Source organism: Lysobacter sp. Root604, assembly GCF_001427505.1.
Classification (GTDB): domain Bacteria; phylum Pseudomonadota; class Gammaproteobacteria; order Xanthomonadales; family Xanthomonadaceae; genus Lysobacter.
Map to the genome: position 1 here is coordinate 348959 of NZ_LMGS01000009.1, position 55175 is coordinate 404133.

Annotated in this window: 57 protein-coding genes (1 of these 57 cut by a window edge); 31 read left to right on the forward strand and 26 right to left on the reverse strand. The window is 68.3% G+C overall.

What is annotated here, in order from left to right:
- Positions 1 to 901, forward strand: the 3' portion of a protein-coding gene (locus ASD69_RS09890; RefSeq protein ID WP_056177372.1) for an MBL fold metallo-hydrolase. 128 nt of this gene lie to the left of the window's left edge; only the last 901 of its 1029 coding nucleotides appear in the window; its start codon lies off the left edge, out of view; its stop codon occupies positions 899 to 901.
- A 342-nt stretch (positions 902 to 1243) separates the two neighbouring features.
- Here the strand turns inward: ASD69_RS09890 and dinB are convergent, their stop codons facing one another.
- From dinB to ASD69_RS09905, 3 genes are all read right to left on the reverse strand, one after another.
- Positions 1244 to 2329 (reverse strand): DNA polymerase IV, encoded by a 1086-nt coding sequence (gene dinB, locus ASD69_RS09895; protein WP_082576411.1) that lies wholly within the window; start codon positions 2327 to 2329, stop codon positions 1244 to 1246.
- A gap of 347 nt (positions 2330 to 2676) precedes the next feature.
- Entirely contained in the window at positions 2677 to 3147 is a 471-nt protein-coding gene (locus ASD69_RS09900; RefSeq protein ID WP_056177373.1) for a hypothetical protein, read from the reverse strand.
- A 29-nt stretch (positions 3148 to 3176) separates the two neighbouring features.
- Positions 3177 to 3617 (reverse strand): hypothetical protein, encoded by a 441-nt coding sequence (locus tag ASD69_RS09905; RefSeq protein ID WP_056177375.1) that lies wholly within the window; start codon positions 3615 to 3617, stop codon positions 3177 to 3179.
- Between the two features lie 152 nt (positions 3618 to 3769).
- Between ASD69_RS09905 and ASD69_RS09910 the strand changes: the two genes are divergently transcribed.
- The 14 genes from ASD69_RS09910 (at position 3770) to ASD69_RS09975 (ending at position 13554) form a co-directional block, all read left to right on the forward strand.
- The gene (locus ASD69_RS09910) at positions 3770 to 4285 is read left to right on the forward strand and encodes a hypothetical protein (protein WP_056177377.1); all 516 of its coding nucleotides are present in this window, start codon (positions 3770 to 3772) and stop codon (positions 4283 to 4285) included.
- Between the two features lie 122 nt (positions 4286 to 4407).
- Positions 4408 to 5442 carry a class 1 fructose-bisphosphatase gene (locus ASD69_RS09915; RefSeq protein WP_056177380.1) on the forward strand — a complete coding sequence of 345 codons (1035 nt, stop codon included), beginning with the start codon at positions 4408 to 4410 and terminating at the stop codon, positions 5440 to 5442.
- Positions 5443 to 5714: 272 nt separating this feature from the next.
- Positions 5715 to 7106, forward strand: a complete 1392-nt coding sequence (locus ASD69_RS09920) for a sigma-54 dependent transcriptional regulator (RefSeq protein ID WP_200943977.1) — start codon at positions 5715 to 5717, stop codon at positions 7104 to 7106.
- A gap of 541 nt (positions 7107 to 7647) precedes the next feature.
- Entirely contained in the window at positions 7648 to 8373 is a 726-nt protein-coding gene (locus tag ASD69_RS09925; RefSeq protein ID WP_082576412.1) for a 2OG-Fe(II) oxygenase, read from the forward strand.
- Positions 8360 to 8830: a hypothetical protein gene (locus ASD69_RS09930; protein ID WP_056177382.1), complete on the forward strand. Its 471-nt coding sequence runs from the start codon at positions 8360 to 8362 to the stop codon at positions 8828 to 8830. Before ASD69_RS09925 ends, ASD69_RS09930 begins: the two co-directional genes overlap by 14 nt.
- 78 nt (positions 8831 to 8908) lie before the next feature.
- Complete coding sequence (locus ASD69_RS09935) at positions 8909 to 9163, forward strand: DUF2164 domain-containing protein (RefSeq protein ID WP_056177384.1); 255 nt, start codon at positions 8909 to 8911, stop codon at positions 9161 to 9163.
- A 104-nt stretch (positions 9164 to 9267) separates the two neighbouring features.
- A complete protein-coding gene (locus ASD69_RS09940) occupies positions 9268 to 9507 on the forward strand; it encodes a hypothetical protein (RefSeq protein WP_056177387.1) in 240 nt (79 codons plus the stop codon).
- Between the two features lie 13 nt (positions 9508 to 9520).
- Positions 9521 to 9793, forward strand: a complete 273-nt coding sequence (locus ASD69_RS09945; protein ID WP_056177388.1) for a hypothetical protein — start codon at positions 9521 to 9523, stop codon at positions 9791 to 9793.
- Between the two features lie 320 nt (positions 9794 to 10113).
- Positions 10114 to 10803 carry a VIT family protein gene (locus ASD69_RS09950; RefSeq protein WP_056177390.1) on the forward strand — a complete coding sequence of 230 codons (690 nt, stop codon included), beginning with the start codon at positions 10114 to 10116 and terminating at the stop codon, positions 10801 to 10803.
- A 57-nt stretch (positions 10804 to 10860) separates the two neighbouring features.
- A complete protein-coding gene (locus ASD69_RS09955; protein ID WP_056177392.1) occupies positions 10861 to 11724 on the forward strand; it encodes a hypothetical protein in 864 nt (287 codons plus the stop codon).
- A 121-nt stretch (positions 11725 to 11845) separates the two neighbouring features.
- Positions 11846 to 12196: a hypothetical protein gene (locus ASD69_RS09960; protein WP_157499139.1), complete on the forward strand. Its 351-nt coding sequence runs from the start codon at positions 11846 to 11848 to the stop codon at positions 12194 to 12196.
- A gap of 13 nt (positions 12197 to 12209) precedes the next feature.
- Positions 12210 to 12635 carry a PaaI family thioesterase gene (locus ASD69_RS09965; RefSeq protein WP_056179763.1) on the forward strand — a complete coding sequence of 142 codons (426 nt, stop codon included), beginning with the start codon at positions 12210 to 12212 and terminating at the stop codon, positions 12633 to 12635.
- A complete protein-coding gene (locus ASD69_RS09970) occupies positions 12632 to 13027 on the forward strand; it encodes a hypothetical protein (protein ID WP_056177397.1) in 396 nt (131 codons plus the stop codon). The genes ASD69_RS09965 and ASD69_RS09970 overlap by 4 nt, the downstream gene beginning before the upstream one ends.
- Before the next feature lie 71 nt (positions 13028 to 13098).
- Positions 13099 to 13554, forward strand: a complete 456-nt coding sequence (locus ASD69_RS09975) for a GNAT family N-acetyltransferase (RefSeq protein WP_056177399.1) — start codon at positions 13099 to 13101, stop codon at positions 13552 to 13554.
- Positions 13555 to 13927: 373 nt separating this feature from the next.
- On the opposite strand, the gene ASD69_RS09985 is transcribed toward ASD69_RS09975, so the two are convergent.
- The 4 genes from ASD69_RS09985 to ASD69_RS10000 all read right to left on the reverse strand — a co-directional run bounded on the left by ASD69_RS09985 (position 13928) and on the right by ASD69_RS10000 (position 17748).
- Complete coding sequence (locus ASD69_RS09985) at positions 13928 to 14362, reverse strand: response regulator (protein WP_056177404.1); 435 nt, start codon at positions 14360 to 14362, stop codon at positions 13928 to 13930.
- Positions 14355 to 15494, reverse strand: a complete 1140-nt coding sequence (locus ASD69_RS09990) for an ATP-binding protein (protein WP_056177406.1) — start codon at positions 15492 to 15494, stop codon at positions 14355 to 14357. Before ASD69_RS09990 ends, ASD69_RS09985 begins: the two co-directional genes overlap by 8 nt.
- Before the next feature lie 166 nt (positions 15495 to 15660).
- The gene (locus ASD69_RS09995; protein WP_056177408.1) at positions 15661 to 16764 is read right to left on the reverse strand and encodes a PA0069 family radical SAM protein; all 1104 of its coding nucleotides are present in this window, start codon (positions 16762 to 16764) and stop codon (positions 15661 to 15663) included.
- A 213-nt stretch (positions 16765 to 16977) separates the two neighbouring features.
- Complete coding sequence (locus ASD69_RS10000) at positions 16978 to 17748, reverse strand: SIMPL domain-containing protein (RefSeq protein WP_056177410.1); 771 nt, start codon at positions 17746 to 17748, stop codon at positions 16978 to 16980.
- Between the two features lie 249 nt (positions 17749 to 17997).
- Here ASD69_RS10000 and cls point away from each other — a divergent pair, with 249 nt between their 5' ends.
- The 3 genes from cls (at position 17998) to ASD69_RS10015 (ending at position 21052) form a co-directional block, all read left to right on the forward strand.
- Entirely contained in the window at positions 17998 to 19434 is a 1437-nt protein-coding gene (cls, locus tag ASD69_RS10005; protein WP_056177412.1) for a cardiolipin synthase, read from the forward strand.
- Positions 19435 to 19562: 128 nt separating this feature from the next.
- Positions 19563 to 19844, forward strand: coding sequence for a hypothetical protein (locus ASD69_RS10010; RefSeq protein WP_056177413.1), 282 nt, complete (start codon positions 19563 to 19565; stop codon positions 19842 to 19844).
- Between the two features lie 464 nt (positions 19845 to 20308).
- On the forward strand, positions 20309 to 21052 hold the full coding sequence (locus ASD69_RS10015; protein WP_056177415.1) for a pyridoxine 5'-phosphate synthase: 744 nt from the start codon (positions 20309 to 20311) through the stop codon (positions 21050 to 21052).
- Positions 21053 to 21078: 26 nt separating this feature from the next.
- On the opposite strand, the gene ASD69_RS10020 is transcribed toward ASD69_RS10015, so the two are convergent.
- The 12 genes from ASD69_RS10020 to dnaA form a co-directional block, all read right to left on the reverse strand.
- Positions 21079 to 21489 carry a biopolymer transporter ExbD gene (locus ASD69_RS10020; protein ID WP_056177418.1) on the reverse strand — a complete coding sequence of 137 codons (411 nt, stop codon included), beginning with the start codon at positions 21487 to 21489 and terminating at the stop codon, positions 21079 to 21081.
- A 131-nt stretch (positions 21490 to 21620) separates the two neighbouring features.
- The gene (locus ASD69_RS10025) at positions 21621 to 22037 is read right to left on the reverse strand and encodes a biopolymer transporter ExbD (protein WP_056177419.1); all 417 of its coding nucleotides are present in this window, start codon (positions 22035 to 22037) and stop codon (positions 21621 to 21623) included.
- Positions 22038 to 22055: 18 nt separating this feature from the next.
- Positions 22056 to 22475, reverse strand: a complete 420-nt coding sequence (locus ASD69_RS10030; protein WP_056177421.1) for a biopolymer transporter ExbD — start codon at positions 22473 to 22475, stop codon at positions 22056 to 22058.
- A gap of 51 nt (positions 22476 to 22526) precedes the next feature.
- Positions 22527 to 23279 (reverse strand): MotA/TolQ/ExbB proton channel family protein, encoded by a 753-nt coding sequence (locus ASD69_RS10035; protein WP_056177423.1) that lies wholly within the window; start codon positions 23277 to 23279, stop codon positions 22527 to 22529.
- 74 nt (positions 23280 to 23353) lie between these two features.
- The gene (locus tag ASD69_RS10040) at positions 23354 to 24025 is read right to left on the reverse strand and encodes an energy transducer TonB (protein WP_056177425.1); all 672 of its coding nucleotides are present in this window, start codon (positions 24023 to 24025) and stop codon (positions 23354 to 23356) included.
- Between the two features lie 146 nt (positions 24026 to 24171).
- Entirely contained in the window at positions 24172 to 25302 is a 1131-nt protein-coding gene (locus tag ASD69_RS10045) for a tetratricopeptide repeat protein (RefSeq protein ID WP_157489528.1), read from the reverse strand.
- Between the two features lie 219 nt (positions 25303 to 25521).
- Positions 25522 to 26325, reverse strand: a complete 804-nt coding sequence (locus ASD69_RS10050; protein ID WP_056177429.1) for a M48 family metallopeptidase — start codon at positions 26323 to 26325, stop codon at positions 25522 to 25524.
- 81 nt (positions 26326 to 26406) lie between these two features.
- Positions 26407 to 27270 carry a CPBP family intramembrane glutamic endopeptidase gene (locus ASD69_RS10055; RefSeq protein WP_056177431.1) on the reverse strand — a complete coding sequence of 288 codons (864 nt, stop codon included), beginning with the start codon at positions 27268 to 27270 and terminating at the stop codon, positions 26407 to 26409.
- A gap of 10 nt (positions 27271 to 27280) precedes the next feature.
- A complete protein-coding gene (gene gyrB / locus ASD69_RS10060) occupies positions 27281 to 29731 on the reverse strand; it encodes a DNA topoisomerase (ATP-hydrolyzing) subunit B (RefSeq protein WP_056177433.1) in 2451 nt (816 codons plus the stop codon).
- 456 nt (positions 29732 to 30187) lie between these two features.
- Positions 30188 to 31312, reverse strand: coding sequence for a DNA replication/repair protein RecF (gene recF, locus ASD69_RS10065; protein ID WP_056177435.1), 1125 nt, complete (start codon positions 31310 to 31312; stop codon positions 30188 to 30190).
- Between the two features lie 359 nt (positions 31313 to 31671).
- A complete protein-coding gene (gene dnaN, locus ASD69_RS10070) occupies positions 31672 to 32772 on the reverse strand; it encodes a DNA polymerase III subunit beta (protein ID WP_056177437.1) in 1101 nt (366 codons plus the stop codon).
- A gap of 300 nt (positions 32773 to 33072) precedes the next feature.
- On the reverse strand, positions 33073 to 34404 hold the full coding sequence (dnaA, locus tag ASD69_RS10075; protein ID WP_056177439.1) for a chromosomal replication initiator protein DnaA: 1332 nt from the start codon (positions 34402 to 34404) through the stop codon (positions 33073 to 33075).
- A 382-nt stretch (positions 34405 to 34786) separates the two neighbouring features.
- On the opposite strand from dnaA, the gene rpmH reads away from it, so the two are divergent.
- The 5 genes from rpmH to ASD69_RS10100 all read left to right on the forward strand — a co-directional run bounded on the left by rpmH (position 34787) and on the right by ASD69_RS10100 (position 40507).
- Complete coding sequence (rpmH, locus tag ASD69_RS10080) at positions 34787 to 34927, forward strand: 50S ribosomal protein L34 (protein WP_031374044.1); 141 nt, start codon at positions 34787 to 34789, stop codon at positions 34925 to 34927.
- A gap of 69 nt (positions 34928 to 34996) precedes the next feature.
- A complete protein-coding gene (rnpA, locus tag ASD69_RS10085; RefSeq protein WP_056177441.1) occupies positions 34997 to 35413 on the forward strand; it encodes a ribonuclease P protein component in 417 nt (138 codons plus the stop codon).
- A 15-nt stretch (positions 35414 to 35428) separates the two neighbouring features.
- The gene (gene yidC / locus ASD69_RS10090; RefSeq protein WP_056177444.1) at positions 35429 to 37144 is read left to right on the forward strand and encodes a membrane protein insertase YidC; all 1716 of its coding nucleotides are present in this window, start codon (positions 35429 to 35431) and stop codon (positions 37142 to 37144) included.
- A 681-nt stretch (positions 37145 to 37825) separates the two neighbouring features.
- Positions 37826 to 39187: a tRNA uridine-5-carboxymethylaminomethyl(34) synthesis GTPase MnmE gene (gene mnmE, locus ASD69_RS10095; protein WP_056177446.1), complete on the forward strand. Its 1362-nt coding sequence runs from the start codon at positions 37826 to 37828 to the stop codon at positions 39185 to 39187.
- Between the two features lie 282 nt (positions 39188 to 39469).
- A complete protein-coding gene (locus ASD69_RS10100) occupies positions 39470 to 40507 on the forward strand; it encodes an energy transducer TonB (RefSeq protein ID WP_056177448.1) in 1038 nt (345 codons plus the stop codon).
- A gap of 661 nt (positions 40508 to 41168) precedes the next feature.
- Here the strand turns inward: ASD69_RS10100 and ASD69_RS10105 are convergent.
- The 5 genes from ASD69_RS10105 to ASD69_RS10125 all read right to left on the reverse strand — a co-directional run bounded on the left by ASD69_RS10105 (position 41169) and on the right by ASD69_RS10125 (position 46291).
- Positions 41169 to 42356: an ABC transporter permease gene (locus ASD69_RS10105; RefSeq protein WP_056177451.1), complete on the reverse strand. Its 1188-nt coding sequence runs from the start codon at positions 42354 to 42356 to the stop codon at positions 41169 to 41171.
- Positions 42353 to 43099: an ATP-binding cassette domain-containing protein gene (locus tag ASD69_RS10110; RefSeq protein ID WP_056177453.1), complete on the reverse strand. Its 747-nt coding sequence runs from the start codon at positions 43097 to 43099 to the stop codon at positions 42353 to 42355. Before ASD69_RS10110 ends, ASD69_RS10105 begins: the two co-directional genes overlap by 4 nt.
- 105 nt (positions 43100 to 43204) lie before the next feature.
- Complete coding sequence (locus tag ASD69_RS10115) at positions 43205 to 44722, reverse strand: alpha/beta hydrolase (protein WP_056177455.1); 1518 nt, start codon at positions 44720 to 44722, stop codon at positions 43205 to 43207.
- Between the two features lie 283 nt (positions 44723 to 45005).
- The gene (locus tag ASD69_RS10120; protein WP_056177457.1) at positions 45006 to 45428 is read right to left on the reverse strand and encodes a low affinity iron permease family protein; all 423 of its coding nucleotides are present in this window, start codon (positions 45426 to 45428) and stop codon (positions 45006 to 45008) included.
- 152 nt (positions 45429 to 45580) lie between these two features.
- Positions 45581 to 46291: an FAD-binding oxidoreductase gene (locus ASD69_RS10125; RefSeq protein ID WP_056177459.1), complete on the reverse strand. Its 711-nt coding sequence runs from the start codon at positions 46289 to 46291 to the stop codon at positions 45581 to 45583.
- A 227-nt stretch (positions 46292 to 46518) separates the two neighbouring features.
- Between ASD69_RS10125 and ASD69_RS10130 the strand changes: the two genes are divergently transcribed.
- From ASD69_RS10130 to ASD69_RS10140, 3 genes are read left to right on the forward strand one after another with little or no spacing between them, the layout of a single operon-like run.
- Positions 46519 to 47472, forward strand: a complete 954-nt coding sequence (locus tag ASD69_RS10130; RefSeq protein WP_056179767.1) for an ABC transporter ATP-binding protein — start codon at positions 46519 to 46521, stop codon at positions 47470 to 47472.
- Positions 47469 to 48272: an ABC transporter permease gene (locus tag ASD69_RS10135; RefSeq protein ID WP_056177461.1), complete on the forward strand. Its 804-nt coding sequence runs from the start codon at positions 47469 to 47471 to the stop codon at positions 48270 to 48272. The genes ASD69_RS10130 and ASD69_RS10135 overlap by 4 nt, the downstream gene beginning before the upstream one ends.
- A 32-nt stretch (positions 48273 to 48304) precedes the next feature.
- Positions 48305 to 48697 (forward strand): hypothetical protein, encoded by a 393-nt coding sequence (locus ASD69_RS10140; RefSeq protein ID WP_157499140.1) that lies wholly within the window; start codon positions 48305 to 48307, stop codon positions 48695 to 48697.
- A 197-nt stretch (positions 48698 to 48894) separates the two neighbouring features.
- On the opposite strand, the gene ASD69_RS10145 is transcribed toward ASD69_RS10140, so the two are convergent.
- Complete coding sequence (locus tag ASD69_RS10145) at positions 48895 to 50889, reverse strand: winged helix-turn-helix domain-containing protein (RefSeq protein ID WP_056177464.1); 1995 nt, start codon at positions 50887 to 50889, stop codon at positions 48895 to 48897.
- 200 nt (positions 50890 to 51089) lie between these two features.
- Between ASD69_RS10145 and ASD69_RS10150 the strand changes: the two genes are divergently transcribed.
- The 5 genes from ASD69_RS10150 (at position 51090) to ASD69_RS10170 (ending at position 53920) form a co-directional block, all read left to right on the forward strand.
- Complete coding sequence (locus tag ASD69_RS10150) at positions 51090 to 51383, forward strand: hypothetical protein (RefSeq protein WP_056177466.1); 294 nt, start codon at positions 51090 to 51092, stop codon at positions 51381 to 51383.
- A gap of 58 nt (positions 51384 to 51441) precedes the next feature.
- Positions 51442 to 51939 (forward strand): hypothetical protein, encoded by a 498-nt coding sequence (locus ASD69_RS10155; protein ID WP_056177468.1) that lies wholly within the window; start codon positions 51442 to 51444, stop codon positions 51937 to 51939.
- A 101-nt stretch (positions 51940 to 52040) separates the two neighbouring features.
- Positions 52041 to 52478 carry a carboxymuconolactone decarboxylase family protein gene (locus ASD69_RS10160; RefSeq protein ID WP_056177470.1) on the forward strand — a complete coding sequence of 146 codons (438 nt, stop codon included), beginning with the start codon at positions 52041 to 52043 and terminating at the stop codon, positions 52476 to 52478.
- A complete protein-coding gene (gene sigJ / locus ASD69_RS10165) occupies positions 52478 to 53383 on the forward strand; it encodes an RNA polymerase sigma factor SigJ (protein WP_056177472.1) in 906 nt (301 codons plus the stop codon). The genes ASD69_RS10160 and sigJ overlap by 1 nt, the downstream gene beginning before the upstream one ends.
- A gap of 96 nt (positions 53384 to 53479) precedes the next feature.
- On the forward strand, positions 53480 to 53920 hold the full coding sequence (locus ASD69_RS10170; protein ID WP_056177475.1) for a hypothetical protein: 441 nt from the start codon (positions 53480 to 53482) through the stop codon (positions 53918 to 53920).
- Between the two features lie 256 nt (positions 53921 to 54176).
- Here the strand turns inward: ASD69_RS10170 and ASD69_RS10180 are convergent, their stop codons facing one another.
- Positions 54177 to 54971, reverse strand: coding sequence for a TatD family hydrolase (locus ASD69_RS10180; protein WP_056177479.1), 795 nt, complete (start codon positions 54969 to 54971; stop codon positions 54177 to 54179).
- Positions 54972 to 55175: the final 204 nt, after the last annotated feature.

A 55175-nucleotide genomic window follows, 5' to 3' on the forward strand; every position in this document is an offset into this window, starting at 1 on the left:
CTGGCGCTTCGCCTTCGACAAGCCCGCCGACACCGTGCCCAAGACCGCGCCGCCGGTGGCCGCGCTCACGCGCGAACAGTTGTTGGCCGCGCCCGACGGCAGCCTGGTGCGCTTCGGCCACTCCACTGTGCTGCTGAAGCTGGACGGCGCGTTCTGGCTGACCGACCCGGTGTTCTCCGAGCGCGCCTCGCCGGTGCAGTGGGCCGGCCCCAAGCGCTTCCATGCGCCGCCGATGACGATCGCGCAACTGCCGCAGATCAAGGGCGTGATCCTGTCGCACGATCACTACGACCACCTCGACAAGGCGGCGGTGCTGGAGCTGGCGGCCAAGACCGAGCACTTCCTGGTGCCGCTGGGCGTGGGCGATCTGCTGATCGAATGGGGCGTGGACGCGGCCAAGGTGCAGCAGCTGGATTGGTGGCAGTCCGCCACCATCGACGGCGTGCGCTTCGTCGCCACGCCCTCGCAGCATTTCTCCGGGCGCGCTATGTTCGCCGACAACCCTACCCTGTGGACCTCGTGGGTGATTCGCAGCTCGCGTCTGAACCTGTACTTCAGCGGCGACACCGGCTATTTCGACGGCTTCAAGGCGATCGGCGAGAAGTACGGCCCCTTCGACCTGACCCTGTTGGAATGCGGCGCCTACAACGCACAGTGGGCGGGCGTGCACATGCTGCCCGAGCAGACCTTGCAGGCGCATCTGGACCTGCGCGGCCGGCGCCTGCTGCCCATCCACAACGGCACCTTCGATCTGGCCATGCACGCCTGGACCGATCCGATGGAGCGCATCACCGCGCTGGCGCGCGACGCCGGCGTGGAAACCCTGACCCCGGTGATGGGCACGCCGGTGAACCTGCACGCGCCGCCGGCGACCTCGGCGTGGTGGCGTACGGGGCGTTGATCCAAAGCGAAGCCGTAGGATGCGGTAAACCGAAGGCGCACCGCATCGCGCGCGCCGGCCGATTGCGCCGCAACCCGATGTCGCGATGATGCGGTTGTCACCGTATCCCACGGTTACATCGACGGTCATAGGATGCGGTAAGCCGCAGGCGCACCGCATCGCGCGCGCCGGCCCGATTGCGCCGCAACCCGATGTCGCGATGATGCGGTTGTCACCGCATCCTACGGTTACGTCGCTGGTCGTAGGATGCGGTAAGCCGAAGGCGCACCGCATCGTGCGCGCAGGCTCGGAATCGCAGCGCAATTTCCTGGCCGGCTGTCGCCTACTCAAACGCGCGCCGGCTTACTCGCCGATCGCGAACAAATCCGACTGGGCGACGTAACCGTCCTCATCGACGAAACCCGACAAGCCCACGCCGACCAGGCGATACAAGGTGTCGGCCGGAAGCTCCACGCGCGCGCGCAGGGCGCAGGCGATGTCAGCCAGCTCCTGCTCGCTGGCCGGCGGCGCCGGTTGGGTGAGGCTGCGGGTCAGGGTGCGGAAGTCGGCGGTCTTGAGCTTCAGCACCACCGTGCGCGCGAGCCGTCCGGGCTCGCGCTGGTAGCCGGCCCAGGTCTTGCTGGCCAGGCGGCGAATATGCGGTTCCAGCGCGTCCAGGCGCAGATCCTCGGCGAAGGTGTCCTCGGCCGAGATCTGCAGGGTCGGCCGCTCCGGCTCCACCGCGCGCTCATCGATACCCAGCGACAGCTCGTGCAGACGCCGACCCCAACGCCCGAAGCGCTGCTCCAGCGCCAGCGCGCCCAGCGCGCGCAGGTCGGCGACCACGCTTACGCCCAGCTCGGCCAGCTTGGCCTCCATCACCTTGCCCACGCCGGGCAGCCGGCCCACCGGCAGCGGCTCCAGAAAGGCCTCGACCTGGTGCGGTCGGATCACGAACAGGCCGTCGGGCTTGCGCCAGTCGGAGGCGATCTTGGCCAGGAATTTGTTCGGCGCCACGCCCGCCGACGCGGTCAGCTGGGTCTCTTCGCGGATCGCGGCGCGGATCGCCTCGGCGGTGGCGGTAGCCGAAGGCAGCCCGGTCTTGGTCGCGGTGACGTCCAGATAGGCCTCGTCCAGCGACAGCGGCTCGATCAGGTCGGTGTGGCGGGCGAATATCTCGCGCACCTGCCGCGAGACCGCCTTGTAGCGCACGAAATCCGGCGGCACGAAGATCGCGTGCGGGCACAGGCGCTCGGCACGCACCGCCGGCATCGCCGAGCGCACGCCGAACTTGCGCGCCTCATAGCTGGCCGCGCACACCACCGAGCGCGCGCCGCGCCAGGCCACCACCACCGGCACCCCACGCAGCGAGGGATCGTCGCGCTGTTCGACCGACGCGTAGAACGCGTCCATGTCGACGTGCAGGACTTTGCGGTTGGGGGCGGACACGGTAAGCGGGGACGATGCGAAGGCGGCATGGTAGCGCGCCCGAGCTGGCGCAGCCCCTGCCTTGCGTCATCGCATTCCTGCCACGGCCGCTCTCTGTGGGAGCGGCGTAAGCCGCGATCGTCGATCGACGCAGCCGCGATGCGTTTCGCAACTACCGTCGCGGTCTACGGTTGCAGGAAGCCCCCGTGGTACCCCGTTCCCACCGTCGGCGTCCGCGCCACGTCGAAACGCAGCACCGAACACACGCCGCCGAAGGAAGCAGCGCAACGGCGACGACGCCATTCGGCCACGCCACAAGCCCGGCGCGGCGGCGCCCCACGCACCGCCGCGCCGTCCCCCACTGACGCTCAGTTCGGCGTCGGGTAGGCCGTGTACACCACCCAGCGGTTGTTGATCCGCCGCATCACGATCTGCACCGCGTTGACCTGGATGTCGTGACCAGCCGTGCACATGCCGTTGCCGTCGGCGGCGGTGCACTGGCGCGCGAAGTACTGCCACTGCAGGGTGCGCGCGGCCTCGCTGCCGTTGGCCGCAGGCTCGGGGCAGTACAGCGGATTGGGCTGGCGCGACAGGCGGTCGAACGCCTCGCGCCAGGCCTGCGCATCCCAGAACAAGGTGCGGCCGTACTGGCTGAAACCCGGCGGCGGTCGCACCCCGGGAACGTGCGCGGCCAGGTGACCGCCGCTGTCGGCGTTCATCTCCGGAATCGCGCTCATCTGCACGGTGACCAGGTTGGCGCAGGGCTCCACGGCGTGAGCGGTCAGAACGGTGGCGGACAGCAGCGCGGCCAGGGCCGCGGCTTTGTTGCGCATGCGCATGTCGATACTCCGGTGGCGTTGCGTGGAGGTCAGTAGGTCGGTTCCAGCGCGCCACCGGCGCTGATGCCGGCGCCGTAGGTGCCGTCGGCCAGGGAATAGATCTGCGCGTTGGGCAGCGCGGCGATCAGGGCGTTGTAGGCGGCCAGCACCGAGGCCTGCCACACCGCGGTCTCGCCGATGATGAACAGTTCGTTCGGGTTGTAGTTCTGGCCCTGCAGGATGCCGACCACGGTGGGCACGTCGGCGGCCGAGAACTGGTTGTTGGCGCCGTCGTAGATCGACAGATGGATGCCGATCACCTGGGTGCCGGCGGCGTTGCGCGCGGCGATGCCGATGCAGGAGGTGAAGGCGGTGAACTGGATGGTCGGCTGGGTGTCGCCGCCGGCGGTGGGCGCGACGTTGGCGGCGGCCGCCCATTCGCATTCGGCGATGGCCAAGGGCGCGGCGCCGGCGTTGATCGTGTAGGGCATGACGGACTCCAGTACGAGGAAGGGAGTGCACCTTGTAGGCCCCTCGCCGACGCGGCGACATGCGGAAGCCGCGCGCAGCCCGGACGCTTCACAGGCTTTCGGCCACATGCGTTGCCGTTTCACGGCCGCGGCGGCGCCGCGTTGTGATCGGTATGGACATACTCGCGTCGTCGCACCCCAACGAGCCCGCGTCGCGGCCGCCCGCCGCTGCTTCCGCCGCCGTTTCGGCCACCGTGCGCGCCCCGGCGGCGCTGTTCCTGGGCCTGCCCTGCCCCGGTACCCCGGCCTTCGACGCCTTATGCGATTTCTGCGACGAACACCGCGTCGCCGTGCTGGCCTCGCTGCCCTGGGTCGCGGCCGAGATCGCCGGCCACGACGGCTTCGACGCCATGCTGCGCTTCGTGCGCGCGCTGGGCGGCCGTCGCGTCTACGTGCCGCGCGACCGCAGCGGCTTCGCCGACCGTCTCGGCGTCGAGCTCAGCGCCACCACCCACGCGCGCCTGCTCGCGCACACCAGCGAGGCCGGCACCGTCGAAGTGCCTTCGGCCTGGGGTGTGTTCATCGCCCTGCGCCGGATCGCGATCCGCGCGGCGATGGCGGCCGGCGGCGACCTGCGCTCGGTCGCGCAGTCGTTCGGGGTGAGCGAGCGGCATTTGCGGTGTAGGTGATCCGCGCCGCGGGCCGCAGCCACCGCATCGGCTCAGGGTCCAGACGTAATTCCGGCTCACGGGTGTCCTAGCCGGGCCCATCGGCGACAATAGCGGCCTCGCCACCGCCTCCCTGCCCCGCCATGACCCAGGCCCCCAGCGCCAGCACCGCCGTCTCCCTTACCCGTTACCTGATCGAGGAGCAGCGCGCCGGCCGGATCAGCCCGGATCTGCGCCTGTTGATCGAGGTGGTGGCGCGTGCCTGCAAGACGATCTCGATCGCGGTCGGCAAGGGCGCGCTGGGCGGCGTGCTGGGCGATGCCGGCACCGGCAACATCCAGGGCGAGGCGCAGAAGAAGCTGGACGTGCTCAGCAACGAGATCCTGCTGGAAGCCAATGCCTGGGGCGGCCACCTGGCCGGCCTGGCCTCGGAGGAGATGGACACCTCGCATCCGATCCCGGACGTCTACCCGCGCGGCAACTACCTGTTGCTGTTCGATCCCCTGGACGGCTCCAGCAACATCGACGTCAACATCTCGGTGGGCACGATCTTCTCGGTGCTGCGCTGCCCGGACGGCGTAACCCAGGCCCAGGACCAGCACTTCCTGCAGCCGGGCACCGAGCAGGTCTGCGCCGGCTACACCACCTACGGCCCCAGCACGATGCTGGTGCTGACCATCGGCAACGGCACCCACGCCTTCACCCTGGACCGCGAGGTCGGCAGCTTCGTGTTGACCACGCGCGACATGAAGATTCCGGAAGAGACCAAGGAATTCGCGGTCAACATGTCCAATCAGCGCTACTGGCAGGCGCCGATGCAGGCCTACGTGGGCGATCTGCTGGCCGGCAAGGAAGGCCCGCGCGGCAAGGACTTCAACATGCGCTGGGTCGCGTCCATGGTCGCCGACGTGCACCGCATCCTGACCCGCGGCGGCATCTTCAGCTATCCGCTGGACGCCAAGTGCGCCGCCCAGGGCGGCAAGCTGCGCCTGATGTACGAGGCCAACCCGATGAGCTTCCTGGTCGAGCAGGCCGGCGGCGCGGCCAGCACCGGTCGTCAGCGCATGCTGGAAGTGCAGCCCACCGGCCTGCACATGCGCGTGCCGGTGTTCCTGGGCAGCAAGCACGAGGTCGAAGCCGCCGTGCGCTACCACGCCGAGCACGACGCCCAGGCCTGACCGGCCGCGCGTCGGCGCGCGCCAGCCGCAGATGAATCGGCAATGGCGCGATTCGTGCATTCGCCTGCGTGGTCCCATTCACCGCGATGCCCGTCATCGCGGTGACCGCTCTTGGCCACCCACGGCGTTGAATACTCTTGCCCACGGACAGCGGCGCGGAACGCGTTATGGGCGGGGAGAGCACGATGGCCAACGGTGTGCCGCGCGGGCCCCAGGCTCGAGGCGCGGGTAAGCACGATTCGGCAGACACGGAAGCGGCCCCGCGCGAGCCATTGCCTCGAATTCCACAGGCACGCGAACTGATCTACGTCACCCGCGGCAGCGCCGGCCGGGTGCTTTCGCTGGGGCGGCTGCAGCAGCTGGGCTGGAACCTGCGCCGCGCCCCCGATTCACGCAGCGTGCTGCGCATCCTGCAACGCGACCCTCGCCAGCCGCACGCGGCCCTGCTGGACCTGCGCGAGGGCTTCAGCCATCACGACCTGGCCGAGTTCGGCGCCGCCCTGTCGGCCAACAACGTCGGCTGGGTCGCCGGCATCGAGGCCTCGCAGTTGGACCAGGAGCCGGTGCGCCGGCTTATTCGCGACTACTGCTACGACTACGTCACCCTGCCCTGCCCCGAGGCCGTGCTGAACACCATCATCGGTCATGCCCACGGCATGGCCACCCTGGCCTGCGAACACGGCGAGACCACCAGCGAGGCCGGCTTCGACGGCATGATCGGCGAGAGCGCGGCGATGCGCGTGCTCTGCCGCACATTGCGCAAGGCCGCGCTGACCGAGGCGCCGGTGTTCATCGCCGGCGAGACCGGCACCGGCAAGGAACTGGCCGCCAACGCGGTGCACCGGCATTCGCGCCGGCACGCGCATCCGTTCGTGGCGATCAACTGCGGCGCGATCCCGCACAGCCTGGTGCAGTCGGAGTTGTTCGGCTACGAGCGCGGCGCATTCACGGGCGCGCAGCAGCGCAAGCTGGGCCGGATCGAAATGGCCAACGGCGGCACCTTGTTCCTGGACGAGATCGGCGACCTGCCGCTGGAAAGCCAAGCCTCGCTGCTGCGCTTTCTGCAGCAGGGCAGCATCGAACGCCTGGGCGGCCACGAGCAGATCCCGATCGACGTGCGCATCATCTCGGCCACCCACCACGATCTGGAAGCGGCGGTGGTCGACGGCCGCTTCCGCGCCGATCTGTTCCACCGCCTGTGCGTGCTGCGCCTACAGCAGCCGCCGCTGCGCGACCGCGGTGTCGATATCGACCGCCTGGCCGAGCAAGCGCTGCAACGCTATTCGCAGGAAAGCCAGCGCACGCTCAAGGGTTTCTCGCCCTGCGCGCGCCACGCCCTGCACAGCCACCCTTGGCCGGGCAACGTGCGCGAGCTGATCAACCGCGTGCGCCAGGCCGTGGTGATGGCCGAGGGGCGGCTGATCACCGCCGCGGATCTGCATATCGACAGCGCCGGCTTCACGCCGCCGCCGACCTTGGACGAGATCCGCGACGCCGCCACCAAGGACGCGATCGAACGCGCGCTGCAGCGCAACCGCGGCCGCCTGATCGATGCCGCGCGCGAGCTCGCGGTGTCGCGGGTCACGCTGTATCGCTTGATGCAGCGGCACGGCTTGCGCACGGGCGACGATACGGGGGCGCCGGACACGTTTAGTGCGGCTTAGATGCCGCGAGCGGCGACGCGCGGCCGCGATGCGCGCGACGATCGTGTTCGGGTCTTCGACGCCCGCGCCACTCTTCTCCGGCGCGGGCGTCTGCTGCGCCCTCGGGGGAACGTCTTACCAGGCCAGCGCGGATGCCAACATCGCAGTCGCGGTCCGCTGCGGACGGCGCCGGATGAGGCTGCGGGGGGAGGGGGTAGCGGGCATGGCGGACTCCGTCGGGGGACGGTCCCGACGCGCGGACGGCGCAGGGGGACGATATCTACCCAAGCGAGCTTCGTGCCAATCGCTCAAGCGATTGATTCGACGATATTTTTCCGCGCGGCGGGCGGCGGGTGCCGGCATCGGACCGCATAAATGTTTCGTCGCTGCAACTTGAAATGGCGTTGCATCGGCGCCGTCTGGGGGTTTTCACCAGGGAACAGCGAGGCCTGACGTCCTCACGCCGCGCACACCTGCCTGAGCAGGCGAGGTTGCGTTTTTGCAACGCCGATTGAGCGTGCGAGGATGGCCGCTTTCCCGCCGCATTGCGTAGAGACGCCGCATGACCGAGGCCCCGCTGCAGGACGCCATCCACGACTTCATCGAGGTCTACCCGCAGGTGCTGGACCGCGCCGCCTGCGCCGCCCTGCTGCAGCGTTTCAACGCCAGCGGCGCCGTCGCGCCGGGCCGGGTCGGCGGCGGCGTGATGCCCGAGCTCAAGGACAGTCGCGACCTGACCATCTCCGGCCGCGAGGAATGGCGCGACGCCGAAGCCGCATTGAACAACGCCGTGTTCGCCGGCCTGCTGCATTACCTGCGCCGCTACCCCCACACCCTGATCGCGCCGCTGATGCTGGAAGTACCGGGCGCCGACGGCCAGGGCCGCCACCGTCTCACCAGCGAACGCCTGACCGCGATGGACGACGCCACCTTGGCCCCGGTGGTGCAGGCGGTGCTGCGCCCGGGCGCGATCAACCTGCAGCGCTACACCGCCGATCGCGGCGGCTATCCGTATTGGCATTGCGAGTTGTTCCCGCGCGACGCCAATGCCGAGACCCTGCATCGCCACCTGCTGTGGACGATCTACCTCAACGACGGCTTCGAACAGGGCGAGACCGAGTTCCTGTACCAGCAGCGCAAGATCGCCCCACGCACCGGCGACCTGCTGATCGCCCCGGCCGCCTTCACCCACACCCATCGCGGCAATCGGCCCAAGGGTGGAGACAAGTACATCGCGACGAGCTGGATTCTGTTTCAGCGGGCGGAACGCTTGTATGGAGGTGGCTGAGGTGCGCGGGATGCGCATGCTTTGGCTCTGCCTGCTCCTGGCGCCTGCTTCCGCGTTCGCGTTCGAGGGCGAAGTCGCCGGCAGCGAAATCTCGCTGGGCGGCATTGCGGTAGGCGCGACCACCAGCGAGGTAACGAAGATACTCGGCAAGCCGTTGCGTCAACAGCCGCAGACGGACTTCATCGATCTCGACTACCACTACCCGAACCTGCGGGTGTCCTTTAGCGATGGCGTGGTCGCTGGCTTGTATAGCGACCACCGCAAGGGCTGCACACCGATGCGCCTGTGCCCCGGCGATAGGCTGGACAAGATGCGATCCCTATACGGGGCGCCCATCGTGGCGAACCGGGAGACGGGACAGTTCTACGAGTACTACGCTACCGATTTCGACTGTTGGCTAGAAATCGCCGCCGAAGGCGAGAAGATAAAATCCATCGCAGTGGCATGCCAGCCGTGACGTTTCCGCCGGCCAGGAGTGCGAAGCATCGTCGCTGCAAGTTTTCGCATAGATCGAGTTCCAGGGCGTACAAACCCCATGTCCGATATCACGTTCAGTAAGGAAGAGAAGGCGATCGTCGTCCGCAAGATCCAGGGCTACTTCTCCGAGGAACTCAATCAGCAGATCGGCCAGTTCGACGCCGAGTTCCTGCTCGACTTCTTTTCCAAGGAGTTGGGCGCGTACTACTACAACCGTGGCCTGTACGACGCGCAGGCGGTGTTGAACGCCAAGCTCGAGGACGTGCAGGACGCGATCTATCAGCTCGAGCAGCGCACGGATTTCAGAAGGTAAGCGTGCACGCGCGGGCCGATGGGCAGGTACGCCGATCCGGCCAGCGCCCTTGCCGCACGCCACGATGATCCGTGGACAAGCAAGCGCAACCAGCGAGGGATTGCATGGGCATCGAATACAAGGTCCGGTTCGAGGTACCCCAGCGCTACGACCGCTCCGTGGTGGCAGGAAAATTGCCGACGGCGGCCGCCGCCGCGGGGGCGATCTACGGCTACGAGCTTGAAGCGGATGGCTACTACTTCATAGATCACCTGGTCGATCCCGCGATCGCCGCGATGGCGTTCCGACGACTGGTCGATGAGGCGCTGCGGCACAGCGATCTCGTCCAGATCCTGGAACCGTGACAGGAGCGCCGGCGTGGTCTATGTCCTGCTCGTTATCGCCGCCTGGGGATCGCTGTTCTTTCGTCTGCCCGTTTGGCTTTCGATCCTGAGCAGCTGCGTGTTCCTGGGCCTGGGCGCTGTCTTTCTGCTGTTCGGTTTGGCCGGGTCGTATTGGGACAGCCATATGACCTCGGGGGATTCCGCGGCCACATCGACGCTGGTAACCGGGGCCCTGTTGCTGCTGTCGCGCGCGGCCTTGGTGGTCAAGCTGATACTGCATGCCTTGGTGGCGCCGCCGGAGCCGTAGCGCGCGCGTTCTGATGCAAGCGGCCGAGTCGCGCGGTTCGACCGCGCATGGCCGCAGCCACCGCGCCGGGTCTCGCGGGCAGGCCGCGACGGTTCGGCGGTTGGGTCTTGCCAAGCCTTGCGGCCGGGTCTGCGTGGAGACCGATCACGTCTGGCCATCGCGGATCGCGAGCAAGAAGCTGCGGGCGCGCGTAGAGTCGGCTGGCCGCATGGCGCTTGCCGCAGGCGCGGGCCGAGGTTCGCCAGAACCGTACGGATTTATCGGCTCGCGCCCGCTCGCATACGCGTCGCAACCCACCTTCCATCGCCCGGTGAGGCCGCATGAGACATAGCGAACGACATCGAACGCAGCGAACCGGCTGGCTACGCGCCGCCGTGCTCGGCGCCAACGACGGCATCGTGTCCACGGCCAGCCTGGTGCTGGGCGTCGCGGCCGCCGGCGCCGATACCCGCGCCATCTTGGTCGCGGGCGTCGCCGGCCTGGTCGCCGGCGCCATGTCCATGGCCGCCGGCGAGTACGTGTCGGTGAGCTCGCAAGCCGACACCGAGCGCGCGGATCTGGCGCGCGAGCGCAAGGAGCTGGACGACAATCCCGAGCAGGAGCTCGAGGAGCTGGTGTCGATCTACGTCAAACGCGGACTGGACCGCTCTTTGGCCTCCCGCGTCGCCACCCAACTGATGGCCCACGATGCATTGGGCGCGCATGGTCGAGACGAGCTGGGCATATCCGATACCTTGGCGGCCAAACCGGTCCAGGCGGCCTTCGCTTCCGCCGGCACCTTCGCCGCGGGCGCGGCCCTGCCCTTGTTGACCGTGCTGATCCTTCCCACGGCCTGGCTGATGTGGGGCCTTGCCGGCAGCTCGCTGTTCTTCCTCGCCTTGCTTGGCCTGCTCGCCGCGCGTACCGGCGGCGCACCGGTGCTCGCCTCTGTACTGCGCGTTTCCTTCTGGGGCATGCTGGCCATGGGTTTGACCGCTGGCGTGGGTGCGCTGTTCGGCGTCTCGGCATGAGCCCGCGCCGCTACGGCACGCGTCCGGCATAGATCCATCGGCAAGGAGTCGGCTTGAATGCTTCGGCGCGGCATGGCTAAGTTGGTACTCGTTGCGGTCTTCTTCGCGGTCTCCTTCTTTCTGTTGGCCGACGTCATCGGTTTCGACTCGCCCTGGCTGGGCCTGTTGCTGATGTTCTATTTCATGGGCTTGGCGAAAGTCGCCGAACCCTTGTTCGCGCTGCGCATGCCCGCGGCCCTGCGCGATGTCGATCCGGCGTCGGCCACGGCGCCGTTGTATCGGCGACTGGGCGTGCACCGCTTCGGCAGCCTGCTGCGAAATACACCGCTTCGGTACTTGAACGCCTCCGTGTACCGGCTGGGCGGTAAGCGCAGCCTGGCGGCGGTGCAGGCGAAAGCCGAGTCCGCAGAGGCCACCCACTTCTGGGCGGCGTTGCTGTTCACTCCGTACATCGTCTACGTCGGGGCGCGCGGCCACCTGGCGGAAGCGGCCTTGTTCGCGGCGGTGCAGATCGCGTTCAATGTCTATCCGATCCTGCATCTGCGTATCGTTCGCGCGCGGCTCAAGAGGGTGGGCGCGTCTGGCGATGTTCGAAAGAACGCCATGGGCGCACGGACTACGACGCGGCCTGAGTCTCCAGCGAAGAATTCGACTTCCGTGGACCCGTCGTCGGACCAACGGCGAGAAAGGCTCAGATCGCTGTTGGAAGAGTTCCTCCGCCAAACATTCCCGTCACTAGGATTGGCCCAGGAGATAGAGGGACTTATCGCAACCGAGTTCTCTGCGGATCATGCGATTCAGGAGCTCGCGAATGAGCTGGCTCAGTACCGACCCGGAGGGGGCGATATGCTGTATTCGGAGCATGAGATGCGCCCCAAGGTCGCTGCCTGGCTCGCACGATTACCGAACGTCGAAATGTAAGGGAATTAAGTCCGCATCGAGACGCCGAAGAAAGCTCCGTCCTGACTCGTCTCCATTCGGTATCGAACGCGCGATCTCGACCGCCCTGTACGGGGCGACATATTCAATTCGTTAGGCCGCCATGTCTGGTCCAAATCCCAATTTGCAAGGCAAGTCATTCCTGTGGGCCTTTTTCCTGTTTGTGGCGCTTTTCTTCACCGGCGCCATCCTTGGCGGCTTCCTGGGACTGAGCCGGGAATGGTCCGCGGCACTTGTCGCTGCAGCTGGCTTCATCCCCATGTTGACTCAGGCCGTTACCGGATACGCGTTGGATCGGTCCTGGCGGGCGAGATTCAATCGCGAGGAGCATCCCGCTAGATTCCGGGTCATGCTTCTGCTTTCCTCGATCATCGCTGCCATGTTCACCTATGCCGCATATAGCGTGTACATCGCCACGCCCAACGGCGACCTGGCTTCGAGTGTCGCCGGCTAAGGAGACCCCGTTTGTGTCCGAGCTTCGTGAACACATAGCCGCCAGCTTCTCCGCCCAGGGATTGATGGCTACCTTGGGTGCGCGGTTGGTCGTAGTGAACGCGGGCGAGGTGCAGATCGCGCTGCTGCCACGCCCGGAACTGTCCCAGCAACACGGCTATATCCATGCCGGCGCACTGACCAGCGTGCTCGACAGCGCTTGCGGCTACGCGGCGTTGACCGTCGCGCCCGCCGGGCTCGATGTGCTTACCGTCGAGTTCAAGATCAACTTCGTGCGTCCCGCCCTAGCCGACCGGTTCCTGGCGATCGGCAAGGTGACGAAGGCGGGCAAGACCCTGACGGTGTGTCAGGGCGAAGTGGTCGGCGAGTTGGGTTCGCGCCGCGAGACCGTCGCGGTGATGCAGGCCACCATAATCAACGTCGCAGGACACGCCCGATGAGCAGACCGCTGCGTTTCACCCGCATGGCCGCCGCATGCTTGCTGCCTCTGCTGGTGCTTCCGCTCGGGGCCTCGTCGACGCCCGTCGGGCCCATCACCGAGATCGTCGTGGAGGAGAACCGCATCGGTCCGAAGGGCGAAGGTTGCGAGACGTTCGTGATGACCCGGGCGCGCGCTCGTGCCTTCTTCAACAAGGCCGTGATTATTTCAGGGCGCCAGCAGCACGACTTCTTTCTGTACGGCCCTTGCTCCGCGCGCGGCACGTTCAAGACCCGCTACGACACCTGGCAATGGGAGATACGCAGCCTGGGCACCGGTAGCATCGCCGCGACGAATGGCGATGTCTTCCTGCTCGGCGATCCGCGCCAGGAATCGTCGGTCGCCGAGTATTGAAGTCCGACCCCGCGCCCCATTCACGCGGAATCCTCCGCGGATCCGCTCAGCCCAACCGTTCAATGTCTACCATGAGCTTCCAAATCCGCCCAGCCAACCTAGGCGATTCCGACGAGATCAGCGGGCTGATCACGGGCTGGGCCCACCATTACCTGGAAGATCCGCCGCCGCCGGAAGCCGCCGTTTTTCTGGCGACGCTTACGCCGGCCGCCACCGCCGAGCGCATCGCGGCGGCCAGTTACCGCTACTACATCGCGGAAGGTGCCGACGGAATTCTGGGCGTGATCGCCCTGCGCGAGGGTTTCCATCTCTACCATCTGTTCGTTCGTGAGAGCGCTCATGGGCGAGGCATCGCCCGCTCGCTTTGGGAGCGCGCCAAGTCCGAATCCGGCAGCGACAAGTTCATGGTCAACTCGTCTCTGCCTGCCATTCCCGTCTATCAGCGTTTTGGTTTCGTCGCCAAGGACGGTCCGCAATCGAAGAATGGCTTGGTGTACGTGCCTATGGAGTACGTACATGACCGCTGAGCGCTCAATCCACGTGGCGCGGAATCGCGTAGCCGCTTTGTTCGAGGACCAGATCGCGTGCGCCTGGCCCTACTTCTTGTCGTCCTGCTTATTGCTTCTGGCTGCACAACGGCCGCTCGTTACAGGGCCGTCGCACATCAGCTATTGGTGAATCCTCGTGATCGGCTGTTGATACACCAGCGCGACCCCGACAGCGATGACACGGGTCTCCTGGTGTCCGTCCCACGCAGCGCGTTCCTACGGAAGATGACCGAGGTCATGCAGGACGCCACGGCCATCGTGGCGCGCTTGACGCAGGAGATGGGAGCCGATGTTTGGACCGCTTATGTTCGCGATGCGCCGGTCTGGAACCGGCCGTGATGCGGGTGCCAGGTCAAGGCGTACGCGGATGGTTCAACACCAGCCAGTACAAGCCCACCTGCTTCACCGCCCACACGAACTGCTCGAAATCCACCGGCTTCTGGATGTAACTGTTCACGCCCAGGGCGTAGCTGGCTTCGACGTCGAAGGGTTCGGTGCTGGTGGTCAGCACCACCACCGGCAGGGTGCGGGTGGCTTCGTTGGCGCGGATCGCCTGCAGCACTTCGCGACCGTCGACCTTGGGCAGGTTGAGGTCCAGCAGCACGATCGAGGGCAGGTCGGCGGGGTCGCGGTCGGCGTAGCGGCCGCGCGCGAACAAATAGTCCAGGGCCTCGGCGCCGTCGCCGACCACCACCAGTTTGTTGGCGACCTTGGCCTCCTCGAACGCGAGCCGGGTCAGCTCGACGTCGTCGGGGTTGTCTTCGACCAACAGGATGACCTTATGCATGCGCGGCTACCTCGCCCGCGGCGGCGGGCAATTCGACGGTGAAAGTGCTGCCCACGTCGGGCTCGGATTGGGCGCGCAGCTGGCCGCGGTGGCGGTCGGCGATGCGCTTGGCGATCGCCAGTCCGAGACCGTGGCCGCCGCCCTGATCCGGGCCGTGCAGGCGCTGGAAGGGTTCGAACAGTTTGTGGGCGTAACGCATGTCGAAACCGGCGCCGTAGTCGCGGATCGCGATGCGTAGGCGGCCGTTGTCGCGCTCGCCGGATATTTCGATGCGGATCGGATCGCGCTCGCGCGAGAACTTCCAGGCGTTGCCCATCAGCTGGGTCAGCATCAGTTTGAGCAGGCGCTCGTCGCCTTCGACGAACAGGCCGGGTTGTACCCGGATGTCGGCGCGGCGGTGCGGATCGGCGTCCAGCAGCTCGGCGCCGACCCAGTCGGCGAGCAGGCTCAGGTCCACGCGCGCCTGCCGCATCGAGGTGCGGGTGACGTGCGAGAGGTCGTTGAGCGCGGCCAGCAGCGCGGTCATGCGTGCGGAGGCGGCGCGGATGCGGTCCAGGTAATCGCGGTCGGTCTCGTCCAGGCGCTCGGCGGCGCGATCGGCGAGCAGGCCGGAAAAGCTTTCGATCGAACGCAGCGGCGCGCGCAGGTCGTGGGCGACCGCGTCGGCGAACAGCTGCAGATGGCGGTGGGACGCATCCAATGCGTTGGCGAATTCGTCGGCGTCGGTGCGAGCCTGGGCTTCGGCCGCGAGCTGGTCGCCGATGTCGCGGATTTGCACTAGCAAACAACGCGGTGCGCCGTCGGCGCCGCGCACCAGGGCCACGTTGGCGTGCGTCCAGACCGCCGTGCCGTCGCGGCGCAGATAACGCTTGCGCACATCCAGTGCCGGAATGCCGCCGTCGTTGAGCCCCTCAAGGAAGCCGCGCGACAGGGCGACATCGTCGGGGTGGGTGAACTCGGCGGCGCTGCGGCCGACCATATCGGCGGCGGCGTAACCCAGCAGGCGCTCGAACACCGGATTGACCTCGACCCAGCGGCCGTGCAGATCGACGATGGCCATGCCGATGCCGGAGGCCTGCATCGCCATGCGGAAACGGTCCTCGCCCGTTTCGTGAGCGGCGGCTTCGGTCATTCGTTACGGACTCGGGGCTCCTCTGGCGGTGAAGTGTACCGGCTGCCGCCGTGACGGTGCGGTGCAGGGGGGCCGCGGGGCTGAACCGCGAGCGACTGCCGGAGCGCGCGCCGGAACCGCAGCGGCGCCGCGGACGCCGACCGACGCGGACGCTCCCGCCGGCGGCTCAGAACAGCTCGCCCTGGGGCGAATCCGGGCGCGGCGGCACGAATTGACCGGTGTCCAGGCCGGGCAAACGGCCGTAACCGATACGACGCCAAGCCTTGGCGAAGCGCTGCTCGATCAGCTGGGCGAAGGGGCCGGTGCCACGCATGCGGGTGCCGTAAGCGCTGTCGTAGTCCTTGCCGCCGCTCATCTGCTGGACCAGGCTCATCACGTGCTCGGCGCGGTCGGGATAGTGCAGGGCCAGCCACTCGCGCCAGATCGTCTTGAGCTCGTGCGGCAGGCGCAGGACCACGTAGCCGGCCGCGCGCGCGCCGGCCTCGAAGGCGGCGGCCAGGATGTGCTCGAGCTCGGCGTCGTTGATCATCGGGATCATCGGCGCGGCCATCACCCCGACCGGCACGCCGGCGTCGGCCAGCTCGCGCATCGCGCGCAGGCGCGCGTGCGGGGCGGAGGCGCGCGGCTCCATCTTCGCCGACAGGTGGTTGTCCAGGGTGGTGACCGAGAAGTACACGGTGACCAGCCCGCGCCGCGCCATCGGCGCGATCAGGTCGAGGTCGCGGACCACGCCGGCGTTCTTGGTGATCAGGCTGAAGGGATGCGCGCATTCGCTGAGCACCTCGATCAGCGAGCGGGTGATCTTGTAGCGGCGCTCGATCGGCTGGTAGGAATCGGTGTTGATGCCCAGCGCGATCGGCGCGCAGCGGTACGAGGGCCGCGCGAGCTCGGCGCGCAGGCGCTCGGCGGCGTTGGTCTTGGCGTAGAGCTTGGTTTCGAAGTCCAGCCCGGGCGACAGGTCGAGGTAGGCGTGCGAGGGCCGCGCGAAGCAGTACACGCAGCCGTGCTCGCAGCCGCGATACGGGTTGATCGATTGGCCGAAGGCGATGTCGGGCGATTCGTTGCGGTTGACGACGCTGCGCGCGCGTTCCTCGGTGACCTGGGTGTCCGGGCGCGAGACCTCGTCGGCCGGGTCGTGCAGCGAGCCCCAGCCGTCGTCCTCGCCTTGGGCGGTGGTGACCGCGTAACGCCCGGGCACGTAGGACGCCGCGCCGCGGCCTTTGATCGCGGCGGCTTGGATCGAGAGCTGGGAGCGGCGGGTGTCGTGCATGGGGGCAGGCTAGGCCGGGGGTGTCGCAGTTGTTGCGACGGGTTGGAGCCGGGGCGCTAGGCTGTTGTTGGCTATGAGGGGGCGACGGACCGTTCGTGATGAGTTCGTCGGACTGTGGATGACGATGGCTTGGGCTGTAGAAGCAAATCCCCCTCAATCCCCCTTTTTCAAAGGGGGAGGCAGGGCGAAGGGGGTGGATGGCCTGAGGCGGTGCTATTCGATCGCGAAGCTCACGTCCACCGAGGCGGTCACGCTGATCTGGCCGACCGACAGGGTGGCGCCGTCCGCGCTTTCGCCGCCGCCGTTGCTCTGCGACACGTTCTGCATCATCTGCCCTTGCCCACCGCCCCAGCTCGCGCCGCTGCGCCACCAACCGCCGGAATAGGATTCGGACACGCTCTGCACCGGGCCGCGGCGCGCGCCGAGCCCGGTGGTCAGGGCGTCGGCTTTTTCCTTGGCCGCCTGCACCGCCAGCGCGCGCGCGGCGTCGCGGTGCTTGCGCAGCTGCGAGGTGCGGAACTCGATGCCGTGGATGTGCTGCACACCGTTGTCGAGCAGGCCGGCGAGGATGGTTTCGAAGTGGTCGGTACGGGTCAGGCGGATGCCGATGCTCTTGCGCACGATGTATACCACCGGCACCACGCGCGAACGCTCCTGGGCGGCGCGGTCGCGGCTGTCGTCGTACTCGTACTGCGGTTCGATGCTGATGAAGTCGGTCTGCACGTCCTTGCTGGGCACGCCGTTGCGCGCGAGGAAGGCCAGCGCCGCGGCCACGCGTTCGTCGTTGAGACGCTTGGCCGGGGCGAGCTCGACGTTGCGGGTCTCGACGCCGACGTTGAGCAGGATTTCGTCCGGGGCGACCTTGATCTCGGCGCTGCCGGACACGCTGACCGTGCGCGCGGGGGCGACGCTGGCGGCCTGCGCTGCGGCGGGCAGCAGCGGGCTGGCCAGGAGGATCGGCAGCAACAGCGATGCGATTTTCATGGGTTGGAGTCCTGGGTCGTGGGTGTACGTCGGCGGCCGGGCGAGGAAGCTGCGCATCCGGGCTGGAGACAGCTTGCCGACCGCGCGGCGGCATGCCGTGGCGGGCGGATGCTTGCTTCATCCTAGGCGGTCGCTGTGCCAGTGCATCGTAGCGCCCGCGAATTGGCGCACACTTTGCGCGACTGTCGCCGCGGGCTAGCCTAGGCCTGCGATCGACGCGTCCGCGCCGATCGCCGCCTGGAGAGCCCCGTGTCCGACCTGTTGTCCTCGCTTTGGAACGCGATCAGCGGCATCCCCCACCTCAGTCTCTACCTGACCCTGGGCTGGGCCGCCTACCTGATCGGGCTGGGGCTGTGGATCGTGCTGCAAAAGCGCGAGCCGGTGGCGACCATCAGCTGGCTGATAAGTCTGGCCGCCCTGCCCTATCTGGGCTTCTTCATCTATTACGTGTTCGGTCCGCAGCGCATCCATCGCCAACGCCTGCGCCGGGTGCGCGCGCGCGCCGCGCTGCCGGCGACCATGTCGGGGCTGAGCGAGTCGCCGGAGGCGGTCGAGCTGGCCAAGCTGGCCCAGGCCACGACGGGGCTGCCGCCGACCACCGCGACCCAGGCGCGCTTGTTGATCGACGGCGGGGCCAAGTACGAGGCCCTGCTGGAGGCGGTCGGCCAGGCGCGCGAACACATCCACCTGGAGTACTACATCTACCAGCCCGACGCCTGCGGCCTGGCCTTGCGCGATGCCCTGGTCGAGCGAGCGCGCAACGGCGTGCAGGTGCGTTTGCTGCTGGACGCGGTGGGCTCGGGTTCCACCTCCAACCGCTTCCTGCAGCCGCTGGTCGACGCCGGCGGCGAGGTCGCCTGGTTCCATCCGATGAAGCTGCGCTGGTTCTGGAAGCGGCCGTGGTTGAACCTGCGCACCCATCGCAAGATCGTGGTGATCGACGGCCTGGTCGGCTTCACCGGCGGCATCAACATCACCGACGAGGAAGACGAGCGCATCCGCAAGGACGCCTACCGCGATCTGCACCTGCGCCTGGAAGGCGACGTGGTGCGCGAACTGCAGCTGGTGTTCTGCGAGGACTGGGCCTACGCGACCGGGCAGGCGCCGCCGCGTCTGCAGCATCCGGCGCCGCAGCCGGGCGCGGTGGCCGCGCAGGTGCTGGTGTCGGGGCCGGATTCGTCCTGGGAGGCGATCCACCGCCTGCACGTGGGCGCGATCCATGCCGCTCGCGAGCGGGTGTGGCTGGTGACGCCCTATTTCGTGCCCGGCGAAGCCGCGCGCATGGCCCTGACCTCGGCCGCGCTAGGCGGGCTGGATGTGCGCCTGCTGGTACCTCGGCTCAGCGACAGCCGCCTGGTCACGTATGCGGCGCGTTCCTACTTCGACGAACTACTGGAGGCCGGAGTCAAGATCCACGAGTACGGCCCGCGCATGCTGCACACCAAGGCGCTGCTGTGCGACGAGGACCTGGCCATCATCGGCAGCGCCAACTTCGACCACCGCAGCTTCCGCCTGAATTTCGAGATCTCGGTCCTGTTCCACGACCGCGGCCTGGCCGCCGAGCTGGCCCAACTGATCCAGACCGAATGCAGCTATGCCCCGCGCGTGCGCGCCGACCGCGAACAGGGGCTGTGGCGGCGGCGCCTGCCCGAGGCGCTGGCGCGCCTGGTCTCGCCCTTGCTGTGAACGCGCACTGGGTCACGTCGCGCGCGACGAGCGGTCGCCGCAACGGGCTTGTCGGGCTGTAGGCGGGCGGGCGGCGCGCTACACTCGCGGCGACTGGCAACCACCCTAACGACGGGAGCACCGCCGCGATGTATTGGCTGTTTTTGCTGCTGGCCCTGGCCGCGCTCGTAATCGCCTTCAAAGCCTCCTCGGGCCTGTTGCTCGTGGTGTCCCTGCTGGCCTCGTTGGGGTTCTTCATCGCCTGGATCCTGGGCCTGCTGGCCGCGCGCATCGGCAGCAGCAGCCGCGATGAGGGCTTGATGCTGGATCCGAACGAGCTGCGCCGTCTGCGCGAGCAGGCCGAGGCGCGCAAGCTGGCGGCCGCGCAGCCGCCGCAGACCTCTTCGTCGGAGCCGCAGCAGCAGCGTTGAGCTACGCCGCGCACGCGCGGCGCTTGCGCGCTGCCCTGCCCGGGCCGCCCGCGCCGACAAGGTCGGTGCAGGTTCGATAGCGCGACGATTCCTTCCCTTGTGGAAGCGGTGCAAGCCGCGATGCTTTGGTGCTTGCTTGGTCGCGCCCGACGTTCCCACGGGAAACAAGCGGGGCGCGCATTGCATCGCGGTTGCGCGCGGTCCGCGCGTTTGGTGTTCGTCGTGGCTTGCGCCGCTCCTACAGGGGGCGCTGGTGGGTTTCGTCGTGGGTGGGATTCGTTGCGGCTTGCGCCACTCCCACAGGGGCGCTGGTGGGTTCGATCGTGGGTGGGGTTTATCGCGGCTTACGCCGCTCCCACAGGGGTGATGTCTCCTGCTTGGGGTTGGACATCGACTTTGGGGCTCGTCGGTTTCGATGCGGGCGCGGGCTTGGGAAACGCGGCGCTGCGGCCTAGACTGCGCGGATGACCGTACTCAGCGTCAACGTCAACAAGATCGCGGTGCTGCGCAATTCGCGCGGCGGTAACGAGCCGGACGTGGTGACGGCCGCACGCGCCTGCCTCGATGCCGGCGCGCACGGCATCACCGTGCACCCGCGTCCGGATGCGCGCCATATCCGCGACTACGACGTCGCCGCGCTGGCCGAGCTCACCCGCGAGCGCGGGGTCGAGTTCAATCTGGAAGGCAATCCCTTCGCGCCGGCGCGGGCGGGCTATCCGGGGTTCCTGGCCTTGTGCGCGCAGGCGCGGCCGGCGCAGGCGACCCTGGTGCCGGACGGCGACGGCCAACTCACCTCCGACCACGGTTTCGATTTCCGCCGCGACGGCGAATCGCTACGGCCGCTGATCGCCGAGCTCAAGGCGCTGGGCTGCCGGGTCAGCGTGTTCGCCGACGCCGGTTCGCAGGATTTCGAGATCGCCGCGGCGATCGGCGCCGACCGAGTCGAGCTTTACACCGGCCCCTATGCCGAGGCCCACGCGGCCGGCGACCCGGCTACGGCGCTGGCCCTGTTCGCCGATGCCGCCCGGCGCGCACAGGCGGCCGGGCTGGGGGTGAACGCCGGCCACGACCTCAGTCAGGCGAATCTGGGCGAGTTCCTGCGCGCGATGCCGCAGGTGCTGGAAGTGTCGATCGGCCACGCCCTGATCGGCGAGGCCTTGTACGCGGGACTGGATGCGACGGTGCGGGCCTACCTGCGTCTGCTGTAGGCCCGAGCCGGGCGCGAATGCCGCGCTTATTCGAGCGCGAGATTCTGCAGGCCGCTTTCCTTGGCCGCCGAGACCGCGGTGGCGAAGCCCTGGTAGTCGGCGTCGGCGTTGGCGCTGATCTGCAGCACCGTGCGCGGCGCAGCCTTGGCCAGGTTGGCCAGTTCGTCGCTCAGCATGGCTTTGGCCACGGCCTGGCCGTCCAACAGGTAGCTGCCGTCGGCCTGGACCGACAGCTGCGCACGCGGCGGCGGCTCGGCCTTGTCGGGCGGCGTCGGCAGTGGCAGCTTCAGGTCCAAGGTGCCGCTCATGACCGGCGCGGCGACCATGAAGATCACCAACAGCACCAGCATGACGTCGACCAGGGGGGTGATGTTGATCTCGGCGACGGCGCGCGCGTCGCGGCGGGACGGGGACTCGAAATACGCGGAGACGGCCATTGCTCTACCCCCACTAGGGCGGGATGCCCGATCTCACGCTAAACCCGATCCGGCCCGGCTGGCAAGGCCCAAAAAAAACGCCGCCCGAGGGCGGCGTTTTCACGACGGTAAGCGTCAAACTTGTCGATCGGTCAGTCGTTTTGGACGAAGCCGATCTTTTCCATATTGGCGTTCTTTGCCTTCGCCAGCACCTTGGCGAGGATGCCGTAATCGGCATCGGTGCTGACGTCGATCTCCAGCATCGGCTGGTTGGTCGGATCACGCTGCACTTCGGCGCCCATCATGCTCTGGAGCGCCGTGATCGGTTGCGGCGTATCGTTCCAGAAGACCTGACCCGAGGCGTCGATGCGCAGACGGATCGGCTCCTTCGGCGGCGTCGGCGGCGGCGGCGTGGTCGTGCGCTGCGGCAGATTGACTTCGATCGGGTAAGACATCACGGGCGCCGTCACCATGAAGATGATCAGCAACACCAGCATCACGTCCACCAGGGGCGTGACGTTGATGTCGGCCATCGGTGCGCCTGCGCCGGAGCCAGAACTGAATGCCATAAATAGTCTCCGGGTGCCTTAACGTTCTTTGATCGCTACGAAGCCGACCTTGCGCATGCCTTGGCTCTGCGCAATCTTCACCACGTCTTGCACGATGCGGTACTTGGTCGTCTTGTCGCCGCGGACGTTGATCTGCGGCTGCGGCGTCTTCTGCGCTTCGATCGAGAGCCGGCTTTCCAGCAGGCCCTTGGTGATCGGTTCGTCGTTCCAGAACAACGAACCGTCTTCCTTCACAGCCAAGGTGATCGGCTGGGTCGCGGGCGGCTTATCGCTCGGCTTGTTGAGGGTGGCTTCGGGCAACTCGACCTTGACCTTATGCGACATCAGAGGCGCCGTGATCATGAAGATGATCAGCAGCACCAGCATCACGTCCACGAGGGGCGTGACGTTGATCTGTGCCATCGGGCCGCCGCTATCGCTGTCTGTACTGAAGGCCATGTCCGAACTCCAACTACTACAAGTAAGGTGAAGACGTCGCGGTTAGGCGACTTAGCGCTTAGCGGCCAGTTCGCCGACGCGCGAACCGGTAGCGAAGAAGTCGTGCAGGTCGTGCGCGAACGTGTCGAACTTGTTGTTCGTGACGCGGTTCAGGCGGACGAAGAAGTTGTACGCGAGCACCGCCGGGATGGCGACGAACAGACCGATGGCGGTCATGATCAGCGCTTCACCCACCGGGCCGGCGACGGCGTCGATCGAAGCCTGGCCGGTCGCACCGATCTTGATCAGGGCGTGGTAGATGCCCCACACGGTACCGAGCAGGCCGACGAACGGCGCGGTCGAACCGACGGTGGCGAGCACGGTCAGGCCGCTTTCCAGACGCGAGGATTCGCGGGTCACACCCTGACGCAGGGCGCGATCGACGAACTCGGAACGGTTCAGCGACTCGACCAGGCGCGAACCTTCGTGGCGCTGGTGGTGAGCGGCGGCCTGGGCGGCGTCGAGCGCGATCTTGGAGAACGGTTCGCTACGCGACTGTTCTTCCATGAAGCGGATGGCGTCCTGGGCGTTCGGGGTTTCCCAGAACGTGCTGACGACGCGATCCGAACTGCCGCGAAGACGCAGGTTCTTCACGAAGTTCACGACGATCCAGTAGACCGACAGGACCGACATGATCGCGAGCGTGAGGAACACGACCCAGCCGACCAGGTCGAAGTTTTGCAACAGATGGGCGAAGCTCATCTGCTGGAGGGCTTCGGCGTTGGAGCCCCCGGCAGTAGCAGCGGTGGTGGTTTCCTGCAGCATGACGCTTACCTTTGAATGTCGTGGATAAGGAAAGAAGAGTTACGTGGTGCGTTACAACCGTCCCGCGAACCCGATCAGTTCGGAGGGACGAAATCTACCGGGACGCGAACCTTGCTGGTCACACCAACGCCGTTGCGCATCTCGGGGTTGAACTTCCACTTCCGTGCGGCATCCATGGCGCTGCGGTCGAGGTTGCGGTTGCGGCTGGACTTCTCGACGGAGACGTCGAGCACGTTGCCCGAGGCATCGATGGTGATGACCAGGACCACGGTGCCGCCCACGCCTTGACGCGCTTCGGTCGGCGGGTACTTAGGCGGATTGAGTCGCTTCGACGACGGATCGACGCCGGAGCTGATGGTGGTGGCCGGAGCGGGCGTCGACGGCGGGGTCGGCGGTTCCTGCTGGACATCCACCGGGCTCGGCTCGTCGACGACGATCGGCGGGTCTTCCGGCGGCGGCGGCAGCGGAGTCGGCTGCGGCGCGGCCAGCTGCTTGATCTGCTGCGGCGGCGGCGGTTCCGGCGGCGGCGGCGGGGGCGGCGGCGGCGGTTCCGGCGGCTTGATCAGGTTGACGACGGTCACCTGTTCTTCCGCCTTTTCGGTCGCCGGCGGCGCCATCGGCGCGAGCAGCAAGAGCAGCGCCGCGACATGCACGGCGATCGCGGAGGTGATACCGGCGATACGTGCCCAGTTCAGCCCTTCGCGGTCGTCATCTTTCTTAGCGTGGATTTCGAGGTCTTGCGTCATGCCGTCAGCTCGGGAAGTGTTTCCGGACGCAAGGGCGCCACGGGCCGTCGTTCGGTTCTCGCAACCGTTTCCAGTCGCGTGAACCTCCTAGCATATACCAAACCGCGCCCTAGGTTCCAAGGGCGGATTTGCCTATCGTGCGCCGATTATTTACCCGGCAGCGCGATGATCTTCTTGGCGTCGTCGGGCTTCTTCACGCCCTTGGCGATCGCCTGCTTGGCGGCTTCCTTGGCCTCTGGAATGCGGTCTTCCTGCCACAAGACACGAGCGAGATTGAGGTAGGTCTCGCCATCGGGCGCGAGCGGGGCGGCCTTCTTGTACGCCTCGATCGACGGGTTCACCTGGTCGGAGAAGTAGTACGACTGCGCCAGCGCCAGGTAGGCCTGGAAATCCGGCTTCAGCACGCCCTTGCTCAGACCGTCGTTGATGACCTCGGCGGCCTTCTTCTCGTTACCGTCGATCTGCAGGTAGGTCGAGTAGAGCTGACGGTAGTCCTTGTCTTCGTTGAGCTGACCGGCGGCGCGCAGCTTCTCCAGCACCGCGGCGGCCTTGTCGAACTGGTCGGCCTGCAGGTAGGTGGCGACCAGGTTGAGCTGGGCGCGCTTGTCGCCCGGGTTCTTGCTGGCGACGGCTTCGGCCATCTTGGTCGCTTCGCCGGTCTGGCCGGACTCGGCGTAGGCGGCCATCAGCAGCTGCTGCCAGTCGGACTTGGGCTCCGGCGAGGCGTCGATGGCCTGCTTGATGATCGGCGCGGCGTCCTTGTAGCGCTCCAGGCGGTACAGGGCGTTGCCCTTGACGATCAGGTGCTCGGGCTTGGTGCTCTTGGTCTCGCCGAGGAAGCGATCCATGGTCGCCAGCGCCTCGGCGTACTTGTCTTCCTGCAGCTGCAGCTGGGCCATCATGAACATGGCGCCGTAGTGGCCGTTGTTGTCCAGGCCGTTGAACTCCAGGGCCTTGGTCAGATAAGCGATGGCGGCGGCGCTGTCGTCGGCGCCGTAGGCCAGCTGCGCGCCGATCTGGGCGGCGAAGGAGCGGTCGTAGGCGTTGGCGGCCGGGTTGGCGATGATCTCGTCGGCGATGGCGCGGCCTTCGGCCGGCTTATCGTCGTCGTAGAAATCCATCATTTTCTTCAGCTTCGGCGTGACCTTGGCCGAGGCCTTGGCGTCGGGCTGCTCGCGGGTGGCATTGGGGTATTCGACCTTGGACGCCGAGGAAGAGGTCTTCTTGTCTTCCTTCTTGTCCGCGTGACGCTGACGGCGCTCTTCGGCCCGTTCCATCGCCGACTGCGCGTGAACCTGGGCGATCGAGCCCAGCGCGAGCACGGCGCCGATGGCGGCCGTCAGCACGGTGCGATGGCGGGTGGAGAGCTTGTTCATGGTCACCTCAATCAGCTGCCGCCGTGGCGGGGTCGATGGCCGCAGGGCCGGGGGGCCGTCACGCTAACAGAAACGCGGGGCCGGGCGATACGGGGTTTTACAGCGGTTAATGCTTCTCGTTCATCCACACTTGGGCGTACGGCCGGCCGAACGCGCCTGTTGGTACACCGGCATCAGCCCGCCGGCCCGCGCGCGCAGTTCCTGGATGCGCGATTGCGGGTCCGGATGGGTGGACAACCACTGCGGTGGCCGGCTCTGGCTGGCGGCGATCATGTTCTGCCACAGGTTCACCGCCTGCTGCGGGTCGAAGCCGGCCTGGGCCATCAGCTGCTGGCCGACCACGTCGGCCTCGGATTCCTGGGTGCGCGAACCGGGCAGCAGGAACAGGCCCTGCACCGCGGCGCCGCCGAGCTGGTTGGTGGCGCTGGCCGCGCCCTCGCCGTAGCGCGAGCCGAGCAGGGCGCCGGCGATGCTCAGGCCGGTCTGGGCGGTGACCTGGCGGGTGATGCGCTCATCGTGGTGGCGCGAGACCACGTGGCCGACCTCGTGGGCGATCACCGCCGCCAGCTGGTCCTGGTTCTTGGCGACGCTGAAGATGCCGGTGTTCACGCCGACCTTGCCGCCGGGCAGGGCGAAGGCGTTGGGCGAGGTATCGACGAACACCGCGACGTCCCATTGCGCCTGCCAGCCGGCGGGCAGCTGGCGGGTCACCGCATCGACCACGCAGCGCACATAGGCGGTCTGGCGCGCGTCGGTGCTGAGCTTGCCCTTGGACTTGGCGTCGATGAACGCCTGCGCGCCCATCTGGTTGAGCTGTTCCTGCGATACCGCGCCCACGCTCTGGCGACGCCCGGTGGGCGAGGTGGTGGTGGCGCAGGCGGCGACGACCAGCGCGATCGAGACACCGAGCAGTAAACGCTTCACTGAGCAGAATTCCCCTTGCGTATGACCGCGTTGTAGACCGATCGGTATTAACTTTTCGTCAAACGCGCCAGGGCGGGGACATCAGCCCTGCAAAACCAGCAGGGCGCAGGCGAGCAGATTGTTGATCGCGTGCGCGGCGATGGCCGCCCACAGCGTGCCGGTGCGGCGGTAAACCCAGGCGAAGGCGGCGCCGATGCTGGCGTAGGTCAGCCACAACAGGCTGATCGCGCCGGGGCCGTTGCCGCTCAGGCCGGGCAGTTCGTGCAGCAGGGCGAAGGCCAGGCTGCTCAGGACGATGCCCAGGCCGGGCAGGCCGGCGGCCCAGAAGCGCCCGAACAGCACGCGCCGGAACAGCAGCTCTTCGTAGGCCGGCGCCAGCAGCACCGCGAACACCAGGGTGAGGACGAACTGGCTGCGCAGGGCGGCCTGGATCATCTCGACGTTGCTGGGCAAGGGTTCGATGCCGAACTGCTCGCCGATCCAGCTCAGCGCGGCGCTGAGGCCGAAGCTGGCCAGGCCCACGCCCGCGGCCCAGGCCCAGGTGGAAGGCCGGCACGCGGCGCGCCAGGAGGCGGCGCGTTCCTCGCGCCCGGCGCGGCGGCGCAGCAGGTAGACCGCGAGCGAGGCGCCGCCCATCGCGACCAGGGCCATCGCCAGCTGAGCCAGGCCGCCGGGCTGGCCGACGTCGCGCAAGGCTTCGGTGGCGGTCGCGCCTTGGTGCGCCAGGCCGATCTGGAAGCCGCGCACCAGCGCCCAGGCCACCATGGTGGCGAAGCTCAGGGCCAGCATGATCGCGACCGCGATCAGGAAATCCAGCGCGGCGTGGCCGAGCACCGCGCGGGTGCGCGGCGCGGGCAGGGCCGCCGCGGGCGGCAGCGGCGGTGGCACGGCCGCGGGCAGGGCGGCGGCCGTGGGCCCGGGATCGCGCTCGGAATCTGGCGCCATCGGCGTCGGCTCAGACGTCGAGATTGGCGACCTTGAGCGCGTTGTCCTCGATGAAGGCGCGGCGCGGTTCGACCACGTCGCCCATGAGGGTGCTGAAGATCTGGTCGGCGGCCACCGCATCCTCGATGCGCACCTGCAGCAGACGGCGCGTTTCCGGATTGACCGTGGTGTCCCACAGCTGCTCGGGGTTCATTTCGCCCAGGCCCTTGAAGCGCTGGATCTGGCGGCCCTTCTTGGCTTCCTCGAGCAACCAGGCCTGCGCCTGGGCGAAGCTGTCGACCGGCTGGGCGCGATTGCCGCGCACGATCTGCGCGCCTTCGCGGACCAGGCCGTGCAGCAGCGAGGCCGCTTCGCGCAGGGCGCGCAGCTCACCGCCCTCGAAGGCCGACAGCGGCAGCACCTGGGTCAGTTCCTGGCCCATGTGGCTGCGCGTGACCAGCAGCGCGGCCTGGCGCGCTTCGCTGGCCGGGTGCAGACGCAGGCGGTAGCGCGGCTTGCCCAGGCCGGTGCGGTTGAGGCGCTTTTCCAGCGCTTCGAGTTCGTGCTGTTCGTCGACGTTGGCCAGCAGGTGGGCGCTGTCCAGCGGGGTGAAGTCGATCAGCGCCTCGAGCACGTTGGGATCGTAGCGGTGCGCGTTGCGCGCGATCGCTTCGCGCGCGCCGGCGTAGGCCAGCAGCAGCTTCTCCAGCGCCGCGCCCTCGATCGGCCGCTCGCCCTCGGCCGGAATCAGGCCCGCGCCTTCGACGGCGTTGTTGGCCAGATACACGTCCAGCGCGGTGTCGTCCTTGAGGTAGATCTCGTTCTTGCCCTGCTTGATCTTGTACAGCGGCGGCAGGCCGATATAGATATGGCCGCGCTCGATCAGCTCCGGCATCTGCCGGTAGAAGAAGGTCAGCAGCAAGGTGCGGATGTGCGAGCCGTCGACGTCGGCGTCGGTCATCAGGATGATGCGGTGGTAGCGCAGCTTGTCCGGGTTGTACTCGTCCTTGCCGATGCCGGTGCCCAGGGCGGTGATCAGGGTGCCGACTTCGGCGCTGCCGAGCATGCGGTCGAAACGCGCGCGCTCGACGTTGAGGATCTTGCCCTTGAGCGGCAGGATCGCCTGGGTCTTGCGGTTACGGCCCTGCTTGGCCGAGCCGCCTGCGGAGTCGCCCTCGACGATGAACAGTTCCGACAGCGCCGGGTCTTTTTCCTGGCAGTCGGCGAGCTTGCCGGGCAGGCCGGCGATATCCAGCGCGCCCTTGCGGCGGGTGAGGTCGCGCGCCTTGCGCGCGGCTTCGCGCGCACGCGCGGCGTCGATGATCTTGCCGGTGATCGCGCGCGCTTCGTTCGGGTGCTCCTGCAGGAATTCCTCCAGGCGCGCGCCGAAGGTGCTTTCCACCACCGGACGCACTTCCGAGCTGACCAGTTTTTCCTTGGTCTGCGAGGAGAAGCTGGGGTCGGGCACCTTCACCGACAGCACCGCGATCATGCCTTCGCGCATGTCGTCGCCCGACAGCGCGACCTTGGCCTGCTTGGCGATGCCGCTGTTTTCGATGTAGTTGGTCAGCGTGCGGGTGAGCGCGGCGCGGAAACCGATCAGGTGGGTGCCGCCGTCCTTCTGCGGAATGTTGTTGGTGAAGCAGAACATCGTTTCCTGGTAGGAATCGGTCCACTGCAACGCCACGTCCACGGTGATGCCGTTCTGTTCGCCCGACACCGAGATCACGTTCGGGTGCAGCGGCGTCTTGACCTGGGCCAGATGCTCGACGAAGGAGCGGATGCCGCCTTCGTACTGGAACACGTCGCGACGGCCTTCGCCGCGCTCGTCGACCAGGGTGATCTTGACGCCGGAATTCAGGAACGACAGTTCGCGCAGGCGCTTGGCCAGGATGTCGTAGTGGAATTCGACGTCGGTGAAGATTTCCGCCGCCGGCTTGAAGCGCAGCAGGGTGCCGCGCTTGTCGGAGGCTTCGAGTTGCTTGAGCGGATACACCGGCTCGCCCAGCGCGTATTCCTGCTGGTGGTGGTGGCCGTCGCGCCAGATGTCGAGCCACAGTTGCTCGGACAGCGCGTTGACCACCGACACGCCCACGCCGTGCAGACCGCCGGAGACTTTGTAGCTGTTGTCGTCGAACTTGCCGCCCGCGTGCAGCACGGTGAGGATGACCTCGGCCGCCGACACGCCTTCTTCCTTGTGGATGTCGACCGGAATGCCGCGGCCGTTGTCGTAGCACGACACCGAGCCGTCGTCGTGCAGCGTGACGATCACATCGTCGGCGTGGCCGGCGAGCGCTTCGTCGATCGCGTTGTCGACGACTTCGAACACCATGTGGTGCAGACCGGTGCCGTCGTGGACGTCGCCGATGTACATGCCCGGCCGTTTGCGTACGGCTTCGAGCCCGCGCAAGACGGTGATCTTGCTGGAGTCGTAGGTCTGGTTCGGGGTCGGCTCGGGAAGCTGGTCGTTGTTTTCAGACATGCGCTGTGGGATTCCGCGGTCCGCCTACGGAGGTCGGAGACGCGACACATTAGCTGTAGGGACTGAGGCCGAGTATACCGCGCCTGGGGCCCGCCGGTCCGCCCGGGATATCCCCCGGTCAGACGGCAGCGGGAGAGGCCCTGGGCGGGCGTTGCCGGGCCGTGCGGGCTGCGCGGAGGGGGCGGGGCGGCCCCCTGCGTCTGCTGAGCGCACGAGGGTGCATTGCGGAGGAATTCGGGCAAGGGGCGTGGCGCGGTCGGGCGTGCGCGGCTTCCGGTGTGGGTGCGGGGAAGCGGGAGCGGGTCGCGCGGTTCGGATCGCGATCGCAGACGAGCGTCGCTGCGTGCCGGCAGCGCGGCGATCGATGAGGCGGCGACCTCGCTAGCCTTAGTCCCTGCGGCCGCCGGTTTACGACGAAGCGCAGTGGCTCGGTCCTAGATGTTCCACGTGGAACATCTAGGCAGGACAAATTTCTCCTTGTTCCACGTGGAACACCTTGGTCTCGACGCCCAGCTCGGCCAGGGCACTGGGCGCCTCGGTGCCGGTGATGAAGACCTGGGCACCGCACGCGATCAGGCGCTGCAGCACCCGGCGCTGGTGCTGGCGGTCGAGCTCGGAGGCCAGATCGTCCAGCGCGATCACCGGCCATTCCTTGCGCGCCAGGGCATGGTGCTCGGCCTGGGCCAGCAGGGCGGACAGGGCGGTGAGCTTGGCCTGGCCACGCGACAGCGCGTCGCGGCCGGGCAGGCCGCCGAACTGGATGCGCCAGTCGGCGCGATGCGGGCCGACCGAGGTGTAGCCGGCGATCTGGTCGCGCTCGCGCGCCAGCAGCAGGGCGTCGGCCAGCGGCAGCTCGTCGCGGCGCCAACCCGGCAGGTAGTCCAGGCGGGTGTCGCCCAGCGCCGGGGCCAGTTCGGTGGCCAGGGCCGAGAAGCGCGGTTGCAGATCCTCCAGATAGTGCTGGCGGCGCCGGCTCAGGGGTTCGCCGGCATCGGCCAGCTCTCGGTCCCAAGCGTCGAGCTGGCCGTCGCGGGCCCGGGCCTTGAGCAGGGCGTTGCGCTGCTTGAGCGCGCGGGTGTAGCGCCGCCACAGGGCGATGAAGTCGTGTTCCACGTGGAACAGGCCCCAATCCAGATAACGCCGACGCGCTTCGGCACCGCCGGTAATCAGGGCGTGGCTGCCGGGTTCGAAGCTGACCACGGCCAGCGCCGCGCACAACTCGCCCAACTGGGCCACGGGGCTGCCGTCCAGGCGACCGACCCAGTCCTGCCCGCTGTGGCGCAGCCCGGCCTTGCGCAGCCGGGTCGCGGTCGGGCCGCCGTCGGCGACCGCGGCCACATTCGGGCCGAGACCCTCCTGCCATTCGACGAACACCTCCAAGGCCGGATCACCGGCCCGGACCAGGCCATCGCGGACCCGACCACGGAAGCTGCGCCCGTAGGCCATCAGGTGGAGGGCCTCGAGCAGGCTGGTCTTGCCGGCGCCGTTATCGCCGGTGATCAGATTGATCCCGGGCGCGGGCGCCAGCCGGACATCGGCGAAGCGGCGCAGGCCACGGGCTTCCAGGCGGGTTACGTGCATGTGCGGATGATCGCAGATCGGTTTAGGGAGGCGCGGGAGGAACGCGCAGGACGCTGGGGGATTGGAAGGACTGGGAGGTAGCGGGCAGCGGAGCAGGGAGCAGGGAGCAGAAATCGATAATCCATCGATGCGGCCTCCCCCTTTTGAAAAAGGGGGATTGAGGGGGATTTGCTTTCAGGCCAGCCGCAAGCGGGGCCTCATCCTCCCCAACCCGTTCGGCCTCAGCCTTTCAGACGAGCGAGCAATGCATAGCCAAACCGAGGCAACGCACAGCCCACGCCGGCCCCAAAACGAAACGCCCGGCAGCGCCGGGCGTTTCATGTTCCACGTGGAACCGGCCCTTCCGGACCGGCAGCCGATCAAAGACGCAGCGGCATCACCACGTGGCGGCACTTCTCGTTGGCCGCTTCGCGCACCAGCGCAGAGGAATTGGCATCGCGCAGCGCGATCACCACGTGCTCGTCGCGCAAGGCAGTCAGGGCATCGAGCAGGTAGTTCACGTTGAAGCCCACCGCCAGATCGTCGACCTTGGTGTCGGCTTCCACTTCTTCCTGCGCTTCTTCCTGCTCCGGGTTGTGCGCGCTGATCTTGAGCTGCCCGGGCGAGACTTCGATGCGCACGCCGCGGTACTTCTCGTTCGACAGGATCGCCGCACGCTGCAGGGCCGCACGCAGGGTTTCGCGCTCGATCCGCACTTCTCGGTCGGCGCCGATCGGAATCACCGCCTCGTAATCCGGGAAACGGCCGTCGATCAGCTTGCTGGTGAAGGTCACATCGTCGCGCTTGACCCGGATGTGGCCGCGGCCCATCTCGATCTCGATCTCGCGGTCGCCGCCTTCCAGCAGACGCTGCAGCTCCTGCACGCCCTTGCGCGGCACGATGATCTGGCGCTTGGTCTGGCCGCTGCCTTCGTAGGCGGTTTCGCACAGCGCCAGGCGATGGCCGTCGGTGGCCACGCAGCGCAGGCTGTTTTCGCGCAGATCGAACAGCAAGCCGTTGAGGTAGTAGCGAACGTCCTGCTGGGCCATCGCGAACGCGGTGCGTTCGATCAGTTCCTTCAGCGCCGCTTCCGGCACGCGCACGCGCTCGGTGGCTTCGACTTCGTCGATCGACGGGAAGTCGTTGGCCGGCAGGCTGGCCAGCGTGAAGCGCGAACGCCCGGCCTGGACCGTGATCTTCTCGGCGGTCTGGGTGACGGTCACCTTGCTGCCGTCGGGCAGGGCCCGAACGATTTCGAACAGCTTGCGCGCCGGGATGGTGGTTTCGCCGTCTTTGGCGTCGTCGACAAGGATGCGCGACACCATTTCGACTTCCAGGTCGGTACCGGTCAGCGACAGCTGCCCGTCCTTGACCTGCACCAGCAGGTTGGCCAGGACCGGCAGGGTCTGCCGGCGTTCGACTACGTTGACGACTTGCGCCAACGGCTTGAGAAACACTTCTCGTTGCAGGCTGAAACGCATGCGGACCCCTTAGCCCCTAGTCGGTTCGGGCGGCAACGCCCAATACAAAAGAGATGGATAAATCAAAAGCATGGTGGTGATGGTGTCGCCGAAAATCCGGGAAAACTAAGACAACCTATTGTTTATACTGGATTTTTCGTTCATGCAAAGTTCGGTAGAACCGGACCCTGAGCTCCGGGACAATCTGTGGATAAATTTGGAGGCCGGTCGCCGGCTCCGATCTATCCACAGCTTGTACGCGAGCCATGCACCGCTTTGTTCGAAGAGTACCTGCACCGGCGCCGTTCGTCGCCTGCAGGCTCACTCGCTGAGCTTGCGGATCAGCTTGTCCCAATCCTCACGGAGCTTGCCGTCGGTCTCCATCAGGGTGCGGATCTGCCGGCAGGCATGCAGCACCGTGGTGTGGTCGCGGCCGGCGAAGGCATCGCCGATCTCGGGCAGGCTGTGCTCGGTCAGTTCCTTGGTCAGCGCCATCGCGACCTGGCGCGGGCGCGCCAGGGAACGGGTGCGGCGCTTGGACAGCAGGTCCTTCATCTGCAGGCCGTAGTAATCGGCCACGGTCTTTTGGATGTTGGGGATGCCGATCGCCTGCTGCTGTGCGCGCAACAGGTCGCGCAGGGTTTCCTGGGCGAACTCGACGGTGATCGCGCGGCCGGTGAAGTTGGCGCGTGCGGTCAGGGTGTTGAGCGCGCCTTCCAGGTCGCGCACGTTGCTGCGCATCTTCTTGGCCAGCAGGAACGCGACTTCCTCGGGAATCGCGGCGCCGCGTTCCTTGGCCTTGGAGATCACGATCTGGGCGCGGGTCTCGAAGTCCGGCGGCTCGATCGCCACCGACAGGCCCCAGGCCAGGCGCGACTTCAGGCGCGGCTCCAGGCCCTCGACTTCGCGCGGGTAGCGGTCGCAGGTCAGGATGATCTGCTGCTTGCCGTCGAACAGCGCGTTGAAGGTATGGAAGAACTCCTCCTGGGTGCGGTCCTTGCCGGCGAAGAACTGGATGTCGTCGATCAACAACGCGTCCACGCGCTGGAACTGGCGCTTGAACTGATCCATGGTCTTGTCCTGCAGCGACTTCATCATCGCGCTGAAGAACTGTTCCGAACGCAGGTACATCACGCGCATGGCCGGATTGGCCTCGCGCATGGCGTTGCCGGCGGCGAACATCAGATGGGTCTTGCCCAGGCCGGTACCCCCGTACAGCAGCAGCGGGTTGTGCGCGCGTTCGCCGGGTTTCTGCGCCGCCTGCAGCGCCGCGGCGCGGCCGAGCTGGTTGCTGCGGCCTTCGACGAAGTTGTCGAAGGTGTAGTGATTGTCCAGGTTGCCCTGGAAGGGTTCGACCGGCGCCACCGCGGCCGCGCGCGCGGCGTTGACCGGCTCGGCTTCGCGCACCGGCGCCACGCGCGGCAGCGAACCGATTTCCAGGCTGACCTCGGCGCTGCCGGCGAAATAATTCAGCAGCTCGCGGATGCGTCCCAGGTAGCGTTCGCGCACGTGCTCGACGACGAAAGCGTTGGGCGCATACAGCACCGTGACGTCGTCGCGCTGGGCCGCTTGCAGCGGCTTGAGCCAGGTGTGGACATCCTCGACCGGGTATTCGGCTTCGAGTCGTTCGAGGCAGCGGGGCCAAGCTTCCATCGGTCGGCAGGTCTTCTTAGTGCGGTGCGGCCGGCCTGGGGGCGCGGCGGTCGAAACGCCGCCGGCCGCGCGATGCGACTCGCGGCGAACGGGGCAGGGGGGTCGGCCAGACTATCACCGCGGCGAGGTCCGGAACAGGACTTGTCCACAAGGCTGAACACAGGCTAGTCCACAGGCCCGGACCCGGCGCGAGCCAGCCAGGACGCGGATTGGCGCGTTCTTGACCAAGCGCCGGACACCGCATCGCCGTAGCATGGACCCCGGCCGTCGCAGCGGCCGGGGACACCGCCCCTAGCGCCCCGCTGTTCAGTTCAACTTGACCGCGCCCTGGGATCGCCGCTATGATCGCCGGTCTTTTCCGCCGTATTAATAGAGCCGGACCATGGCCACCAAGCGCACCTATCAGCCCAGCAACCTCAAGCGCAAGCGCGACCACGGTTTCCGTGCCCGCATGGCGACCGCCGACGGCCGCAAGATCCTGGCCCGTCGTCGCGCCAAGGGCCGCAAGCGTCTCTGCGCCTAAACGTCGTTCCGGTTGCCCGTCGCTAAGGCGATCCCAGGCAACCGTCCGGCAATCGCCGGTACCGACCTGATGAATTCCACCCGCTTCCCGCGCACCGCGCGGGTACGCGCGCGTTCGGATTTCGACCGCATCTTCAAGCACGGCCGGCGCATCGCGCTGCCCGTGCTTGCTTTGCATTGGCAGGTCGTCGATTGCGAGCCGCGTCTGGGCCTGGCGGTATCGCGCAAGGTCGACCCGCACGCGGTCGGCCGCAACCGCATCAAGCGCGCCCTGCGCGATACCTTCCGCAAACTGCGCGCCGAGCTGGCGCGCGGCGATTACGTCGTGGTCGCCCGCCCCGGGGCCTCGCGCTGCACGCGTGAGGAACTCGATCAGGCCTTCCTGGGTCTGCTCAAGCGCGCCGGCGCGTTGCCCGCACCTGCGGTGCCCGGCACAATGCCGGCCGATCCCATTCCCTCCCCACTGCCGGACCCCGGTCCCGGCTGAGCCCGCCTGCTGCCCATGAACCAGACCCGTGTATTCCTGATCTTCGCCTGGCTGATGGTGGCGACCCTGCTGTGGATGGAATGGGGCAAGGAGAAGTCCGCGCCTCCGGCGCCGGCGGTCACCGCCGCTTCCGCCGCCGCCACGGCCAGCACCGTGCCCGGCGCGACCGTGCCCACGGCCGCGGCCGGCAAGGGCCTGGTACCCGCCGCGCCGGCCCTGCCCGGCGCTACGCCGACCGCCACGGTCGCCGCGCCCAGCGCCGCGCAGACGGTCACCGTCACCACCGACGTGCTCAAGGTCGTGCTCGACGGCGGCACCCTGCACCGCGCCGACCTGCTCAAGTATCCGAGCGAAGCGGCCGACGACAGCGCGCCGGTGCGTCTGCTGGCCGAGGACGCCAACAATTACTTCGTCGCCCAGAGCGGTTGGGTCAGCCAGAACGGCGCTACCCCGACGCATGAGGGCGGCTTCGTGCCCGAGAGCGCGCAGCGCGACTACGTGCTGGCCAACGGCGCCAAGGAAATCGCGGTGCCCTTCGTCTGGACCGGCGCCAACGGCCTGACCATCCGCCGCACCTACGTGTTCCAGCACAGCGGTTACGCCGTCACCGTGCGCGACGAAATCGTCAACGCCGGCGCCGCGCTGTGGCAGGGCGTGATCTACCGCCAGCTCGCGCGCGTGCCGCGCGCGTTGACCCGCAGCGGCCCGATGAACGCCGAGCAGTACAGCTTCCAGGGCGCGGCCTGGTACAGCGCCGCCGACAAGTACGAGAAGCGCAAGTTCGACAAGTTCGGCGAGGACGGCCCGCTCGACAAGAAGGTCACCGGCGGCTGGGTGGCGATGCTGCAGCACCACTTCTTCGCCGCCTGGATCCCGGGCGCCAACGACGAGGGCATGTTCTCGCTCGCGACCGCCGGCACCGCCGGCGGCGGCGCACAGTATCTGATCCGCGACCTCGGCCCGGCCGTCAACGTCGCGCCGGGCGCCAAGGCGCAGACCGAGGCGCGCCTGTGGATCGGTCCCAAGCTGGTCAAGGCGATCGAGGGCCAGCAGGTCCCCGGCCTGGAACGCGCGGTCGACTTCAGCAGCTACAGCATCATGGCCACGATGGCCAACGCGATCTTCTGGCTGCTGGACAAGCTGCACGGCCTGTTCGGCAACTGGGGCTGGTCGATCATCGGCCTGGTGGTGCTGATCAAGCTGGCCATGTACCCGCTGTCCGCCGCGCAGTACCGCTCGATGGCGAAGATGCGCAAGTTCCAGCCGCGCATCGAGCAGCTCAAGGAGCGCTACGGCGAGGACAAGCAGAAGTTCCAGATGGCGATGATGGAGCTGTACAAGAAGGAGAAGATCAATCCGGTCGGCGGCTGTCTGCCGATCCTGGTGCAGATGCCGGTGTTCCTGGCCCTGTACTGGGTGCTGCTGGAGTCGGTGGAGCTGCGCCATGCGCCGTGGATGCTGTGGATCCACGATCTGACCGCGCGCGATCCCTTCTTCGTGCTGCCGCTGATCAACATCGCGGTGATGTGGGCTACGCAGAAGCTGACGCCGACGCCGGGCATGGACCCGATGCAGAAGAAGATGATGCAGCTGATGCCGCTGGTGTTCGGCGTGATGTTCGCCTTCTTCCCGGCCGGTCTGGTGCTGTACTGGATCACCAACAGCGGCCTGGGCCTGCTGCAGCAGTGGTGGATGACCAAGCGTTACGCCGAGGCGCCGGCCAAGGCCTGATCCGCGCCGCATCGTTCGCTCACGAAGCCCGCCTCTCGGCGGGCTTCGTGTTTGTGGGGTGCCTGCTGGCTACGCCGATCGGTTGGGCTGGATCGGGCCGGACCGAGACTTTGGTCTTTGACTCCCTCCTTTGGAAAAGGGTGAAGCCGTGCGGCTTACGAACTACAGGTTCGTGCATGGCTGAACGCACGCAGGCTCTTGCTCCTAGCTCCCTCCTTTGGAAAAGGAGGGTTGGGGAGGATTTGCTTTTGCTTTGCTTTGCGCGGGTTCTTCACGGAAGTCAAAGGCTTCCGCCTGCTGCGCATGCGGGTCACTTTCTCTTGCTAACCCAAGAGTCCGTCTGGATTCCCTTCGGTCAAAAGTAACCAAAGAGAAGGGTTAGCGTGACCATGGACGTCCCTGTCCATTCGAAAAACGGCGCGCGTCCTGCGCGCCGCCCTTCGGGTCTACGGTTGGCTGTGTGAGCGCGGTGCTTTTGGACTTCAATACCGCAGCAACGGCAACGGCAACGGCAACGCCGCCGCAACCGCAACCGCCGCTTGGGCGTCCCGTCTCCCGCCTGCGGGGTGAGGGTGAGGGCGGCGCAGCGCCGTAAGCGCAATTGCCTTTTCTCCCGGCCGTGCGCCATCTACCCCACATCCAACGCGCTACCCTGATGCCCCGCCGCCGCCTCGAACCCGCATGACCGCCACGCCCCCTTCCGACCGCGACACCATCGCCGCGATCGCCACCGCGCCCGGCGCGGGCGGCGTCGGCATCGTGCGTTTGTCGGGACCGCGTGCGCGCGCGATCGGCGAGACGCTGGCCGCGCGCCGGCTGCGGCCGCGCCATGCCCACCATGTACGGTTCGTCGACGCCGACGGCGAGGCCATCGACGACGGCATCGCGCTCTACTTCGCCGCGCCCGCCAGCTACACCGGCGAGGACGTGGTCGAGCTGCAGGCGCACGGTAGTCCCGCGGTGCTGCAGGCCCTGGCCGCGCGCTGCGGCGCGCTCGGCGCCCGCCGCGCGCGCCCCGGCGAATTCAGCGAGCGCGCTTTCCTCGAAGGCCGCCTCGACCTGGCCCAGGCCGAGGCCGTCGCCGACCTGATCGCGGCCGCCGACGAACGCGCCGCCCGTGCGGCGCGGCGCGCGCTCGACGGCGAGTTCTCGCGCCGCGTCGATGCCCTGGCCGACGAGCTGCTGGCGGTGCGCGTGCACGTCGAAGCCGCGATCGATTTCGCCGACGAACCCCTGGACACGCTGGGCGGCGCCGGGCTGCGTCGCCGCCTCGCATCGCTGTCGACCGACCTGGATGCCCTGCTGGCCGCCGCCGAACGCGGCCGCCGCCTGCGCGACGGCCTGCATGCGGTCATCGTCGGCCCGCCCAACGCCGGCAAGAGTTCCCTGCTCAACGCCCTGGCCGGCAGCGAGCGCGCCATCGTCACCGACATCGCCGGCACCACCCGCGACCTGCTGCACGAGACCATCCGCAGCGACGGGGTCGAACTGACCCTGGTCGATACCGCCGGCCTGCGCGAGGGCGGCGACGCGATCGAGCGCGAGGGCATGCGCCGCGCCCGCGACGAACTCGCGCGCGCCGATCTGGCGATCGTGGTGCTGGACGCGCGCGATCCCGAGTCCGGCCATGCCGCGGTCGCCGACGCCATCGCCGGCGTGCCGGCGCGGCTGTGGCTGCACAACAAAGCCGACCTGCTGGACCTGGCCGCGGCCGCCGCGCTGGACGGCGACGACCGCATCGCCCTGTCCGCGCGCACCGGCCAGGGCTTGGACGCCCTGCATGCGCACCTGCGCCGGCTTGCCCAGGGCGAGGGCGCCGACGCCAGCGAAGGCGCCTTCACCGCGCGCGCCCGCCACGTCGAGGCCTTGCGCCGGGCCCAGACCGAACTGGCCGATGCCGGGGGCCAGCTCGAGCGCGAGGTCCTGGATCTGGCCGCCGAGTCCCTGCGCCAAGCGCACGACGCCCTGGGCGAAATCACCGGCCGGGTCCGCGCCGACGATCTGCTCGGGCACATCTTCTCGAGCTTCTGCATCGGCAAGTAGGACACCACCGAGGCGCCATGCGGCACCCGCATTGCGGGACGCGCCGCCGTGCGCGCGCCGGCGCCCCGGGCGACGCGGCGACGGTCCCGCCACGTTGCGGAGTTTGGCCGCGCGCCCCCAAGCGGGCGCTCGCGGAACCCTGCCGCCCCGGATCGGTCACAATCCCCGATTCATGCTTGGCCGAGGCCGTTTTTTGGCCCCCGGCCGCTTGACAAACGCGGCCTGCTAGCGCGTCCTATCCGGCGTGTGCTCGCTACGGCGCACTTCAGGGGAGTTTTGCCAATGACTGTGAACCAAAATGACCGGCGTTCACGCCGGCTGTCCGTCGTAACGCATGCGACCATCGCGCTGGCCCTGGCCTGCACGCTGGCTGCTTGCGGTAAGGATCAACCCGCCCAGGATGCGGCGGCCACCTCCGCGGCCACCACGGCCCCGGCGGTAACACCGGAAACCGCAGTGTCGGCCAAGGTCTCGGCCTTGACCGTCGATCAGCTGCGCGAGGCCGCCCGCAAGGCCTATGCGGAAAACCGTTTGTACGCACCGGTCGAAGACAATGCGGTCGAGTACTACCTCGCACTGCGCGACAAGGCGCCGGCCGATGCCGCCGTCTCCAGCGCGCTCACCGACCTGCTACCGATGACCGTCATCGCCACCGAGCAGAGCGTCGGCCGCGAGGACTTCGCCGAAGCCCAGCGCCTGTCGGCCCTGTTGGAAAAAGCCGATGCCCAGCATCCGGCGCTCGCGCGCCTGAAGGCCAGCATCGTCGCCAAGCAGGCCGAGGTCGCCAAGCGCGCCGAACAGCAGGTGCTGACCGCCGAGGAGCAGGCCAAGAAGCAGGCCGACCTCGAGAAGCAGCGTCTGGCCCAGCAGGAAGCTCAGCAGAAGCAGGCCGCGACCCAGCTGGCCGCCTCGCAGGCCGCCGAGCGTCAGGCCGCCGCCACCCGCGAAGCCGATCAGCGCGCCGCCGACCAGCGTGCCGCCGATCAGCGCGCGGCCGAGCAACGCGCGGCCGAAGCGCGTGCCGCCGAAGCGCGTCAGACCGCCGCCGCCACGCCGTCGGCGGGCAACGATCTGCGCGCGGTGTCGACGCCGGCGCCGCGTTATCCGCCGGAAGCGCTGCGCGCGGGTCAGTCGGGCGAAGTGCAGGTCGAGTTCACCGTCGGCACCGACGGCTCGGTCACCGCCGCCCGCGTGGTCCGTTCCAACCCGGCGCGCATCTTCGACCGCGAGGCGGTCAATGCGGTGCGCAAGTGGCGGTTCCAGCCGGTGGGGGCACCGGTCACGACCCGTCGCACGATCGGGTTCAATCCCGGCGGTTAAGCGATCCAATGGCGGGAGTGCGTATGCACAGGGGACCCGTCCGCAGTACCCGCAACGCCCGGCTTCGGCCGGGCGTTGTTTTTTGCGCGGCTTACGAACCGTAGGCTCGTGCGCGAATCTCGACCACTTGCTCCTAGCTCTTTAGCTCCCTCCTTTGAAAAAGGTGAAGCCGTGCGGCTTACGAACCGCAGGTTCGTGCGCGGCTGAACGCCGGCAGGCTGTGCCTGCTGATCGGGCGGGTTGGGGAGGATTTGCTGTTGCTTTGCTTTCGTCTTTTCTGGCCGAAGCCCCTGCGAGTTCGGGGCTTTCGCCGGGATTTTTCGAATGGACATCCCTGTCCATTCGAAAAACGGCGCGCGTCCTGCGCGCCGCCCTTCGGGTCTACAGTTGGTCGTGTGAATGCGGCGCTTTTGGATTTGAATGCCGCAGCAACAGCAACAGCAACAGCAACAACCGCAGACGCAGCAAGCGCTGCGTCGTTACGACGACGCTCGCGAACGTAGGATGTGGTGAGCCTTGGGCGAACCGCATCGTCGCGTGACACCGAAGCATCGCGACGGTGCGGTGGTCGTCGCATCCTACGGCCACGCGACGCGCCGCATCGAAACAAAAAGCCCGGCGCTAGGCCGGGCTTTCTGCGATACACATTGCGGCTCGAACCTCAGCCCGAAATCGCCAGGCGTTCGTTGTGGTAACGGCGCACCGCCGCGAACCACAGCAGCGCGGCCAGGGCGAAGCCGGCGGCCAGGTAGACCATCCACACCTGCGGCGCGATGAACTCGCCGCGGATCACCTTCAACAGCAGCTGGTTCTGGGCCAGGAACGGCACCGTGAACTGCCATAGCTGGGTCTTGAGCGGGTTCACCATCAGGATGATGGTCGGCACCATCGGCATCAACATCAGCCAGGTCATGTGGCTCTGCGCTTCCTTGATGCTCTTGGCGCCGGCGGCCAGATAGGTGAGCAGCGCGGTGCCGATGAACAGCATCGGCAGCAGGATCAGCAGCATCTTGCCGATCGCCATGAAGCTCACGTCGAGCATGCGCGAACTGCCCGTGCCCATCTGCGCGCTGAGCTTGAACGCCAGCAAGGTCAGCAGCAGGGACGTGAAGCCCAGCACGCAGGCCGCGGCGATCTTGCCGCTGACGATGGAGCCGCGCGAGGCCGGCGTGGCCAGCAACGGTTCCAGCGACTGGCGTTCGCGCTCGCCGGCGGTGGCGTCCAGGATCAGGGCCGCGCCGCCGATGAAGGACGAGAAGATCAGCAGGTAGGGCAGCATGAAGGACAGCATCAGGCCGCGCTTGGCTTCCGGCGTGGCCAGATCGCGCGTGCCGACGTTGACCGGCCGCACGATGGTCGGCGACAGGCCGCGCGCGAGCAGGCGCAGCGCGCCTACCTGCTGGCTGTACGACTCCAAAGCGTTGCGCAGACGCGCGCTCGGAATCTCGGCGTCGCGCCGCGTCGTGTCCTGCACGATTTCCACCTGCGCCGGCTGCCCGTCCTTCCACTGCTTGCCGTACTCGGCGCCGATCTGCAGGGCGACGTCGACGTCCTGGCGCGCGATCGCCTGGTCCAGGTCGGCCGGCGGCTTGGTCGCGACGATGCCGCGGGTGGCCAGGTAGGCGATCAGGTTGGGCGCGCGCTCGGCGCCCAGCACCGGCACTTCCAGGGTCTTGTCGAGCTGGGTCTTGGCGCGCTTCTCAGCCAGCGAGCCCATGCCCAGCATCAGCACCGGGTACAGCAGCGGACCCAGCAACAGGGCCAGGGCGAGGGTGCGGCGGTCGCGGCCGATGTCGCGCAGTTCCTTGCGCATCACCGCCATCGTTGCGGAGAACCAGGAGGTCTTCATGCGTGCAGGCCCTCGTCGCTGCCGATCGCGCGCACGAACGCGTCCTCGAGATTGGCTTCGCCGGTCTGTGCGCGCAGCTCGTCGGCGGTGCCGGAGGCGACCACCTTGCCCTTGGCCACGATCACGATCCGATCGCAGAGCGCGGCCACCTCTTGCATGATGTGGCTGGAGAAGATCACGCAGCGGCCCTCGTCGCGCAGCTGCTTGAGGAAGCCGCGCATCGCGCGCGTGGTCATCACGTCCAGGCCGTTGGTGGGCTCGTCCAGGATCACGTTGCGCGGGTCGTGGATCAGGGCGCGCGCGATCGCGGTCTTGGTGCGCTGGCCCTGCGAGAAGCCTTCGGTCTGGCGGTCGAGAATGTCGTTCATGTCCAGCGCCGCGGCCAGGGTGCGCGTGCGTTCGGCGATCGCCGCGCGCGACATGCCGTGCAGCTCGCCGAAGTAGGCGATGTTCTCGCGCGCGGTCAGGCGCTTGTACACGCCGCGCGCGTCGGGCAGCACGCCCAGCGCGCGTCGCACCGTGGCCGGATCGCGGCGCGCATCGACGCCGTCGACCTGGATGTCGCCGCGATCGGGCTGCATCAGGGTGTAGAGCATGCGCAGGGTGGTGGTCTTGCCCGCGCCGTTGGGGCCGAGCAGGCCGGTGATCTGTCCGTCGCGGGCCTCGAAGTCGACGCCCTCGACGGCGTGGACCACGCCGGTCTTGGTTTTGAAACTCTTGTGCAGATCGTTAGCGGTGATCATGGCTTCGCCCGGGATTTGGGATTAGGGATTCGGGATTGGCAAAAGCGGAGAGAATCGAGGGAGGGGTTCTACGAATCCCAAATCCCCAATCTCCAATCTCAGCCTTCAAGGCTCCCACCCGTTGAACGAGACGAACGGCGGCACGTAGTCCAAGGTGCCCAGGCATTTGGCGTCGAGCTGCTTGGCGTCGGCGCTTTCCAGGAACTGGCTCAGCAGCTTGGGCATGCAGCCGGAGGCGAAGCTGCCGTGGCCTTGGCCGCGCAGCACCAGGTGACGACCGTTGGGCAGGCCCTTGAGCACCTGCTCGCCGTAGCGCGGCGGCGTTACCGGATCGAACTCGCCCGACAGCAGCAGCGTCGGCAGTGACGATTTGAAGGGTGCGTGGAAATCGGCCGGGCGCTTGCCGGTCGGCCAGGCCTTGCACTGCGCGACCAGCACCGTGGACAGGTCGCTGCCCATCACGGTGTCGGCGTCGGCCGGATCGTCCTTCAACAGATCCGCGTCTTCGGCGCAGATCACCGACAGCTGCATGCCGTGCATGATCTGTTCGCTGACCTGGCCCTGGATCATCTGCGCCAGCGACATCAGCGGTGCGTAGCGGCCCTGGTCGGCCTCGTTGAGCACCAGCGGCAGCAGCGCGGCGGCCTGCGGTGCGTAGGCGAACATGCGGGTGAGGCCGGCGACCGCGCCGGCGGTGGCCATGTCGCGCTTGAGCTCGCCGGTGGTCGGATCGCGGTACTCGACCTCGACCGGATGCTCTTTCAGGCGCGCCATCAGCTCGCGCAGCTGCGCGCGCGGATCGTCGCCGAAGCGCTGGCGGCAGGTCGGCGTCTTGCGGCACTGCTCGAACTGCAGCGCCAGCGAGGCGTCCAGGTTGCGCGCGTGCTCGGAGCCCAGCACCAGCTCGTTGGGGACCACGCCGTCGATCACCACCGCGCGGGTGTGCTGCGGATAGCGCATCGCGTACTGCTGCGCCACGCGGGTGCCGTAGGAGCCGCCGACCACGTCGATCTTGTCGGCGCCCAGCGCCGCGCGCACCGCGTCCAGGTCGCGCACCGCGTCGGTGGTGGTGTAGTAGCGCGGATCGGCCTGCAGCTTGGCCGCGCAGTCGCCGGCGAACTTGACCGCGGCGTCGATGCCGCCGGCGTCGTCCTCCATCACCGCGCTATCGCCCTTGGCGTTGCGGCAGATCAGCGGGTTCGACTCGCCGGTGCCGCGCTGGTCGATCAGCACGATGTGGCGGTGCTTGCGCACTTCGCGGAACGCCGAGTCCATGGTCGGCCAGACTTCGGTGGCGGCCTGGCCGGGGCCGCCGGCGAGGAAGAACACCGGATCGGCGGCGATGTCGGCCTCGTCGGTCGCCGGCAGCCAGGCGATGTTGAGCTGGACCTGGCGGCCCTTCGGCAGGGCCGGGTTCTCCGGCACCGCATAGCGCGCGCATTGCGCGGCGATGCTGTCGGCCGCGAACGGGCTGGCCAGCGAGCAGGGCTTGAAGGCGATCTTGCCGTACAGGCGCTGGCCGGCGCCGGCCTGGGCCGGATCCTTCGCGGCCGGGCCCTGGCCGCAGCCGGCCAACAGCAGGGCGGCCGCGAGCGCGGCCGTCAAAGTCTGGGTGATACGCATGGATCCCTCTCGTCCTAAGGCGATACGCCTTCAGGATGACAGACTGAGGCAGGCGGAAAAATGTGACCAGTGCGGACCGGTCGCGGTCGCGTCGGTGCAGGCGGGCCCAGCGGCGGGGTAGCCGCGACGCCTCCTGTGGGAGCGGCGTAAGCCGCGATCGCGACAAGGGGCGTCCGGCGTCGGCGACATCGTGCGCAAGACGCCGGTGCCAACGACCGGCATCATGCGTATCGGGACGACAATCGCGGCTTACGCCGCTCCCACAGGAGGCGGTAGGTCGCGCCTACAGATCCGGCGCCGGGTCGGAACGGCGCTCTTCCAGTTCGTCGCTCTCGCCGCCCTGGCGCGCGGACAGGGCCAGCGCCTGATAGCGGCTGCGGTAACGGTCCAGCGCGGCCTCGTCCAGCTCTTCCAGGTCCAGCAGCGCGTTGTGGGCGTCGTGGCTGGCGCGGATCAGCTCGTCGAGCTTGATCTGCATGGCCTCGGTGTCGCGGTTCTGGGTGTTCTGGATCAGGAACACCATCAGGAAGGTGATGATGGTGGTGCCGGTGTTGATGACCAGCTGCCAGGTATCGCTGAAGCCGAACAGCGGCCCGGTGATCAGCCAGACCAGGATCAATCCCACCGCCAGCGCGAAACACAGCGGCCGGCCGGTGAAGCGCGACGCCCATTTGGCGACACGGGTGAAACTGCTGTGCATGCCCATGACCGGCCCCGCTGCTGGGAAGCCGCCATCGTGGCGGGCATGGTGTGGAGCAGGAGTGAGGCTGGAAGCGAAAAGCGAGTAGTGAGCGTAGAGGAGTGAGGAGCGAGCGAAAGCGCTTCTACTCACTTCTCACTCCTCTACGCTCACTCCTGCTACTTGCTGCTGACGTACTTCTCGCGGCGGATCGCCGGCACCGGCAGGCCGTGGGCCTTGAGCGCCTCGAAGCAGGCGTCGACCATGTTGGGGTTGCCGCACAGGTAGGCGATGTCGGTCTCGCCCTGGGGCGCGAACTCGTCGAGGAACTGCTGCACGTAACCGTGGCGGGTGTCCGGGTGCGGGTCGGCCGGCAGCTCGCGCGAGTAGCAGGGCACGAAGCGGAAGTTGGGCTGGCGGTCGGCGAAGGCGCGGAACTCGTCGCCGTACAGCAGCTCGTCCGGGGTGCGCGCGCCGAACAGCAGCACCACCTCGATGCCGCGCTCGCGGATCAGGGTTTCCAACTGCGGCAGCATCGCCCGGTACGGGGTCACGCCGGTGCCGGTGGCGATCAGCAGGTAGCGCCGGTTGGCGTCGGCGGGCATCAGGCAGAAGCGCCCGAACGGGCCGCTGGCGTCGACCGTGCCGCCCTCGTCCAGGCCCTCGAACAGCGCGGTCGCCGCGCCGCCGGGCACGTAGCTCACTGCGATCTCCACCGCCTCGCCCGGTCCCAGGGCGTGGTCGTGGATGGTCGCCAGTGAGTAGCTGCGCTTGGTCGCGGTGCCGTCGGCGTACTGGAAGTGAACCTGGATGAACTGGCCGGGGATGTAATCCAGCGGCTGGCCGTCGTCGCGGACGAAGGTGTAGTGGCCCACGGTGGGGGCCAGCATGCGGCGCGAGACGAGCTTGAGGGGGAAATGCTGGATGGCCACGGCTACCGACAAACCTGCAACAGTCTGTGGCCGGAGCGCGACCACGGGGGCGCCTATACTACCGGTTATCGCCGCGCGGCTCGCGGCGCAGGCTTCCCGAAATGACCCAAAACCAAGCTGGTACGGCCTCCGCGGCGCTCGCGCCCACCGCGGCCGGCGGCACCGCGGCGGTGCCCGCGCTGTCCGTGCGCGCGCTGCGCAAGACCTACGACAACCGCGTCGAAGCCCTCAAGGGCGTCTCCCTGGACGTCGCCCCGGGCGACTTCTTCGCCCTGCTCGGGCCCAACGGCGCCGGCAAGTCGACCCTGATCGGCATCGTCAGCTCGCTGGTCAACCTCAGCGCCGGCTCGGTCGAGATCTTCGGCACCGACCTGACCAAGCAGCGCGGGGCGGCGATGCGCCTGATCGGCCTGGTGCCGCAGGAACTCAACTTCAACATGTTCGAGAAGCCGCTCGACATCCTGGTCAATTACGCTGGCTTCTACGGCGTGCCGCGCAAGGTCGCGATCGAGCGCGCCGAGGAAGAGCTCAAGCGCGCCCAGCTGTGGGACAAGGCGCAGATGATGAGCCGCACCCTGTCGGGCGGCATGAAGCGGCGCCTGATGATCGCGCGCGCCATGATGACCCGGCCGCAGCTGCTGATCCTGGACGAGCCCACCGCGGGCGTGGACATCGAGATCCGCCGCGGCATGTGGAAGACCCTGCGCGAGATCAACGCCGCCGGCACCACCATCATCCTGACCACGCATTATCTGGAAGAGGCCGAAAGCCTCTGCCGCAATCTGGCGATCATCGACCACGGCCGCATCGTCGAGCAGGGCCCGATGAAGGCGCTGCTGGCCAAGCTCGACGTCGAAGGCTTCTTGTTCGACATCGACGGCGTGCTGCCGGCGAACCTGCCCAGCATCGAAGGCGCGACCTTGAGCGCCACCGACGACCACACCCTGGACCTGGAGATGCCGCGCGCGATGGATCTCAACCGCGTGTTCGCGACCCTGGGCGAGGCCGGCATCCGGGTGCGCTCGATGCGCACCAAGTCCAACCGACTGGAGGAACTGTTCGTGCGCTTGACCGGCGACCATCTAGACAAGGGCCCGCCCGCCAACGGCGCGCCCGCGCAACCGGAGCCCAGCGCATGAACGAGGTCGTCGCGAATCCGCCCATCAGCAACGCGCAGCGCAACCTGACCGCGCTGGGCACCATCGTGCGGCGCGAAGTCGCGCGCATCCTGCGCATCTGGGGCCAGACCCTGGTGCCGCCGGCGATCACGATGGCCCTGTACTTCCTGATCTTCGGCGGCCTGATCGGCTCGCAGATCCGCGACATGGGCGGCTACAGCTACATGGAATTCATCGTCCCCGGCCTGGTGATGATGAGCGTGATCCAGAACAGCTACGGCAATATCTCCTCCAGCTTCTTCGGCGCCAAGTTCGGCCGCCACGTCGAGGAGCTGCTGGTCAGCCCGATGCCCAACTGGGTGATCCTGACCGGCTACGTCGCCGGTGCGGTGCTGCGCGGCCTGATGGTGGGCACCATCGTGCTGCTGATCGCGATGTGCTTCACCAAGGTCAGCGTGCCGCACCCGCTGGTGACCCTGACCACGGTGTTGCTGGGCGCGACCATCTTCTCGCTGGCCGGCTTCATCAACGCGGTCTACGCCAAGAAGTTCGACGACGTCGCGATCGTGCCGACTTTCATCCTGACCCCGCTGACCTACCTGGGCGGCGTGTTCTATTCGGTCAAGCTGCTGCCGCCGTGGGCCGAGGCCATGACCCACGCCAATCCGATCTTCTACATGGTCAACGCCTTCCGCTACGGCCTGCTGGGCAGCTCCGACGTGCCGCTGTGGGTGGCCTATGCGCTGATGCTGGGCTTCGTCGTCGCGCTGGCGGCGCTGGGCCTGTGGCTGCTCAAGCGCGGCGTCGGGCTGCGCAGTTGAGCGCGCGCCGCGGCGCGAACGCGGCGGCGCTGATGCTGGCACTGGCTCTGAGCGGCGGCGCTGCCGCCGCCGAAACCGACGCTGCGCGATCCGAGGTCGAATCGGGCGCGGTGCGCCTGCTGCGCGAACTGGCCATCGCCGACGGCATGCGCCTGAGCCGCGCGTCCCTGTGCGGTTACGGCGAAGACGATCTGGGCCGGCTGGCCGCGAGCTTGCGCGCGCAGACCGACGCGCGGGCGCGCGAAGCGGGCGTGTCCGTCGACGAGGCGCGCTACGGCGACGACATGTACGAGGGCATGGGCCAGTCCATGATCGAGTTGCTGAAGTTGCCGGCGGAAGAGATCGCCGACGAGCAAAGCTATCGGGCCAGCCACTGCGCCGAGGTACGCGGCGACATCGATGCCTTGCTGCGGCAGGCGCCTTAAGCCGCAGGCGGACGCGCCGTAAGCTCGATCGAACTCCCGCGACGGTGCGGTTAACACCGCACCCTACGACGCGATCGCGCGCAGAACCCCAAGACACCCGCACTCGTAGGATGCGGTGAGCCCCAGGCGAACCGCATCGCCGCGCCGCATCGAACTTCCGCGACGGTGCGGTTAACACCGCACCCTACGGCGCCGACCTAGTCGCACACCGCGCCGTCGCCGCCGTCCGAGCGGCACAGCGGCGGCCAGCCCTGCTCGCGCCAGAACGCGGCCAGTCCGCTGTCGCGCAGATAGGCCTGGAACGCGGGATCGCGGCGCAGCGCGCGCGATTCGGGCTGCCACAGCACCCAGTGGTAGGAGGCGTAGCCCGCGCGCTGCACCGCGTCGAGTCCGGCGATGTCGCGGCGGTAGTCGCGCACCGGCAGCAGCAGGCGGGTGAAGTCGTAGTCGACCTGGCCGTAGCTCAGGCTGCGTTCGGAGATTTCGATCGCCGGCAGCACCGCCGGCCAGTGCGAGGGATCCTGCAGCGCCGCGGCCGCGGCGATTTCCGAATTGCGCCAGGGCATATCGGATGGCAGCGTCTGGGCGATGCGCGCGGCGGTGGCGTAGTCGCGGCGCCAGGCCGCGTTGAAGTAGCGCGCGGTCTTGGCCTGGACGGGATCGGCCATGGCCAGATGCGACTGCGCCTCGTCGTGGCGGCCCAGGGTGTCCAGCAACCGGCCGCGCCAGAAGTGCAGCATCGGATCGTAAGGCGCGATCAGCAGGGTGTCGTCGATCTCGCGCAGGGCTTGATCGACGTAGCCCATGGTCGCCAGGCGCTGCGCATGGGCGCCGCGCCAGGAGGTGTCCGAGGGCGTGAGCGCGATCGAGCGTTCGGACAGCCTCAGGCATTGCTGCCATTGCTGTTCGCGGCAGGCGCGGTTGGCCTGCACGCCCAGCGCGTCGGGTTGTTGCGGATCCAGCTTCAGCGCCGTGGCCGCGGCCCGATCGGCCTCGGCGCGCACGGCGTCGCGGCCGGGCTCCTTGGCCAGCGAGCGCAGCCACAGCCGCGCCGCCAACGCGCCCCAGGCGCGCGCGTAGTCGGGATGCTCGCGCAGCAGCGCGCGCAAGGCGTTCTCGGACGCCAGCCCGGAGGAGTTGGTGTTGCGCAAGCCGCCGGACGAGGCGTTGCGCGCGATCAGGTAGCGCTGGTACAGCGCCGGGTCTTCGTTGGCCGGCGGCGCCGGCGGCTTCTCGCCGAGCTGGCGCTGCATGGCGTTGCCGATCGCGTAGGCGATGTTGCGCTGGATCGCGAAGATGTCGCGGAACTCGCGGTCCAGGTCCTGCGTCCACAGGGTGCGGTCGCTGGCGGCCTCGACCAGGCGCAGGCTGATGCGCAGGCGCTCGCCGTCCTGGCGCACGCTGCCTTCCAGCACGTGGGTCGCGCGCAGGCGGCGCGCGATCTCGGCCAAGGGCAGCTTGGCGTCGCGGAACTGCACCGAGGAGGTGTGCGAGGTCACGCGCAGGCCGTCGATGCGCGCGAGCAGACCGATCAGCTCCTCGCTCAGGCCGTCGGCGAAGTCCTGGCTGCGCGGGTCGTCGCCGAGCGCGCGCAGCGGTAGCACCGCCAGCACCGGCGGCGCTTCGCTGCGGGCGCCGGCCACGCCGGGGTCGCCGTCGCCTTCGCCGCCGTAGCGCCACCACACCAGGGCGGCGATCGCCAGCAGTGCGGCCAGGCCGGTCAACAGGATCGCGCGCGTCCGCGTCCGGGGCGGCGTCGCCACCGCGTCGTCGGCGCGCCGCGGCGGGATCGGGGCGTTCGTATCGCCCGCCGCTTCCGGGCCGGCCCCACCGGCGGACGCGGCTGCCGGCGGCCGATCGAAGCGATAGCCGTAGCCGTGCACGGTGTGCAGGTAGCGCGGCGAGGCCGCGTCCTCGCCCAGGGCATGCCGCAACAGGGTCATGACCCGGTTCAGCACGCCCGGGGTGACATGCCGGTGGCCCCAGACCGCGTCCAGGATCTCGTCGCGCGCATACACCCGCCCAGGGGCGCCGGCCAGCAGCGCCAGCACTGCATAGGCCTTGGGCTCCAGCGCCTGCACCTCGCCGTCGCGCAGCAGGCGGCGTCCGCCGCGGTCGATCACGATGGCGTCGAAGGCGAGCGGGGCGAGGTCGGGCGGGGCAGGATCGATCGGGGGCACGGCAGAGGTCATGTGATGCGGTCGCGGACCATCGGGGGACGGGCCATTAACGGTTACGCGCGGGCCGCGCTGACGCGGCCTAAGCTTTTCCCAAGCTTAGGTCTGCGGCCTCGGGCTTCCCAGTGACCTTCCTCATGCCGCCCTAAAGACCGCGCGACGACGCGGCGCCAGCCTGTGCGGGCCGGGCCCTCCGGCGCCACCGAACCCACGCCATGAAGCTGACCGTCTTGTCCCTGGCCACCGCGCTCGCGCTGGCCGCCTCCCCCGCCTTCGCCACGCCGCCGCAAGCCGCGGCGCTGTCGATCGACTGCGCGCGCCCGGCGCTGCCCGACCAACAGGCGGTCGCGCGCCTGACCGGCATCGACAACCTCGGCCAGGCCTACGCCGTGCGCGCGCGGCTGATGGCCGATGTCGGCCGCGCCTGCCGGCGTGCCGGCGCCCAGCGCGTGCGCATCGTGCTGGCGGAGCAGGCCGGGGATGCGCGCCGGCTCGCCGCCGTCCGTTAACCCTACGCCCACACGGCATGCGCTCTACTGGCGCCCTCGAACGTCCCGGAGCGACCGCATGCGCCTGTCCTATCTGTCCGCCGCCGTACTGAGCGCGGCCTTGGCCGGCTGCGCCGCCACCACCCCCGCCCCGGCCGAACCGGCGGTCGCGCCGGACCGCCTCGCGCCCGCCGAACGCCCGGCCGGCAAGATCGGCGCCGACCAGGTCGGCAAAGTCAGCCCGGTGCCCGCGTTCAAGGGCTTCGGCGAGCACTGGTCGATCGACATCCAGGCCAGCGGCGACATGCAGCACACCGTGGCCCTGACCTGGGGCTCGGGCAGCTACAGCGCGAAGGGGCAGGCGCGTTACAACGGCCAGCCCGCGGACGCGCCGAGTTCGCTGATCGTGCTCAGCGGCGCGCTGGACACGGCGCAGGGCCCCAAGCCGATGATCATCGAGATCTCGCGCAAGGACTGCACCGACGACGGCGACCGCCCGCACCAGCACAGCGTGAGCGTGCGCGTGGAAGGCATGGACCCGCCGCTGCAGGGCTGCGGCGACCTCGCGGTGTACTGAGCGCGGCCTAGCCGACCGGTTCGCGGCCGCATGTCACAGCGGCGCGGACTGGATCGTCGTTCCAGTAAGACGGAATGGTCCGTCGCCCCTGGAGCGAAGCTATGAACGACACCGCCGCACGCGCGATCAACTACCAGCGCGAAATCCCCGACGTGCTGCAGGCCCTGGGCAGCGTGCACCGCGCCATGGACAGTCACGGCCTGGAGCGCGGCCTGCATCATCTGGTGCAACTGCGCGCGTCGCAGATCAACCGCTGCGACTACTGCATCAAGCTGCACACGCGCGAGGCGATCGCCGACGGCGAAACCGAAGAGCGCCTGCAGGTCTTGGCGGACTGGGCCGAACGCGCAGACTTCAGCGCGCGCGAAGCCGCCGCGCTGGCCTGGACCGAGGCCCTGACCCGGCTGCAGCCCGACACCGAGCTGGGCCCGTTGCGCGCGCGCCTGCGCCAGCACTTCAGCGACAATGAGATCGGCGTGCTGACTTCGACCGTGGCGATGATCAATCTGTGGAACCGCATCCAGGTGTCGAGGCACTGATGGCGCAGGCCTCGCACCCGCAGGCCGCCGCGCTCGCGGCGACCTTCGAACGCCAGCGCGGTCTGCTGATCGGCCTGGCCTACCGCATCCTCGGCTCGCGCGCCGACGCCGAGGACGCGGTCCAGGACACCTATCTGAAATGGCAGGACGCCGACCACACCGCGATCGACAACCCGGCCGCGTGGCTGACCACGATCTGCACCCGGCGCAGCATCGACCTGCTGCGCTCGGCGCACCGCAGCCGCGTCGACTACGTCGGCTCCTGGCTGCCCGAGCCCATCCACAGCGCCAGCGAGGATCATCCCGAGGCCGCGCTGTCGCTGGCTTCGTCGCTGAGCACGGCCTTTCTGTTGCTGCTGGAACGGCTGACGCCGAAGGAGCGCGCGGCCTATCTGCTGTACGAGATCTTCGATATGCCCTATCCGCAGATCGCGCGCACCCTGGAGCTGCAGGAACCGGCCTGCCGCAAGCTGGTCTCGCGCGCCAAGGCGCACGTGGAGCAAGGCGGGGTGCGCCACGTCACCCCGCAGCAGCGCCAGGACCAGTTGCTGGCCGCGTTCGAGGGCGCGATCGCCAGCGGCCGCACCGACGACTTCGCGGCCCTGCTGGCCGACGACATCGAGCTGCGCGCCGACAGCGGCGGCAAGGTGCCCACGCGCCTGGACGTGCTGCACGGCCGCGAGCAGGTGCTGGACTTCGTGCTGGGGTCGCTGCGCCAGTACTGGGGCGAGTACCGCTGGATCGTGTCCGACCTCAACGGCGCGCGCGGCGTGATCCTGGAGCACGACGGCCACGTCGCCGCCTCGCTGTCGTTCGCCTACGACCAGGACGGCCGCGCCACCCGCATCTACATCATGCGCAATCCGGACAAGCTGGCCGCGCTGGACGCCCCCGCGATCGGCTGAGCGCGCGTGGCCGGCGCCGACGCATTCACGTAGTCCGCGCCCGCGCGTTCTAAGGGGAGACGGCAAGCTCGCCGTCGCCGTCCGCAGGAGCGCTCCATGCGTGTACTCGTCGTCGCGATCGCCGGCCTGGGTCTGGCCAGCGTGCTCGCGTCCTGGCCGGCGCCGGTGCGTTCGGCCGATCCGGTCGCCGCCTCGTATCCCGCGGCGGTGTTCCGCGGCGGCAATCAGGGCTGGGGTCTGATCGTCGACACCAGCGCCAAGGCCGTGCGCTACGACCTGGTGGTGCCGCAACTGGCCGGCGTGGCCTACGGCGGCCTGATCCCCGATCCGAAGATCAAACCGCAGCCCGACCGCTACGCCCTGATCGGGCGCATCAACGTCAACGGCCAGTTGCGCGAACTGGTGGTGCGCATCAACAAGGTCGCCAGCGGCAAGACCTGCCTGGACAGCGCCGGCAAGAAGCACGCCTATGCGGTGATCGCCGGCGCGGCGCAAACCGCCAACTGGTACGGCTGCGGTGATTTCGCCGCGCAATGAGCGCGATGACGGGCGCCGCATTCCCTGGCTGGGACTGTTGGCGTTCGTGCTCGCCGGCCTGGGCCTGCCGCCGGCACCCGCGACGGGCTTGGCGGACGCGCGCCCGGGCGCTTGCGACGCAGCCGTGGACTGCGCCGCGGCGGGACCGCCGATGGCGGCCCAGGCCGGATCGAGCGTGGATGGCGAGGCGGCGCGGCTCGCGCGTGCAGCGACCGAACCCTGCGATCGCGCGCGCTAGCTCCCGTCGGCGCGCGGCTTACGGCGCCGGCAGTCGGAAAAACGCGCGCGCGGTCGCGGTGCTGTTGGCGGCGGTCAGGGCCACGTCCTCGCCGCGATCGCGCGCGAGTTCCTCGACGATGTGGGCCAGGTACATCGGCTCGTTGCGGCGGTGCGAGGGCGCCGGCTTGACCGTGCGCGGCAGCAGATAGGGCGCGTCGGTCTCGATCATCAGGCGGTCGGCGGGAATGTTCTTGACCAGTTCGCGCAGGTGCTGGCCGCGGCGTTCGTCGCAAAGCCAGCCGGTGATGCCGATGTGCCAGTCCTGATCGAGGTAGTCGAACAGTTCCTCGCGGGTGCCGGTGAAGCAGTGCACCACCGCCGGGCCGAGCCGGCCGTCGAAGTTGCGCAGGGTCGCCATGAAGTCGGCATGCGCGTCGCGCTGGTGCAGGAACAGCGGCTTGCGCGTGTCGACCGCGATCTGCAGCTGCTGCTCGAACGCGCGCCGCTGGGCCGGGCGCGGCGAGAAATCGCGGAAGTAGTCCAGCCCGCATTCGCCCACCGCCACCACCTCGGCATGCGAGAGCAGGGCGCGCATCTCGGCGTCGCATTCGGCGGTGTACTCGCTGGCATGGTGCGGGTGCACGCCGGCGGTGGCGTACAGCTCACCGGGGTGCTTGCGCGCCAGCGCCAGGGCCTTGGGCGAATGCTCGCGGCTGGCGCCGGTCACCACCATTTGCGCCACGCCGGCTGCGCGCGCGCGCTGCAGCACCGCATCGCGGTCGGGATCGAAGCTGTCGTGGGTGAGGTTGGCGCCGATGTCGAGCAGTTGCATGAGGATGCGTTCGATAGCGAGGCGCGCAGTTTAGCAATGCCGGCCACGCGGCTCTCTGGGCGTCCTGTCTGTACTTTCTGTCTGTTTGTGCCTTCTGTGGGAGCGGCGTAAGCCGCGATGAGCGCCGGCCACGACGCAATCGGCGATCCCGGCGTACTGGAGCCATCGCGGCTTACGCCGCTCCCACAGGAAGCGGAAAGCGGG

Bases quoted from the DNA above. Each gene is read 5' to 3' on its own strand.
- ASD69_RS09900 (WP_056177373.1), bottom strand. From the start codon at position 3,147: ATGCGCATGCGCAACAAAGCCGCGGCCCTGGCCGCGCTGCTGTCCGCC.
- ASD69_RS09905 (WP_056177375.1), bottom strand. From the start codon at position 3,617: ATGCCCTACACGATCAACGCCGGCGCCGCGCCCTTGGCCATCGCCGAA.
- ASD69_RS09910 (WP_056177377.1), top strand. From the start codon at position 3,770: ATGGACATACTCGCGTCGTCGCACCCCAACGAGCCCGCGTCGCGGCCG.
- ASD69_RS09915 (WP_056177380.1), top strand. From the start codon at position 4,408: ATGACCCAGGCCCCCAGCGCCAGCACCGCCGTCTCCCTTACCCGTTAC.
- ASD69_RS09925 (WP_082576412.1), top strand. From the start codon at position 7,648: ATGACCGAGGCCCCGCTGCAGGACGCCATCCACGACTTCATCGAGGTC.
- ASD69_RS09930 (WP_056177382.1), top strand. From the start codon at position 8,360: ATGGAGGTGGCTGAGGTGCGCGGGATGCGCATGCTTTGGCTCTGCCTG.
- ASD69_RS09935 (WP_056177384.1), top strand. From the start codon at position 8,909: ATGTCCGATATCACGTTCAGTAAGGAAGAGAAGGCGATCGTCGTCCGC.
- ASD69_RS09940 (WP_056177387.1), top strand. From the start codon at position 9,268: ATGGGCATCGAATACAAGGTCCGGTTCGAGGTACCCCAGCGCTACGAC.
- ASD69_RS09950 (WP_056177390.1), top strand. From the start codon at position 10,114: ATGAGACATAGCGAACGACATCGAACGCAGCGAACCGGCTGGCTACGC.
- ASD69_RS09955 (WP_056177392.1), top strand. From the start codon at position 10,861: ATGCTTCGGCGCGGCATGGCTAAGTTGGTACTCGTTGCGGTCTTCTTC.
- ASD69_RS09960 (WP_157499139.1), top strand. From the start codon at position 11,846: ATGTCTGGTCCAAATCCCAATTTGCAAGGCAAGTCATTCCTGTGGGCC.
- ASD69_RS09970 (WP_056177397.1), top strand. From the start codon at position 12,632: ATGAGCAGACCGCTGCGTTTCACCCGCATGGCCGCCGCATGCTTGCTG.
- ASD69_RS09975 (WP_056177399.1), top strand. From the start codon at position 13,099: ATGAGCTTCCAAATCCGCCCAGCCAACCTAGGCGATTCCGACGAGATC.
- ASD69_RS09985 (WP_056177404.1), bottom strand. From the start codon at position 14,362: ATGCATAAGGTCATCCTGTTGGTCGAAGACAACCCCGACGACGTCGAG.
- ASD69_RS09990 (WP_056177406.1), bottom strand. From the start codon at position 15,494: ATGACCGAAGCCGCCGCTCACGAAACGGGCGAGGACCGTTTCCGCATG.
- ASD69_RS09995 (WP_056177408.1), bottom strand. From the start codon at position 16,764: ATGCACGACACCCGCCGCTCCCAGCTCTCGATCCAAGCCGCCGCGATC.
- ASD69_RS10000 (WP_056177410.1), bottom strand. From the start codon at position 17,748: ATGAAAATCGCATCGCTGTTGCTGCCGATCCTCCTGGCCAGCCCGCTG.
- ASD69_RS10010 (WP_056177413.1), top strand. From the start codon at position 19,563: ATGTATTGGCTGTTTTTGCTGCTGGCCCTGGCCGCGCTCGTAATCGCC.
- ASD69_RS10015 (WP_056177415.1), top strand. From the start codon at position 20,309: ATGACCGTACTCAGCGTCAACGTCAACAAGATCGCGGTGCTGCGCAAT.
- ASD69_RS10020 (WP_056177418.1), bottom strand. From the start codon at position 21,489: ATGGCCGTCTCCGCGTATTTCGAGTCCCCGTCCCGCCGCGACGCGCGC.
- ASD69_RS10025 (WP_056177419.1), bottom strand. From the start codon at position 22,037: ATGGCATTCAGTTCTGGCTCCGGCGCAGGCGCACCGATGGCCGACATC.
- ASD69_RS10030 (WP_056177421.1), bottom strand. From the start codon at position 22,475: ATGGCCTTCAGTACAGACAGCGATAGCGGCGGCCCGATGGCACAGATC.
- ASD69_RS10035 (WP_056177423.1), bottom strand. From the start codon at position 23,279: ATGCTGCAGGAAACCACCACCGCTGCTACTGCCGGGGGCTCCAACGCC.
- ASD69_RS10040 (WP_056177425.1), bottom strand. From the start codon at position 24,025: ATGACGCAAGACCTCGAAATCCACGCTAAGAAAGATGACGACCGCGAA.
- ASD69_RS10045 (WP_157489528.1), bottom strand. From the start codon at position 25,302: ATGGAACGGGCCGAAGAGCGCCGTCAGCGTCACGCGGACAAGAAGGAA.
- ASD69_RS10055 (WP_056177431.1), bottom strand. From the start codon at position 27,270: ATGGCGCCAGATTCCGAGCGCGATCCCGGGCCCACGGCCGCCGCCCTG.
- gyrB (WP_056177433.1), bottom strand. From the start codon at position 29,731: ATGTCTGAAAACAACGACCAGCTTCCCGAGCCGACCCCGAACCAGACC.
- recF (WP_056177435.1), bottom strand. From the start codon at position 31,312: ATGCACGTAACCCGCCTGGAAGCCCGTGGCCTGCGCCGCTTCGCCGAT.
- dnaN (WP_056177437.1), bottom strand. From the start codon at position 32,772: ATGCGTTTCAGCCTGCAACGAGAAGTGTTTCTCAAGCCGTTGGCGCAA.
- dnaA (WP_056177439.1), bottom strand. From the start codon at position 34,404: ATGGAAGCTTGGCCCCGCTGCCTCGAACGACTCGAAGCCGAATACCCG.
- rpmH (WP_031374044.1), top strand. From the start codon at position 34,787: ATGGCCACCAAGCGCACCTATCAGCCCAGCAACCTCAAGCGCAAGCGC.
- rnpA (WP_056177441.1), top strand. From the start codon at position 34,997: ATGAATTCCACCCGCTTCCCGCGCACCGCGCGGGTACGCGCGCGTTCG.
- yidC (WP_056177444.1), top strand. From the start codon at position 35,429: ATGAACCAGACCCGTGTATTCCTGATCTTCGCCTGGCTGATGGTGGCG.
- mnmE (WP_056177446.1), top strand. From the start codon at position 37,826: ATGACCGCCACGCCCCCTTCCGACCGCGACACCATCGCCGCGATCGCC.
- ASD69_RS10100 (WP_056177448.1), top strand. From the start codon at position 39,470: ATGACTGTGAACCAAAATGACCGGCGTTCACGCCGGCTGTCCGTCGTA.
- ASD69_RS10105 (WP_056177451.1), bottom strand. From the start codon at position 42,356: ATGAAGACCTCCTGGTTCTCCGCAACGATGGCGGTGATGCGCAAGGAA.
- ASD69_RS10110 (WP_056177453.1), bottom strand. From the start codon at position 43,099: ATGATCACCGCTAACGATCTGCACAAGAGTTTCAAAACCAAGACCGGC.
- ASD69_RS10115 (WP_056177455.1), bottom strand. From the start codon at position 44,722: ATGCGTATCACCCAGACTTTGACGGCCGCGCTCGCGGCCGCCCTGCTG.
- ASD69_RS10120 (WP_056177457.1), bottom strand. From the start codon at position 45,428: ATGGGCATGCACAGCAGTTTCACCCGTGTCGCCAAATGGGCGTCGCGC.
- ASD69_RS10125 (WP_056177459.1), bottom strand. From the start codon at position 46,291: ATGCTGGCCCCCACCGTGGGCCACTACACCTTCGTCCGCGACGACGGC.
- ASD69_RS10135 (WP_056177461.1), top strand. From the start codon at position 47,469: ATGAACGAGGTCGTCGCGAATCCGCCCATCAGCAACGCGCAGCGCAAC.
- ASD69_RS10140 (WP_157499140.1), top strand. From the start codon at position 48,305: ATGCTGGCACTGGCTCTGAGCGGCGGCGCTGCCGCCGCCGAAACCGAC.
- ASD69_RS10145 (WP_056177464.1), bottom strand. From the start codon at position 50,889: ATGACCTCTGCCGTGCCCCCGATCGATCCTGCCCCGCCCGACCTCGCC.
- ASD69_RS10150 (WP_056177466.1), top strand. From the start codon at position 51,090: ATGAAGCTGACCGTCTTGTCCCTGGCCACCGCGCTCGCGCTGGCCGCC.
- ASD69_RS10155 (WP_056177468.1), top strand. From the start codon at position 51,442: ATGCGCCTGTCCTATCTGTCCGCCGCCGTACTGAGCGCGGCCTTGGCC.
- ASD69_RS10160 (WP_056177470.1), top strand. From the start codon at position 52,041: ATGAACGACACCGCCGCACGCGCGATCAACTACCAGCGCGAAATCCCC.
- sigJ (WP_056177472.1), top strand. From the start codon at position 52,478: ATGGCGCAGGCCTCGCACCCGCAGGCCGCCGCGCTCGCGGCGACCTTC.
- ASD69_RS10170 (WP_056177475.1), top strand. From the start codon at position 53,480: ATGCGTGTACTCGTCGTCGCGATCGCCGGCCTGGGTCTGGCCAGCGTG.
- ASD69_RS10180 (WP_056177479.1), bottom strand. From the start codon at position 54,971: ATGCAACTGCTCGACATCGGCGCCAACCTCACCCACGACAGCTTCGAT.